This is a genomic window from Streptomyces sp. JH002 (assembly GCF_050916115.1).
GTDB classification, from domain to species: Bacteria; Actinomycetota; Actinomycetes; order Streptomycetales; family Streptomycetaceae; genus Streptomyces; species Streptomyces xiamenensis.
Map to the genome: position 1 here is coordinate 4,871,874 of NZ_CP087989.1, position 54,086 is coordinate 4,925,959.

At 71.4% G+C, this 54,086-nt stretch carries 60 protein-coding genes, 1 other RNA gene and 1 pseudogene (2 of these 62 cut by a window edge); 32 read left to right on the top strand and 30 right to left on the bottom strand.

The genetic code is table 11. The annotated features are described in order from the left end of the window. A protein-coding gene (locus H7827_RS22345) for a class I SAM-dependent methyltransferase (RefSeq protein ID WP_432748031.1) crosses the window boundary here: on the bottom strand, positions 1–49 show its 5' portion. 560 nt of this gene lie to the left of the window's left edge; 49 of the gene's 609 nt are visible here — the first part of the coding sequence; the start codon lies at positions 47–49; its stop codon lies beyond the left edge, outside the window. Between the two features lie 234 nt (positions 50–283). Further along, on the bottom strand, positions 284–1,429 hold the full coding sequence (locus H7827_RS22350; protein ID WP_432747107.1) for a hypothetical protein: 1,146 nt from the start codon (positions 1,427–1,429) through the stop codon (positions 284–286). 190 nt (positions 1,430–1,619) lie between these two features. Here H7827_RS22350 and H7827_RS22355 point away from each other — a divergent pair, with 190 nt between their 5' ends. Genes H7827_RS22355 through H7827_RS22365 form a run of 3 tightly spaced genes read left to right on the top strand, consistent with a single transcriptional unit; the run spans position 1,620 to position 4,458 of the window. Further along, positions 1,620–2,486 carry a Nif3-like dinuclear metal center hexameric protein gene (locus H7827_RS22355; protein WP_432747108.1) on the top strand — a complete coding sequence of 289 codons (867 nt, stop codon included), beginning with the start codon at positions 1,620–1,622 and terminating at the stop codon, positions 2,484–2,486. Then, positions 2,483–3,226 carry a zinc ribbon domain-containing protein gene (locus tag H7827_RS22360; protein ID WP_432748032.1) on the top strand — a complete coding sequence of 248 codons (744 nt, stop codon included), beginning with the start codon at positions 2,483–2,485 and terminating at the stop codon, positions 3,224–3,226. Before H7827_RS22355 ends, H7827_RS22360 begins: the two co-directional genes overlap by 4 nt. Then, the gene (locus H7827_RS22365; RefSeq protein ID WP_432747109.1) at positions 3,223–4,458 is read left to right on the top strand and encodes a bifunctional RNase H/acid phosphatase; all 1,236 of its coding nucleotides are present in this window, start codon (positions 3,223–3,225) and stop codon (positions 4,456–4,458) included. The genes H7827_RS22360 and H7827_RS22365 overlap by 4 nt, the downstream gene beginning before the upstream one ends. 19 nt (positions 4,459–4,477) lie before the next feature. Here H7827_RS22365 and yaaA read toward each other — a convergent pair whose 3' ends face one another. Continuing rightward, positions 4,478–5,254, bottom strand: a complete 777-nt coding sequence (gene yaaA / locus H7827_RS22370; protein ID WP_432747110.1) for a peroxide stress protein YaaA — start codon at positions 5,252–5,254, stop codon at positions 4,478–4,480. A gap of 66 nt (positions 5,255–5,320) precedes the next feature. Here yaaA and rnpB point away from each other — a divergent pair. Continuing rightward, positions 5,321–5,729: RNase P RNA component class A (rnpB, locus tag H7827_RS22375), an RNA gene on the top strand. Positions 5,730–5,825: 96 nt separating this feature from the next. Here the strand turns inward: rnpB and H7827_RS22380 are convergent. Continuing rightward, positions 5,826–6,503 carry a GOLPH3/VPS74 family protein gene (locus H7827_RS22380; protein WP_432747111.1) on the bottom strand — a complete coding sequence of 226 codons (678 nt, stop codon included), beginning with the start codon at positions 6,501–6,503 and terminating at the stop codon, positions 5,826–5,828. 207 nt (positions 6,504–6,710) lie between these two features. Here H7827_RS22380 and H7827_RS22385 point away from each other — a divergent pair, with 207 nt between their 5' ends. After that, positions 6,711–8,450 (top strand): pyruvate dehydrogenase, encoded by a 1,740-nt coding sequence (locus H7827_RS22385; RefSeq protein ID WP_432747112.1) that lies wholly within the window; start codon positions 6,711–6,713, stop codon positions 8,448–8,450. Positions 8,451–8,478: 28 nt separating this feature from the next. On the opposite strand, the gene H7827_RS22390 is transcribed toward H7827_RS22385, so the two are convergent. Next, entirely contained in the window at positions 8,479–9,441 is a 963-nt protein-coding gene (locus H7827_RS22390; protein WP_432747113.1) for an AraC family transcriptional regulator, read from the bottom strand. Positions 9,442–9,563: 122 nt separating this feature from the next. Between H7827_RS22390 and H7827_RS22395 the strand changes: the two genes are divergently transcribed. Continuing rightward, positions 9,564–10,316 carry an SDR family NAD(P)-dependent oxidoreductase gene (locus H7827_RS22395; RefSeq protein WP_386538894.1) on the top strand — a complete coding sequence of 251 codons (753 nt, stop codon included), beginning with the start codon at positions 9,564–9,566 and terminating at the stop codon, positions 10,314–10,316. 142 nt (positions 10,317–10,458) lie between these two features. Here the strand turns inward: H7827_RS22395 and H7827_RS22400 are convergent, their stop codons facing one another. From H7827_RS22400 to H7827_RS22430, 7 genes are all read right to left on the bottom strand, one after another. Beyond that, positions 10,459–11,079: a response regulator gene (locus tag H7827_RS22400; RefSeq protein WP_432748034.1), complete on the bottom strand. Its 621-nt coding sequence runs from the start codon at positions 11,077–11,079 to the stop codon at positions 10,459–10,461. Between the two features lie 32 nt (positions 11,080–11,111). After that, a complete protein-coding gene (locus H7827_RS22405) occupies positions 11,112–12,488 on the bottom strand; it encodes a sensor histidine kinase (protein ID WP_432747115.1) in 1,377 nt (458 codons plus the stop codon). 74 nt (positions 12,489–12,562) lie between these two features. Continuing rightward, positions 12,563–13,405, bottom strand: coding sequence for an alpha/beta fold hydrolase (locus H7827_RS22410; RefSeq protein WP_432747116.1), 843 nt, complete (start codon positions 13,403–13,405; stop codon positions 12,563–12,565). A gap of 174 nt (positions 13,406–13,579) precedes the next feature. Beyond that, complete coding sequence (locus H7827_RS22415; protein ID WP_432747117.1) at positions 13,580–14,851, bottom strand: glutaminase; 1,272 nt, start codon at positions 14,849–14,851, stop codon at positions 13,580–13,582. 210 nt (positions 14,852–15,061) lie between these two features. Continuing rightward, positions 15,062–15,730 carry an NADPH-dependent F420 reductase gene (locus H7827_RS22420; protein ID WP_432747118.1) on the bottom strand — a complete coding sequence of 223 codons (669 nt, stop codon included), beginning with the start codon at positions 15,728–15,730 and terminating at the stop codon, positions 15,062–15,064. Next, complete coding sequence (locus H7827_RS22425) at positions 15,727–16,806, bottom strand: LLM class flavin-dependent oxidoreductase (protein ID WP_432747119.1); 1,080 nt, start codon at positions 16,804–16,806, stop codon at positions 15,727–15,729. Before H7827_RS22425 ends, H7827_RS22420 begins: the two co-directional genes overlap by 4 nt. Before the next feature lie 301 nt (positions 16,807–17,107). Then, positions 17,108–17,575: a MarR family winged helix-turn-helix transcriptional regulator gene (locus H7827_RS22430; RefSeq protein ID WP_432747120.1), complete on the bottom strand. Its 468-nt coding sequence runs from the start codon at positions 17,573–17,575 to the stop codon at positions 17,108–17,110. 230 nt (positions 17,576–17,805) lie between these two features. Here H7827_RS22430 and H7827_RS22435 point away from each other — a divergent pair, with 230 nt between their 5' ends. After that, entirely contained in the window at positions 17,806–18,756 is a 951-nt protein-coding gene (locus H7827_RS22435) for an NmrA/HSCARG family protein (protein WP_432747121.1), read from the top strand. A 31-nt stretch (positions 18,757–18,787) separates the two neighbouring features. Here the strand turns inward: H7827_RS22435 and H7827_RS22440 are convergent, their stop codons facing one another. Continuing rightward, positions 18,788–19,276, bottom strand: a complete 489-nt coding sequence (locus H7827_RS22440; protein ID WP_432747122.1) for a carboxymuconolactone decarboxylase family protein — start codon at positions 19,274–19,276, stop codon at positions 18,788–18,790. Positions 19,277–19,398: 122 nt separating this feature from the next. Here H7827_RS22440 and H7827_RS22445 point away from each other — a divergent pair, with 122 nt between their 5' ends. Both H7827_RS22445 and H7827_RS22450 read left to right on the top strand, forming a co-directional pair. Then, positions 19,399–20,382, top strand: coding sequence for a pirin family protein (locus H7827_RS22445; RefSeq protein ID WP_432747123.1), 984 nt, complete (start codon positions 19,399–19,401; stop codon positions 20,380–20,382). Between the two features lie 22 nt (positions 20,383–20,404). Then, a complete protein-coding gene (locus H7827_RS22450; RefSeq protein ID WP_432747124.1) occupies positions 20,405–20,743 on the top strand; it encodes a GNAT family N-acetyltransferase in 339 nt (112 codons plus the stop codon). A 5-nt stretch (positions 20,744–20,748) separates the two neighbouring features. On the opposite strand, the gene H7827_RS22455 is transcribed toward H7827_RS22450, so the two are convergent. Continuing rightward, on the bottom strand, positions 20,749–21,141 hold the full coding sequence (locus H7827_RS22455) for an ester cyclase (RefSeq protein ID WP_432747125.1): 393 nt from the start codon (positions 21,139–21,141) through the stop codon (positions 20,749–20,751). Positions 21,142–21,400: 259 nt separating this feature from the next. Further along, a complete protein-coding gene (locus H7827_RS22460) occupies positions 21,401–22,501 on the bottom strand; it encodes an NmrA/HSCARG family protein (protein ID WP_432747126.1) in 1,101 nt (366 codons plus the stop codon). Between the two features lie 33 nt (positions 22,502–22,534). On the opposite strand from H7827_RS22460, the gene H7827_RS22465 reads away from it, so the two are divergent. Continuing rightward, entirely contained in the window at positions 22,535–22,882 is a 348-nt protein-coding gene (locus H7827_RS22465; protein WP_432747127.1) for a MerR family transcriptional regulator, read from the top strand. A gap of 7 nt (positions 22,883–22,889) precedes the next feature. On the opposite strand, the gene H7827_RS22470 is transcribed toward H7827_RS22465, so the two are convergent. After that, positions 22,890–23,549 carry a TetR/AcrR family transcriptional regulator C-terminal domain-containing protein gene (locus tag H7827_RS22470; RefSeq protein WP_432747128.1) on the bottom strand — a complete coding sequence of 220 codons (660 nt, stop codon included), beginning with the start codon at positions 23,547–23,549 and terminating at the stop codon, positions 22,890–22,892. A gap of 65 nt (positions 23,550–23,614) precedes the next feature. On the opposite strand from H7827_RS22470, the gene H7827_RS22475 reads away from it, so the two are divergent. The 10 genes from H7827_RS22475 to H7827_RS22520 all read left to right on the top strand — a co-directional run bounded on the left by H7827_RS22475 (position 23,615) and on the right by H7827_RS22520 (position 35,987). Further along, positions 23,615–25,090 carry an FAD-dependent monooxygenase gene (locus tag H7827_RS22475; RefSeq protein WP_432747129.1) on the top strand — a complete coding sequence of 492 codons (1,476 nt, stop codon included), beginning with the start codon at positions 23,615–23,617 and terminating at the stop codon, positions 25,088–25,090. 169 nt (positions 25,091–25,259) lie between these two features. Further along, positions 25,260–25,625 (top strand): MmpS family transport accessory protein, encoded by a 366-nt coding sequence (locus H7827_RS22480; RefSeq protein WP_386538864.1) that lies wholly within the window; start codon positions 25,260–25,262, stop codon positions 25,623–25,625. Between the two features lie 481 nt (positions 25,626–26,106). Further along, positions 26,107–27,159 carry a methyltransferase gene (locus H7827_RS22485; RefSeq protein ID WP_386538862.1) on the top strand — a complete coding sequence of 351 codons (1,053 nt, stop codon included), beginning with the start codon at positions 26,107–26,109 and terminating at the stop codon, positions 27,157–27,159. Positions 27,160–27,314: 155 nt separating this feature from the next. Continuing rightward, entirely contained in the window at positions 27,315–30,374 is a 3,060-nt protein-coding gene (locus H7827_RS22490) for an AfsR/SARP family transcriptional regulator (protein ID WP_432747130.1), read from the top strand. Between the two features lie 111 nt (positions 30,375–30,485). Beyond that, a complete protein-coding gene (locus H7827_RS22495) occupies positions 30,486–30,668 on the top strand; it encodes a hypothetical protein (protein WP_432747131.1) in 183 nt (60 codons plus the stop codon). Further along, positions 30,665–31,303 (top strand): DsbA family oxidoreductase, encoded by a 639-nt coding sequence (locus tag H7827_RS22500; protein ID WP_432747132.1) that lies wholly within the window; start codon positions 30,665–30,667, stop codon positions 31,301–31,303. The genes H7827_RS22495 and H7827_RS22500 overlap by 4 nt, the downstream gene beginning before the upstream one ends. A 122-nt stretch (positions 31,304–31,425) precedes the next feature. After that, complete coding sequence (locus H7827_RS22505; RefSeq protein ID WP_030726522.1) at positions 31,426–31,704, top strand: dsRBD fold-containing protein; 279 nt, start codon at positions 31,426–31,428, stop codon at positions 31,702–31,704. Positions 31,705–31,890: 186 nt separating this feature from the next. Further along, entirely contained in the window at positions 31,891–33,537 is a 1,647-nt protein-coding gene (locus H7827_RS22510) for an alkaline phosphatase D family protein (protein WP_432747133.1), read from the top strand. 79 nt (positions 33,538–33,616) lie between these two features. Then, a complete protein-coding gene (locus H7827_RS22515) occupies positions 33,617–34,954 on the top strand; it encodes a multidrug effflux MFS transporter (RefSeq protein WP_386538852.1) in 1,338 nt (445 codons plus the stop codon). 286 nt (positions 34,955–35,240) lie between these two features. Then, entirely contained in the window at positions 35,241–35,987 is a 747-nt protein-coding gene (locus tag H7827_RS22520; protein WP_432747134.1) for an SAM-dependent methyltransferase, read from the top strand. 162 nt (positions 35,988–36,149) lie between these two features. Here H7827_RS22520 and H7827_RS22525 read toward each other — a convergent pair whose 3' ends face one another. Further along, positions 36,150–36,590 (bottom strand): VOC family protein, encoded by a 441-nt coding sequence (locus tag H7827_RS22525; RefSeq protein ID WP_432747135.1) that lies wholly within the window; start codon positions 36,588–36,590, stop codon positions 36,150–36,152. A 151-nt stretch (positions 36,591–36,741) separates the two neighbouring features. Between H7827_RS22525 and H7827_RS22530 the strand changes: the two genes are divergently transcribed. Then, positions 36,742–37,746 (top strand): small ribosomal subunit Rsm22 family protein, encoded by a 1,005-nt coding sequence (locus H7827_RS22530; protein ID WP_432748035.1) that lies wholly within the window; start codon positions 36,742–36,744, stop codon positions 37,744–37,746. On the opposite strand, the gene H7827_RS22535 is transcribed toward H7827_RS22530, so the two are convergent. After that, complete coding sequence (locus H7827_RS22535) at positions 37,733–38,059, bottom strand: AzlD domain-containing protein (RefSeq protein WP_030726541.1); 327 nt, start codon at positions 38,057–38,059, stop codon at positions 37,733–37,735. The genes H7827_RS22530 and H7827_RS22535 overlap by 14 nt on opposite strands. Continuing rightward, a complete protein-coding gene (locus H7827_RS22540; RefSeq protein ID WP_432747136.1) occupies positions 38,052–38,828 on the bottom strand; it encodes an AzlC family ABC transporter permease in 777 nt (258 codons plus the stop codon). The genes H7827_RS22535 and H7827_RS22540 overlap by 8 nt, the downstream gene beginning before the upstream one ends. An 80-nt stretch (positions 38,829–38,908) precedes the next feature. Here H7827_RS22540 and H7827_RS22545 point away from each other — a divergent pair, with 80 nt between their 5' ends. Further along, entirely contained in the window at positions 38,909–39,349 is a 441-nt protein-coding gene (locus H7827_RS22545) for an Lrp/AsnC family transcriptional regulator (protein WP_432747137.1), read from the top strand. 51 nt (positions 39,350–39,400) lie between these two features. Here the strand turns inward: H7827_RS22545 and H7827_RS22550 are convergent, their stop codons facing one another. Beyond that, a complete protein-coding gene (locus tag H7827_RS22550; RefSeq protein ID WP_386536024.1) occupies positions 39,401–39,574 on the bottom strand; it encodes a DUF6243 family protein in 174 nt (57 codons plus the stop codon). Positions 39,575–39,694: 120 nt separating this feature from the next. On the opposite strand from H7827_RS22550, the gene H7827_RS22555 reads away from it, so the two are divergent. Together H7827_RS22555 and H7827_RS22560 are read left to right on the top strand one after the other, a co-directional pair. Beyond that, the gene (locus H7827_RS22555) at positions 39,695–40,342 is read left to right on the top strand and encodes a TetR/AcrR family transcriptional regulator (RefSeq protein WP_030726550.1); all 648 of its coding nucleotides are present in this window, start codon (positions 39,695–39,697) and stop codon (positions 40,340–40,342) included. Between the two features lie 104 nt (positions 40,343–40,446). Further along, positions 40,447–41,157 (top strand): bifunctional DNA primase/polymerase, encoded by a 711-nt coding sequence (locus tag H7827_RS22560; RefSeq protein WP_432747139.1) that lies wholly within the window; start codon positions 40,447–40,449, stop codon positions 41,155–41,157. 87 nt (positions 41,158–41,244) lie between these two features. Here H7827_RS22560 and H7827_RS22565 read toward each other — a convergent pair whose 3' ends face one another. Beyond that, a complete protein-coding gene (locus H7827_RS22565) occupies positions 41,245–42,246 on the bottom strand; it encodes a hypothetical protein (protein ID WP_432747140.1) in 1,002 nt (333 codons plus the stop codon). Between the two features lie 118 nt (positions 42,247–42,364). Here H7827_RS22565 and H7827_RS22570 point away from each other — a divergent pair, with 118 nt between their 5' ends. Next, a complete protein-coding gene (locus tag H7827_RS22570; protein ID WP_432747141.1) occupies positions 42,365–43,072 on the top strand; it encodes a CDP-alcohol phosphatidyltransferase family protein in 708 nt (235 codons plus the stop codon). On the opposite strand, the gene H7827_RS22575 is transcribed toward H7827_RS22570, so the two are convergent. Beyond that, the gene (locus H7827_RS22575; RefSeq protein ID WP_432747142.1) at positions 43,018–43,389 is read right to left on the bottom strand and encodes a hypothetical protein; all 372 of its coding nucleotides are present in this window, start codon (positions 43,387–43,389) and stop codon (positions 43,018–43,020) included. The two genes, H7827_RS22570 and H7827_RS22575, sit on opposite strands and share 55 nt — an antisense overlap. 134 nt (positions 43,390–43,523) lie before the next feature. On the opposite strand from H7827_RS22575, the gene H7827_RS22580 reads away from it, so the two are divergent. From H7827_RS22580 to H7827_RS22590, 3 genes are all read left to right on the top strand, one after another. Next, on the top strand, positions 43,524–44,378 hold the full coding sequence (locus H7827_RS22580) for a helix-turn-helix domain-containing protein (protein WP_386536151.1): 855 nt from the start codon (positions 43,524–43,526) through the stop codon (positions 44,376–44,378). Positions 44,379–44,388: 10 nt separating this feature from the next. Beyond that, positions 44,389–44,577 carry a DUF397 domain-containing protein gene (locus H7827_RS22585; protein WP_432747143.1) on the top strand — a complete coding sequence of 63 codons (189 nt, stop codon included), beginning with the start codon at positions 44,389–44,391 and terminating at the stop codon, positions 44,575–44,577. 266 nt (positions 44,578–44,843) lie between these two features. Next, positions 44,844–45,032 carry a DUF397 domain-containing protein gene (locus tag H7827_RS22590; RefSeq protein WP_432747144.1) on the top strand — a complete coding sequence of 63 codons (189 nt, stop codon included), beginning with the start codon at positions 44,844–44,846 and terminating at the stop codon, positions 45,030–45,032. A gap of 84 nt (positions 45,033–45,116) precedes the next feature. Here H7827_RS22590 and H7827_RS22595 read toward each other — a convergent pair whose 3' ends face one another. Then, entirely contained in the window at positions 45,117–45,938 is an 822-nt protein-coding gene (locus H7827_RS22595) for an NAD-dependent epimerase/dehydratase family protein (protein WP_432747145.1), read from the bottom strand. Between the two features lie 184 nt (positions 45,939–46,122). Between H7827_RS22595 and H7827_RS22600 the strand changes: the two genes are divergently transcribed. Further along, positions 46,123–46,710, top strand: a complete 588-nt coding sequence (locus H7827_RS22600) for a TetR/AcrR family transcriptional regulator (protein WP_432747146.1) — start codon at positions 46,123–46,125, stop codon at positions 46,708–46,710. Here H7827_RS22600 and H7827_RS22605 read toward each other — a convergent pair whose 3' ends face one another. Beyond that, on the bottom strand, positions 46,711–46,842 hold the full coding sequence (locus H7827_RS22605) for a hypothetical protein (protein ID WP_432747148.1): 132 nt from the start codon (positions 46,840–46,842) through the stop codon (positions 46,711–46,713). 51 nt (positions 46,843–46,893) lie between these two features. Between H7827_RS22605 and H7827_RS22610 the strand changes: the two genes are divergently transcribed. Continuing rightward, positions 46,894–47,016: a hypothetical protein gene (locus tag H7827_RS22610; RefSeq protein WP_432747149.1), complete on the top strand. Its 123-nt coding sequence runs from the start codon at positions 46,894–46,896 to the stop codon at positions 47,014–47,016. A 22-nt stretch (positions 47,017–47,038) separates the two neighbouring features. On the opposite strand, the gene H7827_RS22615 is transcribed toward H7827_RS22610, so the two are convergent. The 4 genes from H7827_RS22615 to H7827_RS22630 all read right to left on the bottom strand — a co-directional run bounded on the left by H7827_RS22615 (position 47,039) and on the right by H7827_RS22630 (position 50,501). Next, on the bottom strand, positions 47,039–47,902 hold the full coding sequence (locus tag H7827_RS22615; protein WP_432747150.1) for an aminoglycoside phosphotransferase: 864 nt from the start codon (positions 47,900–47,902) through the stop codon (positions 47,039–47,041). Further along, on the bottom strand, positions 47,899–48,648 hold the full coding sequence (locus tag H7827_RS22620) for an AAA family ATPase (protein ID WP_432747151.1): 750 nt from the start codon (positions 48,646–48,648) through the stop codon (positions 47,899–47,901). Before H7827_RS22620 ends, H7827_RS22615 begins: the two co-directional genes overlap by 4 nt. 7 nt (positions 48,649–48,655) lie before the next feature. Beyond that, the gene (locus tag H7827_RS22625; protein ID WP_432747152.1) at positions 48,656–49,585 is read right to left on the bottom strand and encodes a radical SAM protein; all 930 of its coding nucleotides are present in this window, start codon (positions 49,583–49,585) and stop codon (positions 48,656–48,658) included. Positions 49,586–49,658: 73 nt separating this feature from the next. Beyond that, on the bottom strand, positions 49,659–50,501 hold the full coding sequence (locus H7827_RS22630) for an EamA family transporter (protein ID WP_432747153.1): 843 nt from the start codon (positions 50,499–50,501) through the stop codon (positions 49,659–49,661). Between the two features lie 68 nt (positions 50,502–50,569). Between H7827_RS22630 and H7827_RS22635 the strand changes: the two genes are divergently transcribed. Then, positions 50,570–51,436, top strand: a complete 867-nt coding sequence (locus H7827_RS22635; RefSeq protein WP_432747154.1) for a LysR family transcriptional regulator — start codon at positions 50,570–50,572, stop codon at positions 51,434–51,436. 80 nt (positions 51,437–51,516) lie between these two features. Here the strand turns inward: H7827_RS22635 and H7827_RS22640 are convergent, their stop codons facing one another. Together H7827_RS22640 and H7827_RS22645 are read right to left on the bottom strand one after the other, a co-directional pair. Continuing rightward, positions 51,517–52,158: a LysE family translocator gene (locus H7827_RS22640; protein ID WP_432747155.1), complete on the bottom strand. Its 642-nt coding sequence runs from the start codon at positions 52,156–52,158 to the stop codon at positions 51,517–51,519. Between the two features lie 32 nt (positions 52,159–52,190). Beyond that, positions 52,191–52,655: an adenylyltransferase/cytidyltransferase family protein gene (locus H7827_RS22645; RefSeq protein WP_030726585.1), complete on the bottom strand. Its 465-nt coding sequence runs from the start codon at positions 52,653–52,655 to the stop codon at positions 52,191–52,193. A gap of 212 nt (positions 52,656–52,867) precedes the next feature. Here H7827_RS22645 and H7827_RS22650 point away from each other — a divergent pair. Next, positions 52,868–54,086, top strand: a pseudogene (locus H7827_RS22650) (glycosyltransferase) (it continues 51 nt past the right edge of the window).

The window sequence follows — 54,086 nt, forward strand, 5'->3', positions numbered from 1 at the left end:
CGGCCCGCACGGCGGCGCCGTGCAGCGCCCGGCCCTCGTCCAGCGGCATGAAACCCCTGGCCCGCCGGACGTGGTCAAAGATGTCCGTGGTGTCCTCGGCTTCGGACACATCGTCCCCCTACGGTCCCCGTTGCCCGCCCCCGCGAGCTGTCCGTGGCCACCATGCTGCACCATCCCGCCGACAGCCGCGCCCCGGGGTCCCGGCACGGACCGGCCGGACCGCCGGAAGCACCCGCCCGACCGACCCACCGGCCCACCGCGCCGTGCGAACCCGGCGGCCCGATCAGTCGGTCCGGGCCAGCGGCGAGTGGTGCAACGGCACGGGCTTGGTGACGCCCTGGTTCGCCGGCGCCGCGGACGCCGGCGGCCCGTGCCCTCCGGGCGCCTCCTGCCCACCGGGCACGTACGGCACCGCCGTCTCCGGCGCGGGCCGCAGCGGCTGCGGCTCGGGGACCGGCACCAGCACCCGCTCCAGGCCCCACGGCAACTCCTCCGTCGCGTACGGCAGCAGCAGTTCCCCGGCCGCCGTCCACCGCCCGACGCCCGCCAGCCAGCCCTCCGGTGCCGCTATCGGCTGCACCTCGCGCTGCTGCGCCCGCCACACCGCCACCCACCGCACGCCGACCTCGGGCGCCGACAGCTCCAGCGCCACCGCGCACGCCTCGGGCGTCAGCATCTGCCCCGGCTGCACGGCGAAGGGTCTTATCGCCACACCGTCCGGGTGCAGCGCCTCGGGGAAGCGCACCGGCAGCCGGCTGCCGAGCACGCCCCATCCGATGCGGTCCTCGCCCGGGGCGTCGGAGACGACCATCAGCAGCCCGCTGTCCGGGTCGGCCAGCAGCAGCCGGTCGTTGCTGTGCTCGGTGATCCGCAGCAGCTCGCTCGGGAGCCCGCCGCCCTCCACGTCCACCGTCACCGTGCGGGTGTGACCGGTCGCCGGGTCCGTGCGGTCCAGGGCCAGCAGCCGGCCGCCCGCGTCCAGCCAGGCGCCGCCCGAGCAGTGGCCAGGGACCCGCGTCACCGGCTCGGGCCCGAACGCCCCGCCGCACACCAGCCACAGCGCCGTCTCACCGGCCGCGTCGTCCGCCATCAGCGCGTACACCCGCGCCCCGTCGGGCGCCGGCGGCAGCAGCCGCAGCGCTCCCGACGACTCCAGGGCGCCCAGCGGCAGTTCGCCGGTCTCGGGCCCGGAGGGATAGAGCAGCGCCAGGTGGTAGTGGCCGTCCGCGTAGCGGGCGATCAGCACCCGGCCGTCCGCGAGCGGCTGCACCGGGCTGTCCGGCTCCTCCGGCTGGCCGGCGGGCAGCGGAACGGCGTACGGTTCGGGACCGTCCAGCGTCCAGCGTTCCGTGTACCAGGCGTCTTCCGCCCCGCCCGGGGCCCGTACGAGCCGGGCGGCGTACGATCCGTCCGCCGCGATCGACATCATGAAATCGCTCACCTCCAGGCCAGGACGGTAGATTTCGCGCGCCGACCGAACAACCCGCCGTGCTCCGCTTCACGCATAAGGGTGACCCAGCGGGGTTTGCAAGATCAACCTGGGTGGGGTGTGCATCGGCCGGACCGGGCCGGGGCCGCACCGGAAACCGGGCGGGCGCGGGGCCGGGTAGCCTGAGCGCGTGCCGCCCGTACTCTCCGATGTCATCTCCGCGCTCGACGCTCTGTGGCCCCCCGCGCTGGCCGAGGACTGGGACGCCACGGGCCTGGTCTGCGGCGATCCGCAAGCCCCCGTCTCCCGCGTGCTGTTCGCCGTCGACCCGGTCCAGGAGATCGCGGACGAGGCGATCGAACGCGGCGCCCAGCTGCTCATCACCCACCACCCCCTGTATCTGCGCGGTACCACTTCGGTGGCCGCCGACACCTTCAAGGGGCGCGTGGTCCACCAGCTGATCAAACACGATGTGGCGCTGTTCGTCGCCCACACCAACGCCGATCGCGCCGACCCGGGCGTCTCCGACGCGCTCGCCGGCGCCCTTGATCTGCGGGTCACCGGGCCCCTGATCCCCGATCCCACCGACCCGTCCGGACGGCGCGGACTCGGCCGGATCTGCGCGCTCGACCGGCCGCTGACCCCCGCCGAGTTCGCCCGGTACGCCGCCGAGCGGCTGCCCGCCACCGCGCAGGGCGTCCGCGTGGCCGCCGACCCGGCCGCCCCCGACCGCCCGATCCGTACGGTCGCGGTCTGCGGCGGCAGCGGGGACAGCCTCTTCGCGGCGGTCCGGGCGGCCGGCGTCGACGCGTACGTCACCGCCGACCTGCGGCACCACCCCGCCTCCGAGGCCCGCGAGCACACCGGGCTGACCCTGGTGGACGCCGCGCACTGGGCCACCGAATGGCCCTGGTGCGCGCTGGCCGCCGCCGAACTGGACGCGGTCTCCGAACGGCACGGCTGGGGGCTGCGCACGCACGTCTCCCACCGGGTCACGGACCCCTGGACCGCGCACGCATCATCCGACCCCAACACCACCCCGGGAGCCCCCAACTGAAAGCCGCGCCCGTCGATCAGATCCGGCTGCTCGACGTCCAGGACCTGGACGTCCGGCTCACGCAGCTCGCGCACCAGCGCAAGAACCTGCCCCAGCACGCCGAGATCCGCGCCCTGGAGGGCGAACTGACCCAGCAGCGCTCGCTGCTGGTGGCCGCCCGCACCGAGAGCAGCGACACCGCCCGCGAGCAGGCCAAGGCCGAGGCGGACGTCGACCAGGTACGCAAGCGGGCCGCCCGCGACCAGGAGCGGCTGGACTCGGGCCTGGTCACCAACCCCAAGGACCTGTCCGGGCTGCAGAGCGAGATCGTCTCGCTCTCCCGCCGCCAGGACGACCTGGAGACCGTCGTCCTGGAGGTCATGGAGCGGCAGGAGGCCGCCGAGGCGCGCGCCGCCGAACTGGCCACCGCCGTCACCGACCTGGAGGCCAGGGAGGCGGAGCTGGTCGAGCGCCGCGACGAGGCGCTGTCCGTCATCGACGCCGAGGAGGACACCGTCCGCAAGCAGCGCGAGCGGATCGCGGAGGGCGTGCCCGCCGACCTGCTGAAGCTGTACGACCGGCTGCGCGAGAAGCAGGGCGGGGTCGGCGCGGCGCGGCTGTACCAGCGGCGTTGCGAGGGCTGCCGCCTGGAACTCGATGTCACGGTGGTGAACGAGGTGAAGGCCGCCGCCGCCGACGATGTCGTGCGCTGTGAGAACTGCAGCCGCATCCTGGTCCGTACCCCCGAGTCCGGCCTGTGAGCCGCCGCTTCATCGTGGAGGCGGACGGCGGGTCCCGGGGCAACCCGGGCCCGGCCGGGTACGGCGCGCTGGTGCTGGACGCCGCCAGCGGTGAAGTGCTGGCGGAGACCGCCGAGTCGATCGGCAGGGCGACCAACAACGTCGCCGAGTACCGGGGGCTGATCGCCGGCCTGCGGGCGGCGCACGCGCTGGACCCGTCCGCCACCGTCCTGGTGCGGATGGACTCCAAGCTGGTCGTCGAGCAGATGTCGGGCCGCTGGAAGATCAAGCACCCCGACATGCGGCCGCTGGCGGTGGAGGCCCGCGACATCTTCCCCTCGGGCGCGGTGCGTTACGAGTGGATCCCGCGCGAGCGCAACAAGCACGCCGACCGGCTGGCGAACGAGGCGATGGACGCGGCGGCCAAGGGCCGCAGCTGGCAGCCCTCCGAGTCGAAGGCACTGACCGCCGAACCCGCCGTACGGGACCGGCCCGAGCCCACCCAGCCCGAGGCGGCCACCGTCGGCACCCCGGCCGTGGGCTGGGGCGCGGATCAGGGCCCCGGCACGACGTTCGTGCTGCTGCGGCACGGCGAGACGGCGCTGACCCGCGAGAAGCGGTTCAGCGGCAGCGGCAGCACCGGGGACGCCGACCCCGAACTGGCCCCGGCCGGAGTGCGGCAGGCCGAGGCGGCGGCGGTGGCGCTGGCCGCCGCGCCCCAGGGCCGGCGGATCGAGGCGATCGTCGCCTCCCCGCTGCGCCGCTGCCGGCAGACGGCACAGGCCGTCGCCGACCGGCTCGGCCTGGAGGTGCGGATCGAGGCGGGGCTGCGCGAGACCGACTTCGCCGCCTGGGAGGGCCTGACGTTCGCCGAGGTGAACGAGCGGCACCCGCAGGACCTGGCGCGCTGGCTCGCCTCGGCCCAGGCCGAACCCACCGGCGGCGGCGAGAGCCTCACGGCCGTGGCGCGGCGTACGGCGCTGGCCCGGGACAAGATCATGGCCCGGTACGCGGGCCGGACGGTGCTGCTCGTCTCGCACGTCACGCCGATCAAGTCGCTGCTGCGGCTGGCGCTCGGCGCGCCGACCGAGGCGATGTTCCGGATGGAGCTGTCCCCGGCGGCGCTGTCCGCGGTGACGTACTACAACGACGGGCACGCCTCGATGCGGCTGTTCAACGACACCGCGCACCTGCGGACGGCGGACGGGGCCGGCCCGCTCGGCCCGTACGCGGCGGCCCCCGCCTGGCGCTGAGCGCGGGGGCCGGGGCCGCTCAGACCTGGTCGACCACGATGTCGAGCTGCCGGTCGTCGCCGGCCGGCCGCTCCACCGTGTGGCCGAGGTCGCGCAGCGCGGCGGTCAGTTCCGGGAGGGTGCCGGGCAGCTCGCCCGCGCTCAGCAGTTCCCGCACCACCCGGCCCTTGGTGGCCTTGTTGAAGTGGCTGACGACGGTCCGGGTCGGGGCGTGCAGCACCCGCACGGTGACGGTGCGCGCCGCGAGCTCGCCGGTGGGCTTCCACATGCCGCGGTAGGCGGCCGAGCGCAGGTCGAGCAGCGGGCCGCCGTCCGCCTCGGCTGCGGGCTCCAGGGCCTCGGCGAGCGGGCGGCGCCAGTAGGCGGGCAGGCCGCCGAGCGCGGGGAGCCTGACCCCGGCGCCCAGGCGGTAGGAGGGGATGCGGTCCGTCACGCGCAGCGCGCCCCACAGCCCGGAGAAGATCAGCAGCGATTCCCCGGCCCGCCGCCGGGCCGCGGGCTCCAGGGTGCCGAGCCCGAGCGCGTCGTACAGCACGCCGGTGTACACCTCGCCGGCCGGTGCGGCGGGGGCGGTGCGCAGGGCGGCGTTCTTGGTGATCTCGCCGGCCAGCCGCTCGCCGAGCCCCAGGATGGTGCGCGCCTTGTCCGGGTCGGCGGCGCACAGGGCGGTCAGCTCGTTCAGCACCGTCTCGCGGGCCGCCGTCAGCGCGGGCAGGGACAGCGCCTGAGGCTCGACCGGCTCCCCGCGTTCGGGGCCGGCGGCCTTGCCCTCGGACGGTGGCAGCAGTACGAGCACGATCGGGTCTCCTCTGTGGGGCGCAAAGCAGCAGGGTACGCCGGGTAGGGTGGGAGGTGCGGCAGACGAGTCGCGCGGGCGGTCGCGTTGGTGTCCGGTTCAGGCCGGGTGCCGCCGAGGAACGTCCGGGCTCCACAGGGCAGGGTGGTAGGTAACGCCTACCTGGGGCGACCCACGGGACAGTGCCACAGAAAACAGACCGCCGGGGCCGTGCGAACGGCACCCGGTAAGGGTGAAACGGTGGTGTAAGAGACCACCAGCGACCGGGGTGACCCGGCCGGCTCGGTAAACCCCACCCGGAGCAAGGTCAAGAAGGGGCCATCGGCGATGGCCTCGCGCGGATGACTGAGGGCGGCCCGCCCGAGTCCGCGGGTAGACCGCTGGAGGCTGTCGGCGACGGCAGCCCTAGATGGATGACCGCCACCCACCCCTCCGGGGGCGGGAACAGAACCCGGCGTACAGCCCGACTCGTCTGCCGTCTCTCCGGGGGCGACGCCTCACCGCGGCCGCCACGGTCGGCGGCGGTGCGCCACATCTCCAGCGGTTTCTCCGGCCGCGCCGGAATGCCGCCTCAGCCGGCGGCGCTGGTCGCGGCGACGGCGCTTCCTACCGTGATCGCCACCACCGTGCGCGTCACGGCGGCGTTGACCGCGTCCGCTCCCCAGGCTCCCTTCTCGTATTCCTTCGCGCGCTCGTAGACCTTCCCCGACCACGGAATGGCGGGGTGGAGGCTGGGCAGACCGCCACTGGCGGAGATGAGCCCGATCAGCACCGCGGTACGGTCGCTGGGCGTCCTCCCGTCCACCAGCGCGGCGCGTACCTCCCGCAGGAGTTCGGCCTTGTGCCGGGTATCCGCCACGGACAGGGACGTCGTGTGGAATAGGCCCAGCCTCCGCTTGCGCTCCCGGCTCACCATGCCCCGGTCGACGAGTCGGTCCAGGACCGTGCCGCGCAGTTCCCCGCCGATCTCGACAAGGAGCGTCTGGACGCCTCGTGTGCGTTCGGCGGTCTTCTCGTACGCGTCCCGGAGCAGCGGGTCCTCGATCGAACGGCCCGAAACGGCGTGCACCTTGAGGCCGGTCAGCCCCGTGTCGCCGTCAGCGGCCGTCACATGGCCGCGAAGGGCGAGCTCGGCCAGTACGGCCCCTCCGAGCGTGTAATACAACGTACCTTCGCCGCCGATCGCCCCGGATGTGTCGTCCATCAGCGTGAGCAGCAGATCCTCGACGATCAACATCTCTTCCCGCATGGCTTCTCCTTGAGCGGTGCCGTTCACCCTTGCCCGGTCCTTGGCCGATGTTGCCCTGGGGGATGAGTTTCGCCATCCCCGTGACCGAGAAGGCGGTCGATATGAACTGTCCTCTCCGCATCCACTTTATGGTGGATGCATCAACTATATTGACGATGTCGATCGTTGTGTGCGACAGGTGTACAGCCCGAGGGGAGAGGTCCGACGATGCGGAATCCGACGGTGGCCCAGCAGATGGTGGACGTTCTGCGCCAGGCGGGCGTGGAGCGGATCTACGGCGTGGTGGGGGACAGTCTGAACTCGGTGGTCGACGCCGTGCGTCGCACCGATGGCATCGAGTGGGTGCATGTACGCAACGAGGAGGCCGCCGCCTTCGCCGCGGCGGCGGAGGCACAGTTGACCGGCAGGCTCGCGGTGTGTGCCGGAAGCTGCGGCCCCGGGAACACGCATCTGATCCAGGGACTGTACGACGCGCACCGCTCCGGTGCGCCCGTGCTGGCACTCGCCTCGCACATCCCGTCCCACCAGATCGGGACCGGCTTCTTCCAGGAGACCCACCCGGAACGGCTGTTCACCGACTGCAGCGACTACTGCGAGATGATCAGTACGCCCGAGCAGATGCCCCGGGTTCTGCGGATCGCCATGCAGCGGGCCCTGGGCCGCAGCGGGGTGTCGGTCCTGGTGATACCGGGAGATGTCACGCATGAGAAGGCGGCCCATCCCACGGGGAACAGCGATCTGGTCACGGAGCACGGCCGGGTCCTCGCGCCGGACACCCAGGTTCGGGCGCTGGCCGAGAAGCTGAACGCGGCGCGCAAGGTGATGCTGTTCTGCGGTGCGGGAGTGCGGGACGCGCATGCCGAGGTCATGGCGCTCGCCGAGAGGACCGCCGCTCCCGTCGGTCACTCCCTGCGGGGCAAGGAGTGGATCCAGTTCGACAATCCGTATGACGTGGGCATGAGCGGTCTGCTCGGCTACGGCGCCTGCTTCGACGCGATGCACGAGGCCGATCTGGTCGTCCTGCTCGGCACCGACTTCCCGTACAACGACTTCCTGCCGCAGGCGCGGACCGTGCAGATCGACCACGACGCCGGCCGCCTCGGCCGTCGCACCGTGCTGGAACTCGGGGTGCACGGCGACGTCCGGGAGACGCTGCGGGCTGTGCTGCCGCAGGTCACGGCGGAGCGGGACCGTACCTATCTGGACCGGATGCTGCGCAAGCATGCCAAGTCGCTGGAGACCGTGGTCTCCGCCTACACCCGCGACGTCGGGCGGCACACCCCGATCCACCCTGAGTACGCGGCCTCGGTCCTGGACGAACTCGCCGCCGAGGACGCGGTGTTCACCGTGGACACCGGTATGTGCAACGTGTGGGCGGCGCGCTATCTGACCCCCAACGGGCGGCGCCGGGTGATCGGTTCGTTCCTGCACGGCACGATGGCCAACGCACTGCCGCACGCCATCGGCGCGCAGTTCGCCCATCCCGGCCGCCAGGTGATCTCGATGTCGGGTGACGGCGGACTGGGCATGCTCATGGGCGAGTTGCTCACGGCGAAGCTGCACGATCTGCCGGTGAAGACGATCGTCTTCAACAACTCTTCTCTGGGGATGGTGAAGCTGGAGATGCTGGTCGAAGGGCTGCCCGAGCACGAGACCGACCACGGGCCGGTGGACTACGCGGCGATCGCCCGCGGCGCAGGCATCGAGGCCGTCCGGATCGAGCGCCCCGAGGATGTCGTCGAAGGGATCAAGAGTGCGCTTGCCCATGACGGACCGTTCCTGCTGGACCTGGTGACCGACCCCAACGCGCTGTCGATCCCGCCGCACATCTCGGCTGCCCAGGTCAAGGGATTCACCTTCGCCGCGGGCCGGACGGTGCTCGACGGGGGTGTCGGCAGGATGCTGGACCTGGCCCGCTCCAACCTGCGTAACATTCCCCGCCCTTGAACGGGTCACCGCCCTCCGGGGTCCGGCCTCACGATCCCGGCGCCGCCGGTACCGCGGTGGAGTGCGCCGACTGCCGTATCCGGTTCCGGAACTGGGCGGGTGACGAGCCGACCACGCGGCGGAACGCGGTACTGAACGCGCTCTCGGAGAGGTAGCCGGTGGCCCGCGCCAGCTCGGAGATCGACAGGGAGTCACGGGCCAGGGCGTCGCGCGCGAGGCTCATGCGCCATTGGATCAGGTACTCCAACGGCGGGATTCCGACATGGCTCTTGAAGGCCTGGGCGAACGCGGAACGCGACATGTGGCTGATCTCGGCGAGTTCCCTCAGGCTCCAGGAGTGGGCCAGATCCGCGTGCAGCGCCCGCAGGGCGGCACCGATGCCGTCCTCGTTCAGGGCACCCAGCCAGCCGGTGGGCCGGTCCGTCCGACCGGCGTGAGCCCGCAGCATGTGCACGAGAAGGATCTGTGCGAGGTGGTTCTGCACCAGCGGGCCGCCGGCGGCGCAGACCCCGACCTCGGTGGCCAGGAGATCGATCAGCTGCGCGAGCCGCCCGCCATGGGGATCGCCCACGCGGACGATCACCAGCGGCGGCAGAAGATCGGTCAGGAGGGCCGCGTTCTGGTCGTCGAACGCGATGTGACCGACGCACAGGTAGAGGTCCTCCTCGGGCTCGGGGCCGATCCGCACGAAACCGTCCTCGGCACCCGCCCACACCCGCTCCGCCGGGCGCGGGCTCGCGTCGGGTGTGCTGGCCAGCACGTAGGGCGGCGGGTTGCCCAGCATGAAGGTGTCGCCCTCGCGCACGGGCACCGGTTCGTGCCCATCGAGGATCAACCAGCATGTGCCGCGCACGAGGCCACCGATCCGCACGTGCGGGAACGTGTCGAAGCTCAGTGCCCACTCGCCCGCGGCCCGCAGACTCGGCCCGATCACCGTGCGGGGCCGGAGCAGGCCGATCGCGTCGGCCACCGGATCCCGGAATCCGAGCATCCACGCCACCTCCTGGACGATACGTAAAGAAACTCGGACTGTGCATCATGGATCGTACTCCCGAACTTCCGCAGTATCGATGTCGAACGGATCGGCACCGAGAGAGCGATGGAGACATCACCATGGGACAGCTGGAAGGCAAGACGGCGGTGGTCACCGGGGGCAGCAGTGGTATCGGTCTGGCCACCGCCGTACGGCTGGCGGACGAGGGTGCGTACGTGTTCGTCACCGGGCGACGCGAGGCCGAACTGGAGGCCGCCGTCAAGACCGTCGGAGCGGACCGGGCCACCGCGGTCGCCGGCGACATCGCGAACCTGGAGGACCTGGACCGACTCTACGAGGCGGTACGGGCGCGAGGCCAGGGCCTGGACGTCCTGGTGGCGAACGCGGCGATCGGTTCGTTCATGACGCTGGAGCAGACCACCGAGGAGCACTTCGACCAGACCTTCGCGGTCAACGCCCGAGGCACGCTGTTCACGGTGCAGAAGGCGCTGCCGGTGCTCAACGACGGAGCCTCGATCGTCATGGTCGGTTCGACGGCCGCCGACCGCGGTATGGAGGCGTTCGGCGCGTACGCGGCGTCGAAGGCGGCCGTCCGGTCCTTCGCGCGGACCTGGTCAACCGAGCTCAGGGGCCGCGGGATCCGGGTCAACGTGGTATCGCCGGCGTGGATCGAGACCCCCGGGGGCACCGCAGCCTTCGGCGACGAGGAGACCGCCCGGGCCATCAAGGAGAAGGTCGCCGCGACCGTGCCCAAGGGCCGCATGGGCAGGCCCCAGGAGGCCGCCGCGGTCGTGGCCTTCCTGGCCTCGGAACAGAGCGGCTATGTCGTCGGCTCGAACGTCTACGTCGACGGCGGCGAGAACCAGACCTGAGGCACCACACGGCGGGTGGCGTCCGGAACGGCCCGGCCGCCACGCCGCTTCCGGCGCCCGCGCCTCGCGGCGTTCGGACGTACCGCCGCACCGCGGACGGCCCGCGGCAGCACGACGCATGCTCATGAGCCTTCCGTCCGCGTCAGTTGACGACGCCGTGCTCCCATGCCCACGCGGCGATCTCCACGCGGTTGCGGGCCCGCAGTTTGTCCTGGATCCGGCTCAGGTGGCTCTTCACCGTGCTCAGGGAGAGGGTCAGCTCCTGCGCGATCTCGTTGTTCGTACGCCCCCGCGCCACGAAGCGGACGATCTTGTGCTCCTGCGGGCTCAGCCGCTGTGCGGCGGCCGGGTTCTCGGCGTGCCGCGGTGGGCTCAGGTGCTCCAGCAGCCGCACGGTGACGGACGGGGAGATGAGGGAGTCCCCCCGGGCCGCGGCGTGCACGGCCTCGATCAGCAGCCGGGGCCCGGAGTTCTTGACCACGAAGCCGTTCGCGCCGGCGCGCAGCGCACGGTACACGTACTCATCGAGGTCGAAAGTGGTCACGATGACGATCCTCGTGTCGTCCGTCGCGTTCCCCGGCGTCCGCCGGAGCAGCCGGGTGGCCTCGATCCCGTCCAGCTTCGGCATCCGGATGTCCATGAGACACACGTCGGGGCGCAGCCGGCGCACCACCTCGACAGCCTCCACACCGTCGGACGCCTCACCGATCACGGATATCTCGTCCTGCGCCTCCAGGATCAGGCGGAAACCCGTCCTCACCATCTCCTGGTCGTCGGCGATCACTACGGAGATGCTCACCGCGGTTTCCTGTCTTCCCAGTTCAGGGGTATCGACGCGGACAGCTCCCAGCCGCCCTCCGGCAGCGGGCCGCTGCTGAGTTCACCGCCGAGTTCGCCGACCCGCTCCCGCAGACCGATCATGCCGAACCCACTGGTTGGGAACCGAGACCGTCCGTGGTGTCGGCCGGTCCCGTTGTCCCGGACGTGGATGACCAGCCGGCCCGCCGCGGCCCGCATCCTTACCTGTACGGCGGAAGCGGTACGAGCGTGCTTGCGCACGTTGGTCAGACCCTCTTGAACCAGGCGCTTCGCGGTCTTGGCGAGCTGCGGCGGCCAGTCGTCGGCCTTCACCCCCTCATCGACCTCCAGCGAGACATGCTGCCCCGCTGAGCCGGCACGCCTGACGAGCTCCTTGATGCCCGTCATCGCGGGTGTCACCGGGGCCTCCACCGTCGCGGTTTCAGCGGTGCGCAGGAGTCTGACCATGCGTTGCATCGCGACCAAACCGTCTTGGCCGGTCTGCTCGATGGTGCCGAACAGCCGCCGTGCCGTCGCGGGGTCCTTCTCCATGATGTGCTCGCCGGCCTGGGCCTGAACAACGATGGCGGTGACGTAATGCGCCACGTGATCGTGCAGATCGCGGGCGAGGTCCAGCCGCTCGGCCCGCCGGATGTCGCGGGCGGCAGCCCGGCGCCTGCCGTCCTCGCCGCGCTGGTAGCCGCCCAGCAGCACGAAGGCCATGGGGAGGAGAACGAACAGGCCGTCGATGGTCCTCAGCACCGGCAGATCCGATACCACCGGAGCACGCTCCTGTGTCCGCGTCACCGCGACGAACAGGGGAACCGAGCACACCATCACCAGTGAAGGCCGTGCATGGCGACAGGTCAGAGACAGCAGGGCCAGCAGGCCGCACAGCTCGGTCCAGCCGGGGGTGCGCTGCAACACCTCACCCTGCACCCATGACGTGGTGATCAACGAGCAGGCCGCCACGCCGAGGCTGAGCCCGCACGCGACGGCCTGCCGGCCCGTGCGGTACATCCATGGCTGCGCCGCCGCGGCACCCAGGGCCAGGATTCCGCTCGCCAGGACCGCCAGTCCTACCTGAGTCCTGCTCACGACAGACGCGTCGAGCAGGAAGGACAGTACGCACAGGCCAGTCAGGACGCTGGGCACGACGGCGGGACGGTGGGGTACACGGAGCATGGGCAGAACCTCGGGCAGCCCTTCAGCGGCGAGGAAAGTATCGTACGTGCGGGCGCTCCCGAGGCGGCGGGTGCCGCCGGACGGCGTTGGCGACACGTGGGTTACCTGACGGTCGAAGGTCAGGCGTCCGTCGCGCCGATGGGCCCTGAGGGGCGGATGCGGCGCCTCGGCATCGGTTCGGCGTCGCATACGCCCCTCTTCGACGGCGATGACGCGGTCCCGCGTCAGGAGAAGCCGTCAGGGCGACCGCGCGTCATCCACCGTCACTTCGCGAGGAAGACGCGAAGGGCGGTATTGACCTCGTCGGCGTGGGTCCAGAGCAGGCCGTGCGGCGCGCCGTCGACCTCGACGTAGTCGGCCTCGGGGAACGCCTTGTGGAAACGGCGCCCGGTGGCGTCGATCGGGAGGATGTTGTCCTTCGTACCGTGCAGGATCAGTGCGGGCTTCCCGCTCGCGCGGACCGCCTCGACGTCGGTGCGGAAGTCCTCGATCCAGGCCGGCACCACGGCGTACGCGGCCACGGGAGCGCTGCCGATCGCGACGTTCCAGCTTCCGGCCACGACCTCCTCGCTGATGCGCGTACCGAGGTTCTCGTCGAGGTTGTAGAAGTCCGAGTAGAACTGCTTGAACCAGGCGTACCGATCCGCCTTCGCGGTCGCGGCGATGGTGTCGAAGACCTCCTGCGGCACTCCGTCGGGATTGTCGTCGCGGGCGACCAGGAACGGTTCGAGCGAGGCGAGGAAGGCGAGCTTCGCGACCCGCTCATGACCGTGGCGGCTCACGTAGCGGGCGAGTTCGCCGGTGCCCATGGAGAAACCGACGAGGACGACGTCGCGCAGGTCCAGGGTCTCAAGGACCGTGTTCAGGTCAGCGGCGAAGGTGTCGTAGTCGTAGCCGGAGTTCACCTTCGACGACTGGCCGAAGCCCCGGCGGTCATAGGTGATGACCCGGTAGCCCTGGGCCAGCAGCTCGCGCGTCTGGCGTTCCCAGCTGTGCCCGTTCAGGGGGTAGCCGTGGATCAGGAGCACCGGCTGCCCGGAACCCTGATCCTCGTAGTAGAGCTCGACCGGCGTGCTGTTCTCCGTGCCGACGGTGATGTAGCCCATGATTTCTTCCCCTTCCGGCCGGCGAATCGTAGGCCGGCCGACATCATGCGTGTGATGACGGTGTGGTGACGGAGGGTGGAGCGGGGATGTCGCGGCTCCGTACGCGCCCGCGGTGGGGCGCGGATCTCACTGTGTGCGTTCAACCGCTGTGACCTCCTCCCGCGGTCGCCGTGGTCAGGTCAGCGCGTTCCACGTGTCGACGACCGTGACGCGGCCACCATCGCCGGGATCGGGATCGGGAATGACCGATTCTGGGTCAACTAGGTAGACTTCGTGACCATCCAGCGTCAGTCGGCGTGCGACCTCCAGCACCATGCGCCGTGCCACGTCGTCGATCGAATGGACCCGTGTCAGGTCCAGAGCCACCCTGACGTCCGAAGACGGAATTCCCTCGGCCTCCCGCACAATTCTCTCGGCCCCGGCAAAGCCGATACCGCCTTGCAGCCGCAGGACCCGGAGCGCGCCCGGTCCGCTGCCGACGACGTGGTTGGAGCGCACCACGGCACGCGCGGCGGCGGGGACCTCCATCACATGCAGACCCATGTCCGAGGAGAATCGCTCGAACAGTGACACCCCGCGAACGCTGTTCCCGTGCCTGTCCAGTCGTGGTGAGAAGGTGGCGATGCCGATCTGCCCGGGGAGCGCGCCGATCAGGCCCCCGGCCACCCCGCTCTTCGCCGGAATACCGACCTGCGTCGCCCAGTCGCCGGCGGCGTCGTACATTCCACAGCTGAACATGACGCTCAGCACCTGACGCACCACCGTTTCCGGAACCACCTGAGCGCCCGAGAGAGGGTTCCTGCCGCGGTTGGCCAACGTCGCGGCCATCACGGCCAGATCCCTCGTGGTGACGAGCACGGAACACTGGCGGACATAGCCCTCCACGATGGGCCGGGGATCCCCGGTGAGAATGCCGTGACCGCGCAGCATGTGCGCGATGGCGAGATTGCGGTGCGCGGTCTCCATCTCCGACGCACTGACCGCCTCATCCATCCGCAGCCGGCGCCCGGCGAAGGCCGAGAGGCCGTGGAGTACGCGGTCCACACGCTCCGCCGGATTCAGGTCCTCCGCTCCGGTCAGTGAGTGCACGGTGATCGCGCCGGCGTTGATCATGGGATTGAGCGGGCGCCCGGTGTCGCTTTCGAGGGAGATCTCGTTGAACGCCTCTCCGGACGGCTCGACACCGACCTTGGCGAGTACGGAGTCGAATCCGCGATCGGACAGGGCCAGCGCATAGGCGAACGGTTTGGAGATCGATTGGATGGTGAACTCGGTGTCGGAGTCGCCGACACCGTAGATTTCTCCGCCGATCGTGGCGAAGGCCGCTCCGAGGCGGTCGGGATCCGCTGCCGCCAGCTCAGGAATATATCCCGCCGGCTCTCCGGACGCGTCCGGCTCCACGTCTCCCAGCACCTCGGCCAGATAGTCGGGAATGATGGGCCGCATTCGTCCTCCATGCACAATTCACATTGTCACGCTGTGGGAACCGGATCGTGTGCGCCCTGGTACCGGGCTCCATCTGACAGCGCCGCACGGCGCCAAATTATCGACGCGGCCGAGGAGATGACCTCGCGGCTCGCCGAGCGTGGCGCGCGTGACCGCTCCTGGAAGCCGACGAGATCGAGCTGGAGCGTCACGGACGCACCGGTGTCGCTGTTACGAGGGTTCCATGAGTTTCTCCGGAGCGGCGGTGTCGGTGAGCACGCGAAGCCGGCCGGCGTCGACATTGGCTCCGAAGGCGGGGTTTCCCGGTTCGAGCCGGATGCCCGCCGCGAGGTCGCCGATGGGGACGGGGTCGAATCCGAGCGTGTCGATCAGCATGGACACCACGGTGAGATCCTCGGGCGAGTCCCCGGCGAGCGCGATGGCCTTGCGTCCGGGGGCGCCGGCGGGACGAGCCTCGTCCTCGAGGTCGTGGTAGCCCATGTGGTTGAACGCCTTCACGACATGGGCCCCCGTCAGGAACCGCCGGACGACCTCGCTGGAAGAGGTGCCGGGCGGGAGGATCGCGTCACGGGGACCATCGACCTCCCACCAGTGGTTCATCGCGTCGATGACCAGCTTGCCCTCCAACTCCGCGCGCGGGAGGTCGCGGTGTTTGCCGAGGGGGAGAGCCAGGATCACCGCGTCCGCCGCCTCCGCGGCCCGGGCCGGCCACACGGCGGTCGCCCCGGGGGTGAGGACCTTGACGGTGAGCGCGATCCTGGAGGGGTCGCCGGACCCCGAGATCAGGACGCGACAGCCGGCGGCGACGGCCAGGCGCGCCAGGACGGTGCCGACTTTCCCGGCTCCCAGGATCCCGACCGTGGTGACGGGGTTGGTCATCGTGTCGCTCCCGTCGCGGCCGCAGGCCGCTCGGCCAGCAGTTCGCGGACCCGTGGGATGACCTGGGTGCCGTACAGCTCGACCGAGCGCAGACGCGCGGAGGCGGAAACGGTGCCGGCGGAGGAGTAGATCAAGTCGAACCGGCCCGCGTTCAGGACCCGCACGGCACGGGCGATCTTGGTGGCGACCGTCTCCACCGAGCCGACGTACAGGGATCCGCGTTCCACCTCGGCGTTGAACTCCTCCCGGCGGAGCGGCGGCCAGCCGCGCTCCCGCCCGATCCGGTCGCGGATCTCCTTGTACCCGGGGTAGAAGAGCTCCTTGGCCTCCTGGTCGGTGGAGGCGACGAAGCCGGGCGAATGCATCCCGACCGGCTGTGCGGTCGTGCCGAACTCCTCGCTGGCACGCTGGTACAGATCCACGTAGGGAGCGAACCGGTCCGGGGCGCCGCCGATGATGGCCAGCATGAGCCGGAAGCCGTACTGAGCGGTGCGGAGCACGGACTGCGGTGTCCCGCCGACCCCGACCCAGGTGGGCAGACGCCCCGTATCGGTCTTCGGGAACACGTCCGCGTGGTGCAGAGCGGCGCGCGTGGTGCCTTCCCAGGTGACCGGCTTCTCGTCGAGGAGCCGGTGGAAAAGGTCGATCTTCTCCTCGAACAGCACGTCGTAGTCCTTGAGGTCGTACCCGAACAGGGGGAACGACTCGGTGAAGGAACCGCGTCCGAGGATCACCTCGGCGCGACCTTCGGAGAGCGCGTCGACCGTGGCGAACCGCTGGAAGACCCGCACCGGATCGTCCGAGGACAGCACGGTCACGCCCGAGGCGAGCCGGATGCGTCGCGTGCTCGTCGCGATGCCGGCCAGCACCGTCTCGGGGCTGGAGATCGCGTACTCGGGCCGGTGGTGCTCGCCCAGCGCGACCACGTCGATACCGACCTGGTCGGCGAGGACCGCTTCGGCCACCGCCGCGCGGATCGCTTGCGCATGCGAGAGGATCGCGCCCCGGTCGTCACGGGGCCGGTCTCCGAAGCTGTCGATACCGAACTCGATGTGCGGAGCATCCGTCGTGTTCACTGTTCAACGCTTTCGTTGTGTCGGGGTGTGGTGTGCGGCGTCCGTGACGACCCACACCACCTCCACCGATCTAGTTGACACATAAACCATGGCACCCCTTTGGTTTATGTGTCAACTACGTCGGGGTGCGGTAAGTACGCCCGTACGGCGGTGAACCGGTGTCCGGGGCCTGACCGCGGCCCGGGCCCGCGATGTCATCCGGACCTGCCACGGGCGGCGGATTCCCGTACCCGGGACGTTCTCGCCCGGACGGCGCGGGACGGACGCCCGGTGATGGGGGAGGCCGTATCCCCTCGCCGGGTCAGTCCGGCTGCTTCTCCATGTGGTCCAGGACGCGCCGGGAGATCCGGGTGAGTGCGTTGACCTCGCTGGGTGTCAGGGCGTCCATGAGCAGGCGGCGGACGTGTTCGACGTGCTGAGGTGCGGCCGCTTCGATCGCCTCGTGGCCGGCCGGGGTGACGGTGACGAAGGCTCCGCGACCGTCGTCGGGGCATTCCTCCTTGGCCACGAGCCCGCGTTTCACCATCCGCGTGACCTGGTGGGACGCCCGGCTCTTCTCCCACTCCACGCGTTTGACCAACTCCGAGAAGCGCATCCGTCCGTCGCCTCTTTCGGTGAGGCTGACGAGCACGATGTAGTCGGAGCCCGACATGCCGGAGTCGGCCTGGATGTGCCGGGACAGCCGTCCGATGAGCTTCTCCTGCATGCGGATGAAGCTGTCCCAGGCGGCCTGCTGCTCCGGGTCGAGCCAGCGTGGCGGTGCATCCATGGGGGCAGTCTAGCGAAGTCGTTGACAGCTCATCTAACAGCGAGGGCGGCGGCTCGGGTCCTGGGCGCCTCCCTCCTGTGAGCCGAACCGGGCGTCCTGTCCGTCGCGTTGCGCCCCTCGGGTGACCCTGCGCGGCGCGCGCCATGAATCCTGTGCCACAAGTTGATTAATCAACCAGAATGCGGTTCAGTTGATCCGTCAACGAAATCTCCTCGGGTAGGGGTAAGAGCATGAGTGCGAAGAAGGTTGTTGCCGTCGCCGGAGCCACGGGTGCCCAGGGTGGCGGTGCCGCGCGGGCGATCCTCGCCGATCCGGACTCGGGGTTCACCGTGCGTGCGTTGACCCGGAACCCCGACTCACCGGCGGCCAAGGAGCTCGCGCAACTCGGTGCCGAGGTCGTGCGGGCGGACTTCTCCGACGAGCCGACCGTGCGCGCGGCGCTCGAGGGTGCCTACGGCGCCTTCCTCGTCACCAACTTCTGGGCGCACGGTTCGGCGGCCAAGGAGAGGGGGGAGATCGAGGTTCTGGTGCGGGCCGCGAAGGGCGCCGGGCTGCGGCACGTGGTGTGGTCGACGCTGGAGGACACCCGTGAACTGCTGCCGCTGCGCGACGAGCGGATGCCCGTCCTGCAGGAGCACTACAACGTCCCGCACTTCGACGTCAAGGGCGAGGGGAACGAGCTGTTCCGGCAGGCCGGGGTGCCGACCACCTTCCTGAACACCACCTTCTACTTCCAGGGCTTCCTGTCGTCGATGGGACCCAAGCGTGCCGAGGACGGCGTACTGACGCTGACCCTCCCGTTCGAGGACGGCAAGCTGCTGGCCGGCGTGGACGTGAACGACATCGGCCGCACGGCGCTGGCCCTCCTCAAGGGCGGCGAGCGGTTCATCGGCCGGACCGTCGGTCTCGCAGGCGACCACCTCACCGGCGCCCAGTACGCGGAGAAGCTGGGCGCCGCGATCGGTGAGCCGGTGCGCTTCCAGTCGGTGCCCTACGACGTCTTCCGCACCCTCGACATCCCGGCGGGCGAGGAGATCGCCAACATGTTCCAGTACTACGGCGACTTCGACCAGGAGTTCACCGGCGCCCGCGACCTGAACCTGCTGCGGGGGATCAACCCGGCGCTCAAGAGCTTCGACGACTGGCTGGCCGAGAACGCCGCGAACATCCAGGTGGACTGACCCGCCGCTGCCGCTGCCGTCGGCAGGCCCGCTACGCGCCGGGGCGCGGTGACACCGGGTGCTTGCTCATGATCGACACGCGATTGAAGGCGTTGATGGTGATCGCCACCCAGATCGCGGCCGAGATCTGGTCTTCGGAGAGGACCTGCCGGGCGGCCTCGTAGGCGGAAGCCTGGGCCGTGGCGTCGGCCGGCTCGGTCGTACTCTCGGCCAGCGCCAGGGCGGCGCGCTCCACAGGGGTGAACAGGGCGGTGTCCCGCCATGCGCTCAGGGTTCCGAGTCTCTGCGGTGACTCACCGGCGCGCAGCGCCGCTCTGGTGTGGATGTCCAGGCAGTAGGCGCAGCCGTTGAGTTGCGACACGCGGATGTTGATCAGTTCGGCGGTGGTGCGGTCGAGTCCTGCCTCTGCGGCGGTGGTGCGGACCGCCTCGGCGGTCTGCACCAGGGCCTGGAAGGCCTTGGGGCTCTGTTTGTCGATGAAGACCCTGCGGGGTGGGGAGCTGTGGGTGTGGTCGCTCACGTCGGGGGCTCCTTCGGGTCGCGCCGGGAGTGGCCTGTGTCCGGGCGGGTGCTGTGGCCAGTGGCCTGCCTCCATGGCACTATAGTTGATATAGCAACCAGATTGGGCAGGGGGTGCTCTCGGTGAGCAACACGGAAGCCGATGCCGCGGCGCTGCTGGGCGGTGCGCCCGTCGAAGATGACCGGTCGGCCGGAGCTTCCCGGGTCGATGTCCTGTCGGCGCGCGAGGTGCCCCTCGGCGGTCCGCGTGCGATGCGCGTGCGGCGGACACTGCCGCAGCGAAAGCGCACACTCATCGGTGCCTGGTGCTTCGCCGATCACTTCGGCCCTCAGGGGGTCGCCGCATCGGGTGGAATGAACATGCCCCAGCATCCGCACACCGGACTGCAGACGGTGAGCTGGCTGTTCAGCGGCGAGATCGAACATCGCGACACCCTCGGCACCCATGCCCTGATCCGGCCCGGCCAGATGAACCTCATGACCGGCGGTCACGGCATCGCCCACTCGGAGGTCTCCACCCCGAACGCCACCGTTGTCCACGGCGTCCAGTTGTGGGTCGCGCTGCCGGGGGAACACCGCGACGCCGACCGGGACTTCCAGCACTACGTGCCCGAACTCGCGCGGGTCGACGGGGCCGGGATCAGGGTGTTCCTGGGCTCGCTCGCCAAAAGCACCTCCCCGGTCCGGACCTTCACACCGCTGCTCGGCGCCGAGATCGTCATCGCACCGCACGCGACGCTCACGCTGGCCGTTGACGCGGCTTTCGAGCACGGCCTGCTCGTGGACAGCGGGGACATCCGCCTGCTCGACACGGTGCTGCGGCCCGCCGAACTCGGATACGTCGCTCGCGGCGCGGACACCCTGACGCTGGTGAACGAGACCGACGCACCGGCACGGACGATCCTCCTCGGAGGACCTCCCTTCGGGGAGGAGATCGTCATGTGGTGGAACTTCATCGGCCGCAGCCACCAGGACATCGTGAAAGCCCGCGAGGACTGGGAGGCATCCTCCGACCGCTTCGGCGAGGAGCTTCCCGGCGGCCGCCTCCCCGCACCGGCCCTGCCGAACGCCGTCATCACACCGCGCCGGAACCCGCCGACCCGCTGACCTCCCCGACGAAAGGCACACCATGAGCGAGTCCTCCACCGCCAAGGTCGTCGAGCGTGTGGACGCCGACAGCCGGTACGAGATCCTGGTCGATGGCCGGCGCGCCGGTCTGACCGCCTACTGTGACCAGGGCACGCGGCGTGTCTTCTTCCACACGGAGATCGACGAGGCATTCGCCGGCCAAGGGCTGGGTCTGCAACTGGTGCGGCAGGCACTCACCGACGTGCGCGCATCCGGGATGCGGATCGTCCCGGTCTGCCCCTACGTCGCCAAGTTCCTCAAGCGGCACGACGAGTTCGCGGACATCACCGACCCGGTCACACCTGAGGTTCTGCGATGGCTGAAGGCGCAGCTCGGCTGAACCGGTCAGCCCGCGAGCTGCTTCTTCAGGGCCTCGACGTCGTGGACGTTGGACATCTGCACGAACTTCCCGTCGCGGATCCGGTACAGAGCGAACTCGTCGATCTCGATCGGCGCGCCCGTGGGAGCCACCCCGAGCCATTCCTTGGTGGGGGTGCCGTGGTTGACGGAGTGGCAGCCCAGGGTTTCACCGTGGATCGCCACCTCCTTGATCTCCCAGCGCATGTCGGGAACCGCGTCCGTGATGCTCTTGAGCGCCGCGACGACATCCGCGCGCGTGGCCGGCTCGCCGTGCGAGAGGATCGACTCGTTGACGAACTCGTCGATGCGGTCGAACTCATGTGCGTTGAGCGCCTCGCAGTAGCGATCGTAGAACTCGCGCAGGTCGACGTCGGACATGACTGCCTTTCTCGCCCGGGGTCCGGACTGTGCTCGTGTGCTCACGGTTCACCCGCGACATCGATACTGCGGGGGATCGGCGACACTCTCCATGACGCACAGTCCGACTTTCCTTACGCATCGTCCAGGAGGTGTCGTCGGCGCTCGGATTCCGGGATCACGCGTGCCCTTGGCGGCAGTCTCACCGGTCTCCGTCACGATCCGTACGGCCGCGCCGAGGCCGTCGCGGCCAACCGGGCCGACGGCCACCATCAGCCCACTACGGCCGGGGGGCGATGCCCGTGTCCGAGGCGCGAAGCGCCTGAGCGAGGAGGCCGGCACCGGGGCCCGCCAGCCAGCGGTCGAAGCGCAACAGGAAGGGAAACTCCGTGCGCAACGCGTCGAGGTTCGCGTTTCCCGCCAGCCGGCCGTCGTCCACCAGGGCTTTCAACGCGCGCAGGACGTCGTCCTGTGCCGACAGCGTCGTCGGCAGGCGGCTGTAGTGGATCGTCCGACCAGCGGCCCGGGCGAGATGCCCGGCCAGGGCATGGCCGGTGAGAGCGTCACCGGCGATTTCCATGGTGCGGCCGGCGTAGCGATCGGGTGAGCCGAAGACCGCGGCGACGATGCGGCCGATGTCGCGTACCGCGATGAACTGCATGGCCTGGTCCGGGCGCATGAGGAAGGACAGCTGTCCCCGGTCAAGGCCCATGCCGGGGGTCACGAGGAGCTCCATGAACGTGGCCGGCCGAATGATGGTGGCGGCGATGTCCAGGTTCCGGACGTGGCCCTCGACGCGGCTCTTGGTGTCGAGATGGGCGACGCCTGTTGTCGAACCAGCGGTGACCGCCGAACTGTAGACGAGGTGGGTGATGCCGCGGTGCTCGGCGATCCCGGCCACGGCCGCGCCGAAACGCACCTCGTCCTCGTTGGTCACGTTGGCGCCCGCCTGGCCGGAGTTCGGCTGGACACTGAACACGCCATGGGCGCCGGAGAAGGCCGCGTGGAGCGACTCCGCGTCACCGAGGTCACCGCGTACGGTCTCCACGCCGGTGGCGGACAGCGACCGGGCCCGGTCGCTGAACGTGTCCCGCACGACCGCGCGCACCCGCCAGCCGTCGGCCCGCAGTGCCGCGGCGACCGATCCACCCTGCTGCCCCGTGGCGCCCAGGACGACCACGGTCTTGTCGATGCCGGTCATACCGACCACGCCGCGCTTTCGGCGTTCACGACGGTGTTCCTGATGGACATGGCTGATCCTTCCTGAGGCTTGCGAAGCCGGTTCGGAGACGTGCTGGTCACAGGCGTGCTGCGGAACGCGGACGGGATGGTTCGTACCGGTGTCGGCTACGCTAAAACCTGACGCTGACGTCAGGTGCAAGCGGGACGTGAAGTCGACTCAAGAGGTCAGGAAATGCGGATCGGCGAGGTCGCTGAGAAAGCGGGTGTCAGCGTCCGGGCGCTGCGCTACTACGAGCAGCAGGACTTGCTCCGGTCCACCCGGAATCCGGGGGGCCACAGGCGGTATCCGGGCGATGCCGTCGAACGGGTCAGGCTGATCCGACGGCTCTACTCCATGGGCTTGCCCAGCAGAACCATCCGCGAGGTGCTGCCGTTCGCCGACTCCGGGGTGGTGTCAGCGGAACTGCTGGAACTGCTCGCGGCGGAACGTGACCGTCTCGACCGACAGCTGACGGATCTGCGGGACATGCGCGGGCGGCTGCACGCCTGCATCGTCGAGGCGCGCCGTCACGACGGATAGGGGAAGGTCATCCTGAGGCCGTGGGCGCCGTTCCGCGGTGCTGTGCGGGCAGGTGGGCGAGGATCGCCTCCAGCCCGAAGGTGAAGCGGTCCTCGAAGGAACCCTGTCGCATGTGCGCCACGACCCGGTGCAGTGCTGGGTGCGTGCCGGCGTCCACGGCCCCGGCCAGCCGGTCGTCGAACCGGTCGGGCGCGGCCTGTTCCTCCTGGACCAGTCCCAGGAGGAAGTAGATGACCGTCCACGCCGTCCAGGCCGCCTGCTCCTCGTTCGCTCCCGCTTCCAGCAGGGCGCCGATCAGGCGGTCCGCGAAGCGCAGCGTGTGCGGCTCGGCCGGGTAGGTCCCCGTCGCCAGGGCGGCGCCGTCGCGGTGTGCGAGCAGCGCTCGCCGGTACCGGCGAGCCAGTTCCCGCGCCCGCGCCCGTGGCTCGGGGGGCAGATCCGCGTAGCCGATCTCGCCCACGACCGCGTCGGCCATGAGCTCCAGCATGCGCGCCTTGGTCTTCACATGCCACAAGACGGTGTTCATGCGCACGCCCAGGCGGTCGGCCACCGCCCGGGTCGACAAACCATCCAGTCCCCGGCTTTCCAGCACGTGCAGCGCGGCGTCGATCACGGCCGTACGCGTGAGGTGGCCCGAGGTGTCTTGTCCGCCTTGCTTATTGGTCACTGACCTAGTTTACTTCGGAATCAGCATTGGTCACTGACCAAGACAATGAGTGGAGGAGAAGCACCATGAACCATCAGGTCGCTGTCGCCGGAGGCGGCCCCGTGGGCCTGTGGCTGGCCGCCGAACTGCGCCGCTGCGGAATCTCCGTCGTGGTCATCGAGGCGCGCACCGAGCGCGACACCCGCTCCCGCGCCCTGACCGTGCACCCCCGCACCATCGAGACGTTCGCCTCCCGCGGCGTGCACCACCCCTTCGTCAGCGAGGGAATACCGCTGCCCGGCGGCCACTTCGGCGTACTGGATTCCCGGCTGGACTTCCGCCGCCTGTCCAGCCCCTTCCCCTGCACGCTCGCCCTGCCGCAGGAGCGCACCGAGGCCCTGCTGGAGCGGCAGGCTCTCGAACTGGGGGCGACCGTCCTGCGCGGTCACGAGGTCACCGGCCTGAGCGAGGGGCCCGACCGGGTCCGCGTGGAGGTGCGAACCCCCGACGGCCCATCCCCTATCGAGGCCGCCTACCTGGTGGGCTGCGACGGCTCGCGCAGCACGGTGCGCGAGGCGGCCGGCATCGACTTCCCCGGCACTCCGTCCACCGTGCTCGGCTGGCTCGGCGATGTCGTTCTCGATGAGCCCCCGGCCCCGGGCCACAGCTACTTCGGCCCGAACGGCGCCCTGATGGCCGCCCCGATGCCCGGCGGACTCCACCGCCTCGTCGGCATCGCCCCCCGCGACATCACCACCATCTGGCCCGGCGACCTCACCCTGGAGGAACTGCGCGAGAACGTGATCACCATGGCCGGGACCGACTTCGGCATGCGCGATCCCGTCTGGCTCTCCCGCTTCGGCAACGCCACCCGGCTGGCCGCCCAGTACCGGCACGGGCGCGTCTTCCTCGCCGGGGACGCCGCACACCAGCACTTCCCCGCCGGCGGGGTCGGCATGAACGTCGGCATCCAGGACGCCGCCAACCTGGCCTGGAAGCTCGCCGCCACCCTCAACGGCTGGGCCCCCGACACCCTCCTGAACACCTACCACGCCGAACGCCACCCGGTGGGTGCCGACCTCACCGACACCAGCCGCGCCCAGGTCGCCCTCATGACCGCCTTCACCCCGGAAGGACTCGCCCTGCGCGGCCTGCTCAGCCAACTGATCACCGCCCTGCCCGAGCTCAACGACCGACTCGCCGCACAGGTCAGCTCTCTCGCCGTCACCTACCCGCCGACCGGGACGAACGCCCACCCGCTGACCGGTACCCGGGCCGGTGACCTCGCCCTCGGCGACAACGGCCTGTTCTCCTCGCTGCGCGCCGACAGCTACCTGCTGCTCGATTTCACCGGCGGCCCGGACCGACCCCTGCACCGCCTCGCCCGGCCCGGCCTGCGCGTGCACACCGGCACCCCCCACCTGCTCCCGGCCGAGTGGTCCGGCGTACGCGCCGCCCTTATCCGCCCCGACGGCCACGTCGCCTGGGCAAGCGGCGACAGCCGCGACACCGCGCTCGTCGACGACCTCACCTCGGTCCTCGCCGCCACCCACCGGGAGTGACCCGGCCCACGGGCTGAAGCCCGGGCGGCCCTTCGGGACGGGAGGGCTTCGTACTTTCGGCCGACCTCCGGGCCTCACATTCCACCTTTTGACCGAACCGGCCGGCCCGTCGCGCGTGAACGATGGGTCAGGCAGGACAAGCCGACCACCTACCCGCAGGAATTCCGTGATGCCTTCCCTGACCCGTCCCGTCGCCACGTTGCTGCTGACCGTCTCAGCCTCGGCCCTGTCGTTGACCGCCGTCACTGGCTGCGGTGTGTTCACCGGCAGTTGGGATGTCACGCTCGAAGTGACGGGTGAGGGAAGCGGTGACGTCAGCTATGCCTTCTCCGGCGACAGCGACGGCACGTCGGAGAGCGGTGTCATGCTGCCCTGGAGCAGGAGCCAGAACGTCGGGTACGGCTTCAACGACGTCGCCGTCACCGACGCGGCACCGGGCACCGTCTGCCGTATCTACGTCGACGGGAAGCTGAAGGACGAGCAGCGGGAGCCGGATGCCGAGGGCACGGTGGGCTGCTTCGTGAATCTGCAGTGAGCGTGTCCCTCCGGGGGCGGCGCAGGCGGCACGGCACGCTCCCCGAGCCCCTGGGTGCCCGCGGCTGCGGCTTCGCCTCGGGGTGGATGGGGAGAACGCGCCCGTCTCGTTCGCGGAGTGGTACCGAGCGCCGCGTTGCCGCGAACCGCCGGCGGCGGGCGGCTCCGGCCCGGAGCGCCTGACGCGGGAGCGCCCGACGCGGGAACGCCGGCGCCGCACTCGCCCGGTCCGTCGTTCCTCCTCCCCGGCCGGCGCTGTTCCGGGCGGCTCCTCCCCGCCCCTTCCGCGGTTTCGTCGCGGCGTCAACGCTTTGTCGACAGGCGGGCTTTACACATGCTCCATCCCGAGGAACGGAGCGGCCGTTCCGGTGGGGTCCGGGTGGCTACGGGGAGACATCCGGGCCCCACCGGGCGGAGTCGTCCGTGGCCGCGTGCGGTTGTCGGGGTGTCCTTCGCCAGTGAATCCCCCGACAAGGATGTTCATGCCCCTGACCGGCACCGCACCAGAACTCTCGCCAGCGGAAGTGGAGGCGGCACAGCACGCCCAGGCCCTGTACCAGATGACGACGGCGCACTGGATCACCCAGGTGGTCCGGGCCGCCGCCGTCCTGCGGGTGGCCGACCACATCGCGGACGGGGCCCGTACGGCCGAGGAGATCGCCGAGCGCGAGTCGAGCCATCCCGGCGCCACCCACCGGCTGTTGCGCGCCTGTGCCTCGATCGGGCTGCTCGCGCACGAGGGCGGCGGCCGGTTCGACCTCACGCCCGTCGGGGCGCTGCTGCGCGACGGGGTGCCCGGGTCGCTGCGGGACGCGGCGCTGCTGTCGGGGGCGCCGGCGCACTGGCAGGTGTGGCAGCCGTTCCCCGAGGCGGTGCGCGAAGGGCGTCCGCAGTGGGAACGGGCTCTGGGTTCCGACCTGTTCACGTATCTGGCGCAGCACCCCGAGGACGCCGAGCTGTTCTCGCGGGCCATGAACAACGCCACCGAGCAGGTCGTGCAGGACACGGTCGCGCTGCTCGATCTGGACGGGGCGGCGCGGATCGCGGACATCGGCGGTGCGGACGGGGCGCTGGTCCTGGGGCTGATGGCGGAGCACGCGCACCTGGAGGGCGTGGTGTTCGATCTGCCGCACGCGCTGCCGGCCGCCGAGGCGGCGGCCAAGGCGGCCGGGGTGGCGGAGCGTTTCGAGGCAGTCGCGGGGGACTTCTTCGAGAGCGTGCCGCAGGCCGACTACTACCTGCTCAAGTGGGTGCTGCACGACTGGTCGGACGAGCAGTGCGTGCGGATTCTGCGCAACTGCCGCGAGGCGGCCCGGCCGGGCGGCCGGATCCTGGTGATCGAGGCGCTGCTGGGGGAGACGGGTTCGCCCGATCCGGTCGCGCTGCTGGACATGAACATGCTGTCGGTGTCGGCGGGTCAGGAGCGTTCGCTGGAGGCGTACGACGCGCTGTTCGCCGAGGCGGGGTGGAAGCGGACGGGGCTGCGTCCCACCCGTTCGATGTTCGCGCTCATCGAGCTGGAGCGTCTGGACTGACCTTCCGGTGCTCCGGGGCCGGGCCGCACCACGGGGGCGGCCCGGCCCGTACCACCGGCCACCGTTCATACAGTTGCACGGTAAACCGTCGCCTCGATCTTCATCACGTCATACATTCGTCCAATCGGCTGGAACCTGCGCCAAGGACGAGATCTATGACAACGGGGCTCCGCTTCTCCCTCCTCGGACCGGTACGCGCCTGGCACGACGGCGCCGAAATCCCGCTCGGATCGCCACAACAGCGCTCCACCCTGAGCGTGTTGCTGCTGCACGCCGGCGGCACCGTACCGGCCGGACAGTTCGCCAGCGCGCTGTGGGACGGCGCCCCGCCCAGGGGAGCACGCGGCACGGTGCGCACGTACATCCACCGGCTGCGCCGCGCCCTGGAACCACAAGGCGCGCACATCGAGTCCGGCACCCACGGGTACGCGCTCATGGTCGAGCCGACCGCCATCGACGCGCACCGCTTCCGGCACCTGGTCGGCTCCGCGCGCTCGGCGCACGGCGCCGGCGACCACCGCGGCACCGCGCGCCTCAGCCGCCAGGCGCTGGACCTGTGGCGCGGCGAACCCCTGGTCGAGATCCACGGCGAGGCTGCCGAGCGCGAACGCGTCGGGCTGCGGCAGACCCGCACCAGCGCGCTCGATCTGTACGGTTCCGCCGCGCTCACGCTGGGGCGGGACGACGAGGTCATCCAGCTGATGTCCGTGGCCGTCGTCGAGGACCCGCTGCACGAGCGGTTCCACGAACTGCTGATGCTGGCCCTGTACCGGGCGGGCCGGCAGGCCGAGGCGATCTCGGCGTACGGACGGGTACGCACCGTCGTCCGCCACGAGTTGGGCGTCGACCCCGCCGCCTCGCTCACCACCCTGTACGAGCGCATCCTGCGCGGCGACCCGGCGCTGGACCCGCCGCACGGGGGCGGGGACCACGCGCTCGCGGGTGTCCGGCCGGGCGCGGACAGCGGCACGGGTGGGGCGGCGGGCGGCGAGCCCGTGCCGCCGCAGCCCTGCGGACCGGCACAACTGCCCCTCCCCGCACCGTTATTCATCGGGCGCGGCCCGGATCTGGCGGCAGCGCTGCGGGACATCGGACGCGGCACCCGGGTGATCGTGGTGAGCGGCATGGCGGGCGTCGGCAAGACCGAGTTCGCCACCCTCCTCGCGCACCGGCTGCGCCGCGAACACCACGACGGGCAGCTCTACCTGAACCTGCACGGCTTCGACGCGGACCGGCCGATGATGCCCACCGCGCACGCCGTGGACCGGCTGATCGAGGCCCTGGACGTACCCCGGCAGCGGATACCGCGCGACGCGGAGGCCCGTACCGCCTTCCTGCGCCGCCAGTTGGCGGGCCGCCGCCTGCTGCTGTTCCTGGACAACGCGCGCGACGCCGCCCATGTGCTGCCGCTGATCCCCGAGTCGGCGCCGGGCCCGCTGGTGCTGGTGACCAGCCGCTCCCCGCTGGCCGGACTGATCACGGCCCGCGGCGCCCGGGTGAGCGAACTGCGGCCCTTCGCACGGCAGGAGGCACTGGAGCTGATGCGCGGCAAGCTCGGGCCCGAGCGGATGCGCGGACAGGAACGGGCGGCCCAGGACATCGTGGACTGCTGCGGCGGGCTGCCGCTGGCCCTCGCCGTGGTGTGCGCCAAGGCGATCGCCAATCCCTCGTTCTCGCTCGCCGCCATCGCCGGGGAACTGCGCGACGCGCGCGCCCGCATCTCCTTCCTCACCGGCCAGGACAGTTCGCCCGGGGTCCGCTCGGTGCTGTCCTCCTCCTACCGGGCGCTGAGCCCGGCGGCGGCCGGCCTGTTCCGGCTGCTGCCGCTGCACCCGGGCCGCTCCGCCGCGGCCCCGTTCATCGCCGACCTGCTGGCCCAGCCGCTGGGCCGCGTCCAGGAGTTGCTGGACGAACTCACCGCCATGCGGCTGCTGGAGGAGCGCAGTCCCGGCCGGTACGGCTGGCACGACCTGGTGCGCGCGTACGCGGTGGAGGTGCTCGCGGACACCACCACGCCCGAGGAGCGCGACGCCGGGCTGCGGCGCGTGCTGAGCCACTATCTGCACACCGCCCACGAAGCGGCCCGGATCCTGTCCCGGCACCACGACATGCCGCCGATCCGCCCGCTGGGGCGCTGCTCGCTGAGCACGTACGCCGAGGCGCGGTCCTGGTTCGAGACCGAGCACGGCGCGATCCTGCATCTGATCGACACCGCGTACCGCGCCGGCCACGACCGTACGGTGTGGCAACTGGCGTGGATGGTGCGGCACTACCTCGACGTCAACGGGCACTGGGACGAACTGCGCACCACCAGCACCCTGGCGCTGCGTGCTGCGGGCCGGGAGGGCAGCCGGCTCGGCATGGCCATGGGGCACCGCGGGCTGAGCCGCGCCGAGTACAACGCGGGCCAGTGGGGCGAGGCGGAGCGGCATCTGCACCGGGCGCTGGAGCTGATCGAGGGGGAGGGCGACCGACTGGTAGCCGCGTACACCCACCGGCAGCTGGCCGGGGTGCACGCCTCGGCGGGGGCGTTCGAGAAGATGCTGGCCGAGGCGCGCACCTCACTGAAGATCTTCGGCGAGCTGGGGTGGACGGTCGGGGAGGGCGCGGCGCTGAGCGTGATCGCCAAGGCGCAGGGCCGGATGCGGCGTTACGGGGAGGCGCTGGTCTCGGCGGAGCGGGCGCTGAGCATGCTGGAGGAGGCCGGCGAGCTGAGCGACATGGCGCGCACGATGGACCTGATCGGGTACGCGCACCACCATCTGGGCCGGCACCGGGAGGCGATCGGATACTGGCGGCGGGCCGCCGAACTGCACGCGTCGCTGGGCGCGGTGGACAAGCGGAACTCGCACGCCATGACCGCCCTGATCCACTCGCTGCTGTATCTGGCGGCGGACGAGCAGCGGGCGGGGGAGACGGGGACGGCGCGGGTCACGGCGGTGCGGGCCGGGCAGCGGCTGGCGGACTATCTGGAGCTGCACCGGGCGGGCTGCCCCGCGGCGGACGTGCCGGCCGGTCTGGGGGCGCTGATCGACGAGCTGCGGGGGTTTGTCGGTGAGTTGTCCGAGGTGCCGGAGCTGACGGAGGCGCTGCTGCGGCGGCTGTTCGCGCTCGCGGCGCGGGCGCAGGGTCTGGGCGGGGTGATCGAGCGGCTCGTGGACCGGGAGACGAGCGCGCCGCACGGCCTGCGGGCTCACCCGCGGGTGGGTGACTGACCTGGAGGTACGTTCTTACGGTTGCCGGGGCGGTTGCGTACGGTGGGGTACCGCACCAGAAGTAACCATGGCGGTCCCGCCCGGTCCCGCCCCGACGCCCCCGGAGTGACCATGTCTCCCCTACCGCCCGCCTCCCCGGCCGCGGAGCCGCCGGCCCCGTCGCGGACCGGCACCGACGACGGGCCCCGGCCGCCCGCGCTGATCGTCATCGGCCAGGAGGACGGCCCGGACGCCGGCCAGGCCCCCGGCGAAGGCTCCGGCCCGCTGTGCGTGGACGGGGTGTGCGCGCTGTGAGGATCGATGTCTGGTCGGACGTCGTGTGCCCCTGGTGCTACATCGGCAAGCGGCGGCTGGAGAGCGCGCTGGCGCGGTTCGAGCACGCGGACGAGGTGGAGCTGCGCTGGCACAGCTTCCAGCTCGACCCCTCGCACCCGGCGGGGCTGCGCGAGCCCACGACCGCGATGCTGGAGCGGAAGATGGGCGCCGGCCCCGAGCAGATCCGCGAGATGCAGCAGCGGGTGACGGACCTCGCCGCAGCCGAGGGCCTCACGTACGACCTGGAGCGCGCGATCTCCGTCAACACCCTGGACGCGCACCGGCTGCTGCACCTCGCCGACCGGCAGGGCCTGGGCGACGCGGCGCACGAGCGGCTGCTCGCCGCCCACCTGTGCGAGGGCGCGACGGTGGACGACCTGGACACGCTGGTACGGCTCGGGGTCGAGCTGGGCCTGGACGAGGCGGAGACCCGGGCGGCGCTGGCCGGCGACGCGTACGCGGACGAGGTCGCGGCCGACATCGCCGAGGCGCGGCGGATCGGGGTGAGCGGGGTGCCGTTCTTCGTCCTGGAGGGGAAGTACGGCGTTTCGGGCGCCCAGCCCGTCGACACTTTCCTGCACGCGCTGCGTACCGCCTCTTCGAACCCCGCCTGAGCTGCGGAAACGTCCCCGGTTTTCTCGGGCTGCGAGGTTGGGCCATCGGAGGGAGCATGGGGGGAGAAGGAGTGGAGTGGTGCTCCCGACTCCTGTCCCAGTGTTCCCTTGGAGGTGCAGTCATGTCGTCGTCGCACCAGACATGGAAGACCAAGATCGACATCGAGGATGAGGGCCGGTCCTGCCGGGCCGAGGCCCGCTTGCAGGGCAAGACCTCGCGTGGCCTGGTGGGGGAGGGATCGGCGCAGGCCAAGCCGGGGGACGAGTACGACGCGGCGATCGGTCACGAGCTGGCGGCGGCGCGGGCACTGTCCGACCTGTCGTACCAGCTGCTGTACCAGGGCGCCCGGGACATCGAGGCGCACACCCACCAGGAAGTGACGGAGCTGCGCGAGCGCTGACGGTGCGCCGGGCGCGGTGGCGCGCGGGGCATACCGCGCGCGCCGCGCCGCCGCACGCATGATGTGCGGCATGAGCGACCTGTGTGACTCGGTGTGTCCGATCGCGGCCGAAGCGTCATCGGAACGCCATGTCGTTGACGCATACCTGCCAGCCGCAGGATGAGTGCTCCCGGTGCACTCATTCCCATGACGCAGATCTCCGAAGAATTCTCCGCACACCTGCGTGCCGCCGTCCGGTCCCTGGGACGGCGGAGATTCGTCACCGTGACCGGCGCCGCCGCCGCGCTCGCGTTCTCCGTGGGCCTGCCGGGGGCCGGCACCGCGCACGCCGCCGCCCCCGCCGACCCGGCGGGCCTGGACGGCGACCCCTTCACCCTCGGCGTCGCCTCCGGCGATCCACAGCCCGACTCCGTCGTGCTGTGGACCCGGCTGGCCACCGACCCGCACGCCCCCGACTCCGGCCTGCCGGCCGAACCCCTGGCCGTCCGCTGGGAGATCGCCCGCGACCGCGCGTTCGAGCGTCCGGTGGGCGGCGGCACGGTCCTGGCGCACCCCGAGTTCCACCACTCCGTCCACGTGGAGCCCGGCCGGCTGGCCCCCGGCACCGACTACTACTACCGCTTCCGGGCCGGGCCGTGGACCTCCACCACCGGGCGCACACGCACCGCCCCCGCCCGCCACGCGCGGGTCGGCGCCGGGCTGCGGTTCGCGCTCGTCTCCTGCCAGCGGTACGACCAGGGGTACTACACCGCGTACCGGCACCTGGCGGCCGAGGAGAACATCGACGCCGTCATCCACCTCGGCGACTACCTGTACGAGTACGCGATCAACGCCGCCGCCGGCGCCCGCGCGTACACCGGGGAGCAGCGGCTGCCCGCGCACTACAACCGCGAGACCGTCACCCTGGACGACTACCGGCTGCGCTACTCGCTCTACCACGCCGACCCCGACCTCCAGGCCGCGCACGCCGCGCACCCGTGGATCGTGACGTGGGACGACCACGAGGTGGACAACAACTACGCCTCCGCCGTCTCCCAGGACGACGACGCCGAGGCGGAGTTCCTGGTGCGCCGGGCGGCGGCGTACCGCGCGTACTACGAGAACATGCCGCTGCGCCGACCTCAGCTCCCCGACGGCCCCGACCTGCGGCTCTACCGCCGGCTGCACTACGGCCGGCTGGCCCAGCTCGATGTGCTGGACACCCGGCAGTACCGGGCGGACCAGGCGAACGGCGACGGCTGGAAGCTGCCCACGGACGCCTCGCGGGCGCCGGACCGGCAGCTGCTGGGGGCGGCGCAGGAGCGCTGGCTCGCGGACGGCTGGCGCACCTCGCGCGCGGTGTGGAACCTCGTCCCGCAGCAGATCGTCGTCTCGCGACGCCGCAACCAGCTGGCCGAGCCGTGGCCGCTGGCGATGGACGCCTGGGACGGCTATCCGTGGGCGCGGGAGCGGCTGTTGCGCACGGTCCGCGAGAGCGGGGTGCGCAACCTGGTGGTGTTCACCGGGGACGTGCACGTCCATCACGGATTCGACATCAAGGAGGACTTCGACGATCCGGCGTCCCGGACGCTCGGTGTGGAACTGGTCACCACCTCGATCTCCAGCGGCGGGAACGGGAACCGGCGGCCGGCCAACTGGGAGGCGATGATGACGGTCAATCCGCATCTGCGCTTCTACGACGGCCGGCGCGGTTATGTGCTGGTCAGCCTGGACGAGCGGCAGGTGCGGGCCGATTACCGGGTGGTCTCGGGGGTCACGGTTCCGGGCGGCGAGGTGAGCACGGCGGGCTCGTTCGTGTCCCGTGCGGGGGACCCCGGGCTCTTCCCAGCGTGATCTTACGAACGAAAACCATATAGACCGGTGGCCGGATCATGGGACGATTGTGCGGTCTCAGCGAGTACCGGAGAGGTGCATGAATCAGCCCGGCAGCCAGCCGAACACGGCCGCCCCCGCTTCCGTCCCCGTCCCCACCGCCACCCCCCTTCAGACCCAGAGCCCCGACGTCCGGCCCGCTCCCTCCGCTGCACCAGAACTCAGCAAGCGGCAGCGGGCCGGACTGCTGATCACGCTCATCCTCGGCAGCCTCTCCGCGCTGCCCGCGCTCTCCATCGACATGTACCTCCCGGCGCTCCCCGACGTCACCGAGGACCTGAACACCGGCGCCGCCACCGTCCAGCTCACCCTCACCGCCTGCCTCCTGGGCCTCGGCCTGGGCCAGCTGATCGTCGGCCCCATGAGCGACCAGCTGGGCCGCCGCCGCCCGCTGCTCGTCGGCATGGTCTGCTACGTCGCCGCCTCGCTGGCCTGCGCGGTCGCCCCCACGGTGGAGATCCTCACCGCCTGCCGGGCGGTCCAGGGCGTGGCCGGCGCGGCCGGCATCGTCATCGCCCGCGCCGTCGTCCGCGACATGTTCGACGGCCTCGCCATGGCCCGGTTCTTCTCCACCCTCATGCTCATCTCCGGCGCCGCCCCCATCCTGGCCCCCGTCTTCGGCGGCCAGCTGCTGCGGCTGACCGACTGGCGCGGCGTCTTCCTCACCCTGGCCGCCTCCGGCCTCGTCCTCACCCTGATCGTCGCCCGCTGGCTGCCCGAGACGCTGCCACCCGGCAAGCGCGACGGCGGCGGCGTGGGCGCCGCGCTGCGGGCCATGGGCGGACTGTTCAAGGACCGGGTCTTCACCGGCTATCTGCTGGTCGGCTCCCTCACCTTCGCGGCCCTGTTCGCGTACGTGGCGGCCTCGCCGTTCGTCGTCCAGGAGATCTACGGCGCCTCGCCGCAGACCTTCAGCCTGCTGTTCATGGTCAACTCCATCGCGCTGGTGGCGGTCAGCCAGATCAACGGCAAGATCCTGGTGGGCCGGGTGTCCTTCAACCGCATCATCGGCATCGGCCTCACCCTGCTGATCCTGGTCTCCGTCGCGCTGCTGGCGCTGACCGGCGGCGTCTTCGGGGAAGCCGGCCTGGTCGCGGTCTCCATCGGCCTGTTCTGCCTGATGGGCCTGATGGCCCTGGTCCTGCCGAACGCCAACTCCGAGGGCCTGATGCGCGCTCCGCACGCCGCCGGCTCCGCCTCGGCCCTGCTCGGCGCCTCGCAGTTCTTCATCGGCGCCATCGCCTCCCCGCTGGTGGGCGTCGCCGGTGAGGACACGGCCGTCCCCATGGCGGTCGTCCAGCTCACCTCGGTGGTGCTGGCCGCGCTGTGCTTCGTCTTCCTGTGCCTGCCCAAGCGCAGGACTGCCGTTCCCCGGTGAGAAACCCGGGCGGTGGCCGTCGTCGACCACCGCCCGCGCTGGGCCGCCGGGTACGCGGTGCTCGCGGCCCGGCGACACACCCGCCCTGCCCCGGGCGGCGGAGGCGGGCGAGCGGCGCGGAGAAATCGGTAGAGGCGCCGGCCCGGAAGGTCTACCGTGGCCGGGTCCAGGATCCACGCGTTCGCGATGAGGTGTATTTCGATGACGGTCCGAGCAGTGGCGGCCGACTGTGGCCGGCCGTCCTTCCCCGGGACCATGACCTCATCGAACCCAAGGGACACCTCTCGTGGATCTTCCCCGCATCTTCACCCTTCGCGAAAGTAGCCACCGGCTCCACAACCCGTTCACCCCCGGCAAGCTCGCCGTCCTCGGCGAGGCACTGCGCCTGGCCCCCGGCACCCGCGTGCTCGACCTCGCCAGCGGATCGGGCGAAATGCTGTGCACCTGGGCCCGGGACCACGGCGTGACCGGCACCGGCGTGGACATCAGCACGGTGTTCACCGGCCAGGCCCGCGCCCGCGCCGCCGAGCTCGGGGTGGCCGACCGGGTCACCTTCGTCCACGGCGACGCCGCCGGCCATGTCTCGGACGAGCCGGTCGATCTCGCCGCGTGCGTCGGGGCCACCTGGATCGGGAACGGCGTGGCCGGCACCGTCGAACTGCTGGCCCGCAGCCTGCGGCCCGGCGGACTGATGCTCATCGGCGAGCCGTACTGGCGCCGGGACGTGCCGGACCGGGAGACGGCCGAAGCCTGCCTCGCGGGCGGCCCGGACGACTTCCTGGCCCTGCCGGACCTGATCGGGCACTTCGGCACGCTCGGCTACGACGTCGTCGAGATGGTGCTGGCCGACCAGGACAGCTGGGACCGCTACCAGGCGGCGCAGTGGCTCAACCTCCGCCGCTGGCTCGACGCGCACCCCGACGACGAGCTGGCCGCCGAAGTACGGGCCGAGCTCACCACCGAACCCGTCCGCTACACGCGGTACCAGCGGGAGTACCTCGGCTGGGGAGTCTTCGCCCTGATGGCCCGTTGAGGGCCTGCTGATGGTGTGGTCCGCGCGGGCCGGGGCGGTTGCCGCCCCCGGCCCGCGCGGGCGTCCCTCCGGGCGTCGCGGCGCCCCGGTCCCACCGGGCACCCGCTCCGTCCGTGCGGCCGTAACCCGGTCGCCCGGACGGACGGATGGAGCAGCCCCGGCTCAGCCTTCCGCGTCACCGGCGCCGCCCGCCTCACCCCGGTCCCGCTCCCGGGGCCCGTCCAGCTGGATCAGATCCCAGCGGTTCCCGTACAGGTCACGGAAGACGGCGACCGTGCCGTACGGCTCGTGGCGCGGCGGCTCCTCGAAGACCACCCCGGCCGCCCGCATCCGCGCGTGGTCGCGGGCGAAGTCGTCGGTGTTGAGGAACCAGCCGACCCGCCCGCCCGTCTGGTCCCCCACCCGGGCCTGCTGCCCGGCGCCCACGGCCCGGGCCAGCAGGAGCCCCGACTCCCGCGCCCCCGGCGGGGCCACCACCACCCACCGCTTGCCGCCGCCCAGGGCGGTGTCCTCCACCAGCGCGAAGCCGAGCGCGTCCCGGTAGAACGCGATGGCCTCGTCGTAGTCGTGCACCAGCAGCGCCGTAAGTCCCAGATGTGCCATCCGGTGATGATGCCCGCCGCCGGGACGCCCCGGCCATCCACCCCGGCGGACGCCTACGATGGGCCGGTGAACAGCAGCACGCCCCCCGTCGCCGGCCCCGCCGCGTCCCCCCGCGCCTCTCGCCGCCCCCGCGCCCGCCGCGGCCGATGAGCTGCGCGGCGCGCTGGACCGGCTGCTCGACGGGCTGCCGCCCAAGCGGACGGCCGCCGCCGTGGAGCGGCTGATCACCAGTTACCGGGGCCGTACCCAGACCCACGCGCCGGTACTGCGCGACCGGGCCGACGCCATCGCCTACGCCGCCTACCGGATGCCCGCCACCTTCGAGGCGGTCACCGCGGCGCTGGAGGCGTGCGCGGCGCGGATGCCCGCCGGCTGGGCGCCCGGCAGCCATGTGGACGTGGGTGGCGGGACGGGCGCCGCGCTGTGGGCCGCCGCCGAAGTGTGGCCCGGGTCGCGCTGTGCCGAGGTCATCGACTGGGCAGGACCCGCCCTGGACCTGGGCCGTGAACTGGCCGCCGATGCCACCCAGCCCGCCGTCCGCTCCGCGCGGTGGCGGCAGCAGCGGATCGGTGCCGAGCCCGAGCTGCCCGCGGCCGACCTGATCACCGTCTCGTACGTGCTCGGCGAGCTGACCGGGGCCGACCGCGACAGCCTGACCGACGCGGCGGCCCGGGCCGGTTCCACGGTGGTGCTGATCGAGCCGGGCACCCCGGAGGGCTATCTGCGGATCAGGAGCGCCCGCGACCGGCTGGTCGCCGCCGGGCTGCGCGTCCTGGCTCCCTGCCCGCACAGCGACCGCTGCCCGATCGAACCCGGCGCCGACTGGTGCCACTTCGCCGCCCGGGTCGCGCGCTCGGCCCTGCACCGCCAGGTGAAGGGCGGCGTACTGCCGTACGAGGACGAGAAGTTCGCCTACGTCGCGGCCACCGCCGCCCCCGCCCCCGCGCGGGACAACGCGCCGCGCCCCGTCGCCCGGGTCGTGCGCAAGCCGCAACTGCGCAAGGGCCAGGTGCTCCTGGACCTGTGCACCCCGGACGGCGCCCTCACCCGCACCACCGTCACCAAGCGGCACGGCGACACCTACCGCACCGCCCGCGACACCCCCTGGGGCGCGGCGTGGCCGCCGCCGGAGGGCACGGACGTCACACCGCGTTGACCAGCACCACGAAGACGGCGGTGCCTATGCCCACGCTCAGGATCGTGCGGCGCCCGAACGCCAGATGGACGGCGGCCGTGACCGCGACGGCGAGCAGCGCGTAAGGCAGGGTGCCGGGGGCGGCGGTCAGGGTGGAGCGCAGCGAGGTGACGGCGAGGATCCCCAGGATCCCGACCGGCATCCACAGCGCGAGCCGCTGGACGACGGCCGAGCCGCGCAGGGTGCGCAGCACGGCGAACGGCACGGCGCGCAGCGCCAGCGTGATGCCGAAGACGATCGCGAGCACGGCGAGCAGGTAAGGCGTACTAGGCATCGGCGCGCCTCCCGGCCAGGGCGTGGCGGGCGAGCAGCAGCCCGACGAACAGCAGCAGCGCGGTGAACAGGGCGACCTCCGGGGTCAGCAGCAGCGCCGCCGTCACCCCGGCCGCGGCGAGCAGCACCGAGGGGATCTCCCGGCGGGAACGGAAGGCGTCGAGGGTGAGCACGGTGAACAGCGCGCACAGCGCGAACTCCAGGCCCTCGACGGGGGCGGGCAGTGCCGCGCCGAGCGCGACGCCGAGCAGGCCGCCGCCGACCCAGTAGAGCTGGCAGGCGAGTTGCATCGCCAGCAGCCGGGGCGCCGAACGTTCGGCCGCGGACTGGGTGGCGGTGACGGCGTACGCCTCGTCGATCATCGCGTAGACGGCGTAGGCCCTGGCGTACCGGTTCCGCACGAGGTGCAGGGGGAACGAGAAGGCGTAGAAGACGTGCCGGAAGTTGACCACCAGCGTGGTCAGCGCCACGGCGGCCAGCGGGGTGACGGCCGCGACCATGCCGACCAGCAGCAGTTCCAGGGAGCCCGCGAAGGCGGCCACGGACAGGGCGGGCGTCAGCCACCAGGGCAGGCCGGCCTGGACGACGAGCAGGCCGAGCGCGATGCCCAGTGGGAAGATCCCGAGCCCGGCGGAGAAGGAGTCGCGTACGCCGGCGGCGATCCGTTCCCGGCGGAGGCCGGGCGGGGGAGCGCAGGGGGCCGGGGGAGGGGGAGCGGTGGGGGCGGTGGGGCCGGGCGCCGTGGCCGGGCCCGGGGTGTTCTCTCGCACGTCTCCATGGTCGCGCAGAATGCGCGCCATATGGTGGCGAACATTGCCCAAAGGAAGCTACATCGTGCAATGTATGGGCCATGGATGCCACGGATCGCGCAATCATTGCCGAGCTGGAACGGGACGGGCGGCTGACCAACGTCCAGCTGGCCCAGCGGATCGGCCTGACCACCGGCCCGTGCCTGCGGCGGGTGCAGCGTCTGGAGGCGGACGGAGTGATCCGGGGTTACCGGGCCGTGGTCGACCCGGGGGCGCTGGGCCGGTCCTTCGAGGTGCTGCTCGACCTCACCCTGGACAGTCAGGCGTCCGGGACCGTGGAGCACTTCGAGCGCACCCTCACCGAGGCCGAGGAGGTCATCGAGCTGCGCCGGCTCTTCGGCAGCCCCGACTACTTCGCGCGGGTGGCGGTGGCCGATCTCGTCGCCTACGAGGCGTTCCTGAGCGGGCGGGTCATGACGATCCCCGGGGTCAGGAACGTCACCTCGCACTTCACGATGAAGAACCTCAAGCCCGCCCCGTAGACCCGGGTACGGGCGGCGGCGCCCCGGCACCGCCGCCCGTTTCGCCGGGGGCTACGCATCGCGCTGCTCGCGCAGTCTCCTCAGCAGCTCCCGCTTCCGCGCCGCCGCGTCCTGGCCGGCGCCGCCCGCTCCGGCGGCGCCCCTGCCGCCGCGCAGCTGCTTGCGTGACAGGTGGGTGCGTGGCCCGCCGACGCCCATCATGGCGCCACTGCGTCCCTTGCTCATGGCCGGTCCTCCTTCCTTCCGTCGCTCCGCCGCTCCGTCGTTGCGGAGTGGATCCGTCACCACCAAGGCTGAACGAGACGTATCGTCTTGTCAAACGTCCTTTCTCATTACACTGCCCTCATGGGAACGACCTCTCCGCACGACACGCCCCGCGCCACCCGGGGCCCCTCCGCCCCCGACCCCGCGCGCCGCAACCCCCGCTCCCGGCAGGCGATCTTCGACGCCAGCCTGGACCTCGTCGGCAAGGTCGGCTACGAGAAACTCACCATCGAGGCCATCGCCGCCCAGGCCGGGGTCGGCAAGCAGACCATCTACCGCTGGTGGCCCTCCAAGGCCGCCGTCCTCCTCGACGCCTTCACCGCCACCGTCGAACACCCGGACTACGACGCCGAGTTCCCCGACTCCGGCGACCTCGTCGCCGACCTCAAGGGCGTGCTGCGCGCCACCGTCGACGAGTTCAATGACCCCGCCTTCGAAGCCCCCTACCGCGCCCTGGCCATCGCCTCCGCCGGCGACCCCGAGCTGGCCCACTCCTTCGTCACCCGGCTCTCCGAACGCGGCGTCCAGGTCTACATGGACCGCCTCCGCACCGCCCAGCAGGCCGGCGAGATCGACCCCCGCACGGACCTGCGGATCGCCACCGAGCTGATCCTGTCCCCGTTCTCCCAGCGCTGGCTCACCCGCAGCGCCCCGCTCACGTACGAGTTCACCGACGCCCTCGTCGATCACGCGCTGCGCGGACTGCTCACCCGCGCCCCCCGGGAGTGACCCTCGCCGCACCCCGCCCCCATCCGCCCCCGTGGTGATGTCCGATCCGGTAATGTCACGGAGCACGCAGGACGAGCGGGACGGAAGTGAGGCGACCTCAGCCCATGGAAAAAGAGCGCAAACTTCCCCGCTGGATGCGCAGGGGCGCCCGCGCCGCCGCCGATTCGGCCGCCGCCGCCCAGGCCCGTGAGGAACTGCTGCTCGCCGCCGCCGGAGCCGGCTTCCCGCTTGCTCCCGCCGCCCACCCCCAGGGCTATGGCTGCTCCTGCGAGCGGATCGGGTGCCCCACCCCCGGGCGCCACCCGGTATCCCTCGCCTGGCAGACCCAGGCGACCACCGACCCCGAACGCCTCCTGGCCTGGCTCCGCGCCGACCAGGAGGCGAATTTCATTACGGCCACCGGCGTCACCCACGACGTCCTGGACGTTCCGGCCGAGGCCGGTCACGCCGCGCTGAAACGTCTCGCCTCCGAGGGCACCGACACCGGCCCGGTCGCCATCGCCGACCCCGACCGGATGCTCTTCTTCACCGCCACCCGCGGCACCCCGGACGACGAGGACGAGTGGTGGCCCTGCGCGCTGGACTGCCTCCCCGACACCATGGACGAGCACCCCGGCCTGCGCTGGCACTGCCGCGGCAGCTACGTGCTGGTGCCCCCGTCCCAGGTGGCGGGCGGCGGCGTCCGCTGGCTGCGCGAACCGGGCCTGCCGCTGCCCGAACCGCTCACCCTGCTCGAAGCACTGACGGACGCCTGCGCCGCCGAACTGGCCAGGGAGGCCGAGAAGGAGATCCCGGCCGACTGGCTCACCGGCTGACCGGGTGACCGGCGACGCGCACCGCGCCGCGGCCGGCCACCGATGGCCGACGCCACCGGGGTGAACCGGCCCGGCGGCGCACCGTCGTCATTCGCCGATGGCCGACGTCACCCCGGTGATCCGGCTCGGCACCGCCACATCGCCCGCACCGGAAGCCGGGACGAGAGCGGCGTGCATGGCCATCCGTACCAGCGTCACCGAGGTCTCGGCACTGCCCTCCATGAGCGCCTCCACCAGCGGATCGACCACCGGGGTCTCGCCCTCCGCCATGGTCTGCTTCTCGTGGTGCCGGGTCGCGAAGAACACCAGCGCGCCGCCGTCCGTGTCGCGCAGCGCCACCGGGGCGTAGCCCGGCTCGGTGGGCACCGAGTCCTGGTACTGCATGGCATAGGCCGGGTTGCTGTTGGACTCCTCGCGCCGCTCGACGGCCTCGGTGGTGTACGGACCGTCCGCGAACGGCCCGGCCTTCGACCCGAGGAAGTCGTTGTACGCCAAGCCCAGCAGCGCCGGCGGCAGGACGAGCCCCGCGTCGTCCCCGACCGCCTCCTCGGCGTCCGCCGGGATCGGGATGTCCTCGGCGTAGCCGTCGTCGTCGACCGCGAACTCGGGCACCGCGGACGGCTCCAGCACGCTCAGATAGGACGCGAGCCACTCCTCGTCCATCCCGTTGCGGGTGAACACCAGCAGCCAGCGGTTGTCCCCGCTGCGGTTGGTGGCGGTGTCGGCCACGAAGAACTTCGGCCAGCCCGCCTGCTGCGGTATGTGGAACGTCGCGTCCGTCAGCTCCAGCGGCTCGAAGTCCGCGTTGCCGCCCGGGGTCACCTCGCCGCGCGCCACCAGGCCCGCGTGATCGATCTCGCCCAGCGGGCCGTTCTCGATCGTCTCGTTCAACTCGGCGTCGTACGCGGCATTGGACTCGTTGCTCACCTCGACGAAGCGGTCGAGCGCCGCCTCCGCCTCCTCCTCGGAGGCCGCCGGCACGATGGCGGTCTCCCCGTGCACCGTGACGCACCCCGACACGGACGCCGCCGTGGCCACAGCCATGACCACGCCCACGGCGGTCCTGGCCACCCGCGCTCGCACCCGCATCGTGAAGCCCTCCCCATACCCTCTTGCTCAGCCCCGGCCCTGTGGCCCCGGGCCCAGGCATCGTAACCGTGCCCGCCGACGGCCCTCGCATGGGAGGATGCGAACCATGGTGGGGACCATGACTTTCACGGCGGCGTTACGGGAACTGCGCACCGCACAGAAGACCTCCAAGGGCGTCTCGCTCTACTCCCGCCACATCAACCGCCCGCTGGGCCGCGTCCTGGCGGCGGCGGCCTTCCGCGCGGGCCTCACCCCCAACCAGGTCACGCTGCTGTCGGCGCTGGTGAGCTACGCCGCCCTGGCGGCGGTCGCCCTGTTCCCGCCGTCATGGGCCCTTGCGGCAGGGGTGTACGCCGGGCTGGTCCTCGGTTTCGCCCTGGACTCGGCGGACGGCCAACTGGCGCGGCTGCGCCGCGAGTCCAGCGCGGTGGGGGAGTGGCTGGACCATGTGGTCGACGCGGCGAAGATCACCGCTTTGCACGCCGTCGTCCTGATCACCTTCTACCGCCACTTCGACCTGCCGCACGACGGCTGGCTCCTCCTGCCACTGCTGTTCCAACTGGCAGCCGTGGTCATCTTCTTCGGCGGCCTCCTGCGGGAGAAGCTCAAGCCGGCCCCGAAGCCCGCGCCCGGGGCCCCGGCGCCCCCACCCCCTTCCCGCGTCAGGGCGGTGGCGCTCCTCCCGGTGGACTACGGCGTCCTGTGCGCCCTGTTCCTGCTCCTGGGCAGCCAAACCGCCTTCCGGCTGGGCTACCTGGCGCTGTGCGCCGCCTACGTCCTGTTCTGCGCCGCGTTCCTGACGAAGTGGTTCCGCGAGCTGTCCTGATCCCCACCCGGCGCGTCCCCGTCCGGCCATACGAGGAAGACGGACTGCCGCCGCACGAACGCCAGATGGTCGGCGGCCGATTCGGGCGACGCGCAGTACACGCGCATCGGCTCTCCCTCCCGCACCACCTCCGTGGGCCCGGTGGGAAACGCGAGCCCCCACCCCACCACGCTGACCCGGGCGGTGCCGTCCTGGCCGAAGGTCTCCTCGACCAGTGCGTATGTCCTAGGGGTGTGGCTGCGGACGTAGGCATGCAACTTCTCGTCGTAGGGGTCGGAGCCCAGTTCAATGCCATCCTGTGCGGCTGTGGTGTCCATGCGAAGTCTCCTGTCGTTAGGAGGGATTGAACGACCGGACACAGACGACGGTAGCCTCAATGATGGGTAGCAGTCCATCATTTGGTTAGGTATGAAGCCCATCAATACCCGTGTGGGTGACAGAAGGGACCACGATGGTCAGGGTCAAACTCCCGCCCACCATCCGCCAGCGCCGCCTCGGCGGCGAACTGCGCCGGCTGCGCGAACGCGCCGACCTTTCCGCGACCAACGCGGGCAAGCTGTTCGGCACCACCCAGTCCCGCATCAGCAACATCGAGGCCGGCGGCTACGCGGTGAGCGCGGACCGAGTACGGGCGCTGGCGCGCCTCTACGACTGCACCGACGAGCCCCTGATCGATGCGCTGGCCGCCATGACGGGTGGCCGCACCCGGGGCTGGTGGGAGGAGTATCGCGAGATTCTCTCCTCCGGCGCACTTGACCTCGCGGAAGTGGAGCACCACGCTCGGGCCGTCCGCGTCGCCTCCGTGATCCATATCCCCGGACTGCTGCAGACCACGGATCACGCGAGGGCGGTCGTCGGTGATGTTGTGCCGCCGCTCGCTCCTTATCAGGTGGAGCATCGCGTGTCACACCGGATCAAGCGTCAGGCGATTCTGTACGGGGACCATCCGACGCCGTTCGTTGCCATCATCCATGAGGCCGCTCTCCGCATGGGGTTCGGCGGCCCGAAGGTGGCCCGCGCCCAGCTCAAGAACCTGATCGAGAGAAGCGAGGAGCCGCACATCCAGGTGCGGATCATCCCGTTCGGGGCCGGAACCTTTCCCAGTGCGGGCCACGGCATCGATCAGTTCAGCGGGCCCCTGGCTCAGCTGGATACGATCCAACTCGACAGCGACCACGGATCGGTCTTCCTGGACGCGCAATCCCAGCTCGACAAGTACCGCACCGTTCTGGACCGCATGGAGTCGTGTGCCCTGCCTCCGGGAGAGTCACGCGATCTGATCCATCGCGTCGAGAAGAGCCTCTGAAAGGATCGGTATGTCTCATCTCCACTGGCAGAAGTCGTCGTTCAGCGGCGAGGCCTCCAACTGTGTCAACATCGCCATGGCTCCCGATGGCACGCTGCGGCTCCGCGAGAGCGATGAGCCCGAGGTAGTGCTGAGCGCGGGTGCGTCCAGGGCTCACGGCCTTCTGATAGCGGTCAAAGCCGGGCGGCTGCCCGGCTGATCGGATGGCCCGAGGTGGCGGCGATGTCGTCGAAGGCCAGAGCCTGCGGGCCGGTCAGGATCAGGTTCCGTGTTCGACGCCTCGGCGGCCGTTCAGGACATGGGTGAAGACGGACGCGATCTCGTCCGCGTCGATGAAGGCGGTACGACCGGTTCCGGCGGACAAGTACCGGACTGTGCTCGATCGCATGGAAACGTGTGCTCTGTCACCGGATGAGTCACGCGACTTCATCCATCGCGTCGAGAAGACTCTGTGAAAGGAACCCGATGCCCGACCTGATGTGGCAGAAGTCGTCCTTCAGCGCGGAAGCCTCCAACTGCGTCAACATCGCCATGGACCCCGATGGCACGCTGCGGCTCCGCGAGAGCGACGAACCGGAGGGGGTCCTGAAGGCGCGGGCATCCAGGACCCATGGCCTGCTGATAGCGATCAAGTCCGGCCGCCTGCCCGGTTGATCACCTGGCTCCACGGCGGGCGCGCACCTGCGACAAGCTGATCGTCGCCGTACAGCGGGCCCGCCGGACCCGGCCGGTACTCCCTCACCCGTCCCTGAGGGCCAGTTCCCGCACGGCCACCGTGCGGAAGTCCGTCGGGGGGCGGCCGGTCAGGTGGTGGACCGTGGGGGTGGTGCGGTCCTCCGCGCCGTCCGCGATGGCGAGGTCCAGGGACGCCAGCAGCGCCGCGAACTCCGCCGGCAGCCCGGCCGCCAGCCGTTCGCGCAACTGGTCGTAGGTCAGGTGCTGGTGGGTGACCGGGCGGCCGGTGACCTCGGTGAGGGTGGCGGCGATGTCGTCGAAGGCCAGCGCCTGCGGTCCGGTCAGGATCAGGTCCGTGTTGGGCGCCTCGGCGGCGGTCAGGGCGTGGGCGGCGACGGCCGCGATGTCGTCCGCGTCGATGAAGGCGACCCGGCCGGTGCCGGTCGCGGACGCCACGGTCCCGGTGGCCCGGATGCTCCGCGCGTGGGCGTGGTCGCGGAGGAAGTTCTGCATGAACCAGGAGGGGCGCAGTACCGCCCATTCCGCGAACAGGCCGGGCAGCGCCGCGTGCACCTCTCCCACCGCCGGGCCGCCCGGCGGGATGGCCGATGAGCTGAGCAGCACCGCCCGCCGGACGCCGGCGGCGCGCGCCCGGTCCAGGAACGGCAGCATGATCCGGGCGGGGTCGGTCTCGCCCGGGGGCGGGACGAGGTAGACACGGTCCACCCCGGCGAGGGCGGCGTCATGGGTGGTGGGGTCGTACCAGTCGAAGCGCGGGTCGCCGTTGCGGGTGGCGGCCCGCACCGGGTGGCCGGCGGCCCGCAGCCGGGCGGTGGTGCGGCTGCCGGTGGTGCCGGTCGCGCCGGTCACGAGGATGGAGGTCATCGGGTGCCTCCGGCTTCGGTGGTCGTGCGGTTCGGCGGCAGGTGTGTCCTCGCGCGGTCGGGGTTCCTCGCTGCGGCGGCTATGGGCATGCTGTGTCCTCCAGCGCGTACGATGCGGACCCGGGGTCCGTTACGTTGGACGATACGGACCGGCGGTCCGGATTGCAACAGGAGGAACGGCCACCATGACCGAACGCAAGCCGCGCAAGGACGCCGTCCGCAACCGGGCGGCCGTACTGGAGGCCGCCGACACGCTGTTCGCCGACTGCGACAGCCCGGCCGACCTCACCATGGCCGACATCGCCGCGGCGGCGGGCGTCGGCAAGGGCACCCTCTTCCGGGCCTTCGGCGACCGCACCGGACTCATCCGCGCGCTGTACGAGATCCGGTTCACGCCGCTCCGCGAGGCCGTCGAGACCGGACCGCCCCCGGTCGGACCCGGCGCGCCCCCGCTCGAACGGGTGCCCGCCGTGCTCGACGCCGTCCTGTGCTTCAAGATCGACAACCGCCATCTCGCCCTGGCCCTGGAGGAGTCCGGCAGCGGCAGCCCGTACGAGATGGCCCACTACGACCGCTGGCACGCCCTGCTGCGCACCGAACTGGAACGGATCCCGGAGCGGGGCGACGGCGGCTTCGCCGCGCACGCCCTCCTCGCCGCCGTCCGGGCCGACCTCGTGGAGTACCTCGTCGGGCGACAGGGCGTCTCGCGCGCCGACCTGCGGGCACAGCTGGCGGAGTTCACCGCCGGGGTCCTGCGCGGACACCGGGGCTGATCAGCGGTCCGCGCCCGCCGTCACCGTGTTGGCCGCGGCGATCACCGTGATGGCCGCCCACGACCACAGGTCGAGGTGCTGGTCCAGGACCAGCAGCCCGATCAGCGCGGCGAACACCGGGTTCACGCTCATGAAGACGCTGAAGAAGTGGGCGGGGAGGCGGCCAACTGCGTCAATGTCGCTGTGGCCGCTGACCGAACCGTCCGCCTGCGCGAGAGCGACGACCCGGACGTAATCCTGGCGGCTCAGCCCACGGCGCTCCGTGGCCTCCTTCTGGCGATCAGAGCCGGCCGCCTGCCCGCCTGATCGGGCGGGCGAGCAACCTCGGCTACGGCTGCTCGGTCAGCGAGCCCAGCAGCCGGGCCGCGTGGTGGTGCAGGGGAGCGACCAACTGCGGATGGTCGCCGAGTTCGGCCCGGCGGAGGAGGCGGGCGGCGGCGTAGAGCTGAGCTCGGTGACCGTCCGGGGTGTCGAGAACGGGGAAGTAACCGCGGATCTTTCGTGCCAGGCCCGGAACGGCCAGGCTGTAGCAGTACAGCGTGGCGGAGTCGGTGCCGACCGGGCCTCGTCCCCACGTCTCCCAGTCAACGATTCCGAGCGGTCCTTGGAGGAGATTGGCCCAGTGCAGGTCGGTGTGGACGGTCTCCCAGCGCTCGACGCGGACAGGGACGGCGTCACCGTAGGTGTCGCGGAGGCGCCGGGCGAACTTTTCCTCGCTGATGCTCACGCGCTCGGTCGGGGTATCCGCGAGGCGGACGAGCGCGCTTTGGAGGGCGGTCCACCATGCCGTAGGTGGTGAGACGCCGGGGTGCGCCTCAGGGGTGGCGGAGCAGGGGGCGCCGGGAAGAAGGGTAAGGACTTCGGCCCGCTGGTTCCGCCAGTCGCCTTCCGTCCACTCGTAGCGATCCAGCAGTTCGGGCTTGGGCAGGCCGTGCACGGCGTTGGCGTCGGCGTTGCCCGTCCACGCCTCCCCGTGAGCCCATTCAGGCTGCTCGGAGGCCACCCGCAGCCACACCCGGCCGTCCGCCCCGTCAGCCGGTGCGCCGATCGAGCGGAGCAGCCAGCCGAAGGTGGGCTCCCCCGCGATGGTGAGGCCGAAGTGCCGGGCTGCCCGTACCAGGTTCTGCCGCATCCATACGCGGAAGCGGCGGTCGGCTTCCGCCACCTCGGGGATCGTGTCGTCGGCGTTCATGGGGTGATGATGTGACGCAGGTAGGCATGAGGGTCGGCCAGGTAGCGGCGCCAATGGTCCACCAGTTCGAGGTCTTCCCATCTCGTCCGCCGATATCCGTGGTCGCCGACCTCGATGATGTCGGCTCCGGGGGTGGAGGCCAGGATGGGGGAGTGGGTGGCGCAGACGACCTGTGCCCCGGACTGGCCGAGCTGATGCATGAGGCCGACCAGTCGCAGGCAAGCGGTGAAGGACAGAGCGGCTTCGGGTTCATCCATGACATAGAAGCCAGGGGCATCGAACATCGCTTGGAACATGGTCAGGAACCCCTCCCCGTGGCTCATGGCACTGGTGTCCTCTTCCCAGTAGCCCTGGACACCACCGAGGTTTTCCGTCATGTCGAACGCGGTCTCGGCGCGCAGGAAGAACCCCTTTTTGCGTTTCCGGGGGCCCGCCAGCATTCTGGCGCCGGCCGAAGTGGTTTCGGCCCGCAGGACTTCACCCAAGGGTGTCTTCGTCGGGTCGGGGCGCCCGTGAACCCTGGCCAGTCGCCCGCCGTACGCATCGAGGTTGAAGCTCTCCGCGATCGCCTCCACCATCGTGGATTTCCCCGAGCCGTTGTCGCCGACCAGAAAGGTGACGGGGCGGTTGAAGCTCAGGCCTTCTTCGATCAACTGTGCGACGCAGGGGATGGTGAATGGCCACTGGTCGTGATGGGCACGGTCGGGGGCCAGCCCTTCAGGTACCCGGACCCGGTCGACGAACACGGCACTCCTAGTCGTAGTTGGGCTGGCAACCTCCCTTGGGGGAGCAGGGGCCAGTTCCGTGGGGCCAGCATGACGGGCTGCAAGCCGGGCCACAGGCGGGTCCGCACTGAGGATCACACAGGTTCTTCGGCCCGCACGGATCGTCCTTCTTCCCAGCCTCGGGGATCGCCAGCCGTCTCTTGGCGAACTCTATTCGCAGATTGCCGCGAACCTCTCCGGCCGCAGGGCTGTCGAGAATATCGGTGAGAGTCGCTTCCAGAACGTTGCCGACCGGGAGCCAGCGAGAGAACACACACGGCCATACGGCACCATCCGGCGATATGGCGATGACACCGGACGCACAGCGTCCGCAGAGTTGTGAGACACCGGGTTCCTGATGTCGGACGCCGCGCCCCACCTGGCGGAGCCGGTCGCTGCCTATGTCGTCGACGCCAAGGCTGATGAGCTGCCGCCGGGCCGCGTCCGTGCGCTGTCCGTCACGTACATCGACCACGCCTGCGCGGATCGGAATGCCACGCCGTGCCGCCTCGGCGATGTTGGCCTTGGTTCGCGTGTGTGTGGGACGTCGGGTGACGGCAGCGTGCTCGTCAGGGTCGTCGGAGTAGTAGCTAGTGGCCAGAGATACCCCGGGCCGCTCCAGCACCTCCCAGACGCTGTCGGCGATGTGGACGAGGTTGGAGAAGACTTCCACCCGCAGGCCCTGATTCAGCGCGTGCCTGACCAGATCGGGGAGCTTGGGATGGAGCGTTGGCTCGCCCCCGATGAATTGGACCATGGTCGCACCTTGGCCGCTGAGCTGAGCGATCACATCCCGCCAGTCCCGCGAACGCATGACGCCATGGGTTCCTTGCGGGCCGGAATCCGCATAGCAGTGCTCGCAGGCGAGCTGACATTTTCCGGTGATCTCCAACCAGGCGAAGTTGATCTGCGATACCACGGCCTCCCACCCCTCGGCTTCAGAAGGAGATTGCTACCCGTTTGGTGCATTGGGGACGCCTGTTGGTCGGCGGTCAGCGGGCCTCGCCGCCACCCGCCGTCACCGTGTTGGCCGCGGCGATCACCGTGATGGCCGCCCACGACCACAGGTCGAGGTGCTGGTCCAGGACCAGCAGCCCGATCAGCGCGGCGAACACCGGGTTCACGCTCATGAAGACGCTGAAGAGGTGGGCGGGGACCCGGCGCAGCGCCAGCAGGTCGGCCAGGAGCGGGACGACCGAGGACAGGACGCCCGCCGCCAGCGCGCACAGCAGAGCGAGCGGGGTGGGGCCGCAGAGCCACAGGACGACCACGCCGACCGGCAGATACAGCAGCCCGGAGACGCCCGCCGCCGCTGCCGAGCCCTCCAGGCCCGGCAGCCGCCGGCCGATGGCGCGGTTCAGCAGGATGTAGCAGGCCCAGCACGCGGCGGCCGTCAGCCCCAGAGCGATGCCCGCGTAGTCGGTGCTCGGCTGCGGCCGGACCAGGACCACCACGGCCGCCGTGGCGGCCAGCGCCGACAGGACGCCGGTGCGCCGCCCGGCGGTGGCCAGCGCCACGGCCAGCGGCCCGAGGAACTCCAGGGTGACCGCGAGGCCGAGCCCGATCCGGTCGATCGCCGCGTACAGGGTCAGGTTCATGGCCCCGTAGACCAGCGCGAGCGCCAGCACCAGGCGCCACTGCCCGGCGCTGAAGGCCCGCAGCCGGGGGCGCCCCACGCCCAGCAGGACGGCGGCGGCCACCCACTGCCGTACGGCCACCACGCCCACCGGGCCCAGGACGGGGAAGGCGAGCGCGCCGATAGACGCCCCGGCCTGGTTGGCCAGGCCACTGCCCACCATCAGCGATATCCCCGACGCGCGTTCTCCGGCTCTCATGCCCCGACCCTCCGCCGGAGCGGGGCGGGGACAAAATGCACCGTGCGGCGTATCTATACGCTGGACGCATGGAGGGAAAGGACCTGGAGCTGCGGCACCTGCGCTGTCTCGTCGCGATCGCCGACGCCGGCACCTTCACCGACGCCGCCATCGCACTGGGCGTCTCCCAGGCCGCCGTCTCCCGCAACCTGCTCGCCCTGGAGCGGATCCTCGGCGTGCGGCTGCTGCACCGCACCAGCCGCGCCGTCACCCCCACCGCCGCCGGGGTGCACGTCCTGGCCCGCGCCCGGCACCTGCTCGGCGAGGCCGACGCGCTCGTCGCCCGGGTCACCACCGGACACACCCGGCTCCACCTCGGGCACGCCTGGTCCGCGATGGGCGGGCACACCACCGAGTTCCAGCGGCGCTGGCACAGCCAGCATCCGGACGTCGAACTGCACCTCGTGCGCCACAACACCCCCACCAGCGGCCTGGCCGAGGGCCGCTGCGACCTGGCGCTGGTCCGGCTGCCTTTCGACACCCGCCGCTGGGCCCACGCCCTCGTCGGCCAGGAGTCGCGGGTCATCGCGCTCGCCTCCGACGATCCGTGGGCGCGGCGCCGGGGCATCCGGCTGGCCGAGATCCGTGAGCGCACCCTCGTCCTGGACCGGCGCACCGGCACCACCACCCTGGATCTGTGGCCCGAGGGCGAACGGCCCACCGTCGAGTACACGCACGACATCGACGACTGGCTCGCCGCCATCGCCACCGGGCGCTGTGTGGGGGTGACACCCCGCTCCACCGCCACGCAGTACCGCCGCGACGGCATCGTCTACCGGCCGCTGCGCGACGCCCCGCCCGTCCCGGTCCATCTCCTGTGGCGGCACCCCGACCCGCACCCGGCGACGCAGGCCGTCGTCGACCTGCTCAGGGGCCTGTACCGAGAGGACGGCTGAGGGACTGCCGGGGGGCGCAGGGGTGCGGAACGCCCGCGCGTCGCCGTGCTGTTGACCGGGGTGGTCCGGGGCGTCCGGGGTCAGTCCGAGCGGCCCGTCACCGCCACCGTGACGCCCAGGCCGATCATCGCCAGGCCGCCGGCGCCGCCGACCTTGGACAGCCGCTCCGGTGAGCGTGCGAACCAGTCGCGGGCGGTGGCCGCTGTCAGGCCCCAGACGCTGTCCGAGGCCAGCGCTATCACGTTGAACACCACGCCCAGCAGCAGCATCTGGAGCGCCGGGTGCTGCTGCCCACGGTCCACGAACTGCGGCAGGACGGCCGCGAAGAACACGATCGTCTTGGGGTTGGTCACCCCGACGACGAACCCCTCCCAGAACGTACGCCTGCCGCCGCCCGTCCCCGCCCGGGCGGCGGGAAGCGCGGACGACAGGGCGTGGCGGGAGCGCCAGGCGGCCACGCCCAGGTAGACCAGGTACGCCCCGCCCGCGAACTTCAGCGCGGTGAAGACCAGCGCCGAACGCTCCACCAGCTCCCCGATCCCGGCCGCCACCGCCACGATCAGCACGTACGCGCCGACGGCGTTGCCCGCGACCGTCATCAGCGCGGCGCGGCGGCCCTGGGACAGGGCCCGGCCGACCACGAACAGCACGCTCGGCCCCGGGATGATGATCAGCAGGAAGGACATGACGGCGAAGGCCAGCAGGCGGTCGGCGGAAATCATGGGGCCATCAAAGCAGCGTGCGCCGCGCCGCGTCAGCCCTGTTCCGCCCGGGTCGCCAGGGCGTCCAGCGCGCCGCGCAGCTGGGTGCTGGAGGTGTGCACGGTGTAGGGGAAGTACACGACCTCCACGCCCACCTGCCGGAAGTCGCGCTCCAGCTTCTCGCCCTTCGGCGTGCCCCGCCAGTCGTCGCCCTTGAACAGGATGTCGAAGCGCACCTGTTGCCAGGTCGTCACCTTGTCCGGCACGGTCTCCACGAACGCCGCGTCCACGTACCGGATCGATCGCACGATCTCCAGCCGCTCCACCAGCGGTATCACCGGCGGTCTGCCCTTCGCCAGCTCCGCCATCTCGTCCGAGACCACCCCGGCCACCAGGTAGTCGCAGCGACTGCGCGCGTGCCGCAGGATGTTGAGGTGGCCGATGTGGAAGAGGTCGTAGACGCCGGGTGCGTAACCCACCAGGTGCGGTACCCGCTGCTGCCCGTGTCCCTGCGGCATGACTCGTGCCCCCCACGCGGTCGCTGGGACCGCCCGGCCGGGGCGGCACGGGCGGCGGATCCACCCGACCTTAATCCCAAACCCTCACTCCCCGGGCCCGATTGATGACATGCGGTGCAGGTTCTGCGGATAGGGTGGACACTGAGCGCTGTCGGGATTCCCGTTCAGGGGGGAGAAGTTCGACTGTGGGCGAACGACACGAACGGCTGCTGCTGGTCTCCACGAACTACGCGCCCGAACAGGCCGGCATCGGCCCGTACGCCACCCAGCTCGCCGAGCACTGGGCGCACGCGCGCGGCGCGGAAGTACACGTCCTGGCCGGGTTACCGCACTACCCCGCCTGGCGTCTGGACCCCGCCTACCGCCATGTGTGGCGCACCGTCGACGAACGCGCCGGGGTCCTCGTCCACCGGCGCCGGCACACCGTCCCCCCCGCGCCAGTCCGCGCTGCGCCGCGCCCTGTACGAGGCGACGATCCTCGGGCACGGACTGCTGGCCCCGCCCCGCATGGGCCGCCCGGACGCCGTGGTCGCCCAGGTGCCCAGCCTCGCCGGCGGGGTGCTCGCCGCGCGGATCGCGCGCCGCCACCGCGCCCCGTACATCCCCGTCATCCAGGACCTGATGGGCGCCGCCGCCGCACAGAGCGGCATCCGGGGCGGGGGCCGCGCCGCGTCCGCCGCCGCCGCCGTGGAGCGGCGCATGCTGCGCGGCGCCACGCTGGTCGGCATCATCCACGAGACGTTCCGGGAGCGGGTCCGGGCGCTGGGCGTCCCCGACGAGCGGATCCGGCTCGTCCCCAACTGGTCGCACGTGTCAGGACCGGCCACCCCGCGCGCCGCCGTCCGCGCCCGCCTGGGCTGGCCGCCGGAGCAGACCGTGCTGCTGCACTCCGGCAACATGGGCCTCAAGCAGGGGCTTGAGGTGCTGATCGGCGCGGCCCGCGAGGCGCCCGAGATCCGGGTGGTGCTCATGGGCGACGGCAGCCAGCGCGAACGCCTGCGGGAGCTGGCGGCGGGAACGCCCAACGTGGAGTTCCTGCCGCCCGCCGCCGACGAGGACTTCCCCGACGTCCTCGCCGCCGCCGACGCCCTCGTGGTCACCCAGCGGGCCGCCGTCCTGGACATGAGCGTTCCCTCCAAGCTCACCTCCTACTTCACCGCGGGACGTCCCGTCATCGCCTCGGTCGCGGCGGAGGGCGGAACGGCCCAGGAGATCCGCGACTCCGCCGCCGGCTGGCTGGTGGCGCCCGAGCAGCCCGCCGCGCTCGCCGCCGCCGCCCGCGAACTGGCCGCCGACCCGGCCGCCGCCGACGCCATCGGCGTGCGCGGCGCCGACTACGCCCGCACCCGGCTCGGCCGCGCCGCCGGTCTCGCCCGGGTCGACGCCCTGCTGGACGAGGCCCTGGGGCGCGCGTACCCCTCCCGTTCCGCA

Bases quoted from the DNA above. Each gene is read 5' to 3' on its own strand.
- H7827_RS22350 (WP_432747107.1), bottom strand. From the start codon at position 1,429: ATGATGTCGATCGCGGCGGACGGATCGTACGCCGCCCGGCTCGTACGG.
- H7827_RS22380 (WP_432747111.1), bottom strand. From the start codon at position 6,503: ATGCGGGAAGAGATGTTGATCGTCGAGGATCTGCTGCTCACGCTGATG.
- H7827_RS22385 (WP_432747112.1), top strand. From the start codon at position 6,711: ATGCGGAATCCGACGGTGGCCCAGCAGATGGTGGACGTTCTGCGCCAG.
- H7827_RS22390 (WP_432747113.1), bottom strand. From the start codon at position 9,441: ATGCTCGGATTCCGGGATCCGGTGGCCGACGCGATCGGCCTGCTCCGG.
- H7827_RS22395 (WP_386538894.1), top strand. From the start codon at position 9,564: ATGGGACAGCTGGAAGGCAAGACGGCGGTGGTCACCGGGGGCAGCAGT.
- H7827_RS22400 (WP_432748034.1), bottom strand. From the start codon at position 11,079: ATGGTGAGGACGGGTTTCCGCCTGATCCTGGAGGCGCAGGACGAGATA.
- H7827_RS22405 (WP_432747115.1), bottom strand. From the start codon at position 12,488: ATGCGACGCCGAACCGATGCCGAGGCGCCGCATCCGCCCCTCAGGGCC.
- H7827_RS22410 (WP_432747116.1), bottom strand. From the start codon at position 13,405: ATGGGCTACATCACCGTCGGCACGGAGAACAGCACGCCGGTCGAGCTC.
- H7827_RS22415 (WP_432747117.1), bottom strand. From the start codon at position 14,851: ATGCGGCCCATCATTCCCGACTATCTGGCCGAGGTGCTGGGAGACGTG.
- H7827_RS22420 (WP_432747118.1), bottom strand. From the start codon at position 15,730: ATGACCAACCCCGTCACCACGGTCGGGATCCTGGGAGCCGGGAAAGTC.
- H7827_RS22430 (WP_432747120.1), bottom strand. From the start codon at position 17,575: ATGGATGCACCGCCACGCTGGCTCGACCCGGAGCAGCAGGCCGCCTGG.
- H7827_RS22435 (WP_432747121.1), top strand. From the start codon at position 17,806: ATGAGTGCGAAGAAGGTTGTTGCCGTCGCCGGAGCCACGGGTGCCCAG.
- H7827_RS22450 (WP_432747124.1), top strand. From the start codon at position 20,405: ATGAGCGAGTCCTCCACCGCCAAGGTCGTCGAGCGTGTGGACGCCGAC.
- H7827_RS22455 (WP_432747125.1), bottom strand. From the start codon at position 21,141: ATGTCCGACGTCGACCTGCGCGAGTTCTACGATCGCTACTGCGAGGCG.
- H7827_RS22465 (WP_432747127.1), top strand. From the start codon at position 22,535: ATGCGGATCGGCGAGGTCGCTGAGAAAGCGGGTGTCAGCGTCCGGGCG.
- H7827_RS22475 (WP_432747129.1), top strand. From the start codon at position 23,615: ATGAACCATCAGGTCGCTGTCGCCGGAGGCGGCCCCGTGGGCCTGTGG.
- H7827_RS22480 (WP_386538864.1), top strand. From the start codon at position 25,260: ATGCCTTCCCTGACCCGTCCCGTCGCCACGTTGCTGCTGACCGTCTCA.
- H7827_RS22485 (WP_386538862.1), top strand. From the start codon at position 26,107: ATGCCCCTGACCGGCACCGCACCAGAACTCTCGCCAGCGGAAGTGGAG.
- H7827_RS22490 (WP_432747130.1), top strand. From the start codon at position 27,315: ATGACAACGGGGCTCCGCTTCTCCCTCCTCGGACCGGTACGCGCCTGG.
- H7827_RS22495 (WP_432747131.1), top strand. From the start codon at position 30,486: ATGTCTCCCCTACCGCCCGCCTCCCCGGCCGCGGAGCCGCCGGCCCCG.
- H7827_RS22505 (WP_030726522.1), top strand. From the start codon at position 31,426: ATGTCGTCGTCGCACCAGACATGGAAGACCAAGATCGACATCGAGGAT.
- H7827_RS22510 (WP_432747133.1), top strand. From the start codon at position 31,891: ATGACGCAGATCTCCGAAGAATTCTCCGCACACCTGCGTGCCGCCGTC.
- H7827_RS22515 (WP_386538852.1), top strand. From the start codon at position 33,617: ATGAATCAGCCCGGCAGCCAGCCGAACACGGCCGCCCCCGCTTCCGTC.
- H7827_RS22525 (WP_432747135.1), bottom strand. From the start codon at position 36,590: ATGGCACATCTGGGACTTACGGCGCTGCTGGTGCACGACTACGACGAG.
- H7827_RS22535 (WP_030726541.1), bottom strand. From the start codon at position 38,059: ATGCCTAGTACGCCTTACCTGCTCGCCGTGCTCGCGATCGTCTTCGGC.
- H7827_RS22545 (WP_432747137.1), top strand. From the start codon at position 38,909: ATGGATGCCACGGATCGCGCAATCATTGCCGAGCTGGAACGGGACGGG.
- H7827_RS22550 (WP_386536024.1), bottom strand. From the start codon at position 39,574: ATGAGCAAGGGACGCAGTGGCGCCATGATGGGCGTCGGCGGGCCACGC.
- H7827_RS22555 (WP_030726550.1), top strand. From the start codon at position 39,695: ATGGGAACGACCTCTCCGCACGACACGCCCCGCGCCACCCGGGGCCCC.
- H7827_RS22560 (WP_432747139.1), top strand. From the start codon at position 40,447: ATGGAAAAAGAGCGCAAACTTCCCCGCTGGATGCGCAGGGGCGCCCGC.
- H7827_RS22565 (WP_432747140.1), bottom strand. From the start codon at position 42,246: ATGCGGGTGCGAGCGCGGGTGGCCAGGACCGCCGTGGGCGTGGTCATG.
- H7827_RS22570 (WP_432747141.1), top strand. From the start codon at position 42,365: ATGACTTTCACGGCGGCGTTACGGGAACTGCGCACCGCACAGAAGACC.
- H7827_RS22575 (WP_432747142.1), bottom strand. From the start codon at position 43,389: ATGGACACCACAGCCGCACAGGATGGCATTGAACTGGGCTCCGACCCC.
- H7827_RS22580 (WP_386536151.1), top strand. From the start codon at position 43,524: ATGGTCAGGGTCAAACTCCCGCCCACCATCCGCCAGCGCCGCCTCGGC.
- H7827_RS22585 (WP_432747143.1), top strand. From the start codon at position 44,389: ATGTCTCATCTCCACTGGCAGAAGTCGTCGTTCAGCGGCGAGGCCTCC.
- H7827_RS22590 (WP_432747144.1), top strand. From the start codon at position 44,844: ATGCCCGACCTGATGTGGCAGAAGTCGTCCTTCAGCGCGGAAGCCTCC.
- H7827_RS22595 (WP_432747145.1), bottom strand. From the start codon at position 45,938: ATGACCTCCATCCTCGTGACCGGCGCGACCGGCACCACCGGCAGCCGC.
- H7827_RS22600 (WP_432747146.1), top strand. From the start codon at position 46,123: ATGACCGAACGCAAGCCGCGCAAGGACGCCGTCCGCAACCGGGCGGCC.
- H7827_RS22605 (WP_432747148.1), bottom strand. From the start codon at position 46,842: ATGAGCGTGAACCCGGTGTTCGCCGCGCTGATCGGGCTGCTGGTCCTG.
- H7827_RS22615 (WP_432747150.1), bottom strand. From the start codon at position 47,902: ATGAACGCCGACGACACGATCCCCGAGGTGGCGGAAGCCGACCGCCGC.
- H7827_RS22630 (WP_432747153.1), bottom strand. From the start codon at position 50,501: ATGAGAGCCGGAGAACGCGCGTCGGGGATATCGCTGATGGTGGGCAGT.
- H7827_RS22635 (WP_432747154.1), top strand. From the start codon at position 50,570: ATGGAGGGAAAGGACCTGGAGCTGCGGCACCTGCGCTGTCTCGTCGCG.
- H7827_RS22640 (WP_432747155.1), bottom strand. From the start codon at position 52,158: ATGATTTCCGCCGACCGCCTGCTGGCCTTCGCCGTCATGTCCTTCCTG.
- H7827_RS22645 (WP_030726585.1), bottom strand. From the start codon at position 52,655: ATGCCGCAGGGACACGGGCAGCAGCGGGTACCGCACCTGGTGGGTTAC.